General features: G+C 41.1%; 41 protein-coding genes and 5 pseudogenes (1 of these 46 cut by a window edge). 18 read left to right on the top strand and 28 right to left on the bottom strand.

What is annotated here, in order from left to right; translation table 11 throughout:
• From truB to BACFIN_RS0220205, 10 genes and pseudogenes are all read right to left on the bottom strand, one after another.
• Positions 1 to 589, bottom strand: the 5' portion of a protein-coding gene (gene truB, locus BACFIN_RS02980) for a tRNA pseudouridine(55) synthase TruB (protein WP_007757196.1). 134 nt of this gene lie to the left of the window's left edge; only the first 589 of its 723 coding nucleotides appear in the window; the start codon lies at positions 587 to 589; the stop codon falls past the left edge of the window.
• A gap of 51 nt (positions 590 to 640) precedes the next feature.
• Positions 641 to 1,495: an undecaprenyl-diphosphate phosphatase gene (locus BACFIN_RS02985; protein ID WP_007757195.1), complete on the bottom strand. Its 855-nt coding sequence runs from the start codon at positions 1,493 to 1,495 to the stop codon at positions 641 to 643.
• Positions 1,496 to 1,497: 2 nt separating this feature from the next.
• The gene (locus BACFIN_RS02990; RefSeq protein WP_007757194.1) at positions 1,498 to 1,740 is read right to left on the bottom strand and encodes a DUF3098 domain-containing protein; all 243 of its coding nucleotides are present in this window, start codon (positions 1,738 to 1,740) and stop codon (positions 1,498 to 1,500) included.
• 95 nt (positions 1,741 to 1,835) lie between these two features.
• Positions 1,836 to 2,717 carry a cell division protein FtsX gene (locus tag BACFIN_RS02995; protein ID WP_007757193.1) on the bottom strand — a complete coding sequence of 294 codons (882 nt, stop codon included), beginning with the start codon at positions 2,715 to 2,717 and terminating at the stop codon, positions 1,836 to 1,838.
• A gap of 3 nt (positions 2,718 to 2,720) precedes the next feature.
• Positions 2,721 to 3,620, bottom strand: coding sequence for a class I SAM-dependent methyltransferase (locus BACFIN_RS03000; protein WP_032839898.1), 900 nt, complete (start codon positions 3,618 to 3,620; stop codon positions 2,721 to 2,723).
• Between the two features lie 296 nt (positions 3,621 to 3,916).
• Positions 3,917 to 4,192 carry an Imm65 family immunity protein gene (locus tag BACFIN_RS23635; protein ID WP_149923801.1) on the bottom strand — a complete coding sequence of 92 codons (276 nt, stop codon included), beginning with the start codon at positions 4,190 to 4,192 and terminating at the stop codon, positions 3,917 to 3,919.
• A pseudogene (locus BACFIN_RS23495) lies at positions 4,176 to 4,913 on the bottom strand (Imm65 family immunity protein). The gene BACFIN_RS23635 and the pseudogene BACFIN_RS23495 overlap by 17 nt, the downstream one beginning before the upstream one ends.
• Positions 4,914 to 4,968: 55 nt before the next feature.
• Positions 4,969 to 5,574, bottom strand: coding sequence for a JAB-like toxin 1 domain-containing protein (locus BACFIN_RS24015; RefSeq protein WP_410638125.1), 606 nt, complete (start codon positions 5,572 to 5,574; stop codon positions 4,969 to 4,971).
• Positions 5,551 to 5,940, bottom strand: a pseudogene (locus BACFIN_RS24010) (RHS repeat-associated core domain-containing protein); the annotation flags it as partial. The gene BACFIN_RS24015 and the pseudogene BACFIN_RS24010, both read right to left, overlap by 24 nt.
• Positions 5,937 to 6,344 (bottom strand): hypothetical protein, encoded by a 408-nt coding sequence (locus BACFIN_RS0220205; RefSeq protein ID WP_032839897.1) that lies wholly within the window; start codon positions 6,342 to 6,344, stop codon positions 5,937 to 5,939. The pseudogene BACFIN_RS24010 and the gene BACFIN_RS0220205, both read right to left, overlap by 4 nt.
• Before the next feature lies 1 nt (position 6,345).
• Between BACFIN_RS0220205 and BACFIN_RS03010 the strand changes: the two are divergent.
• Positions 6,346 to 6,558: pseudogene (locus BACFIN_RS03010) on the top strand (S24 family peptidase); the annotation flags it as partial.
• A gap of 89 nt (positions 6,559 to 6,647) precedes the next feature.
• Here the strand turns inward: BACFIN_RS03010 and miaB are convergent.
• Positions 6,648 to 8,015 carry a tRNA (N6-isopentenyl adenosine(37)-C2)-methylthiotransferase MiaB gene (gene miaB / locus BACFIN_RS03015; RefSeq protein ID WP_007757186.1) on the bottom strand — a complete coding sequence of 456 codons (1,368 nt, stop codon included), beginning with the start codon at positions 8,013 to 8,015 and terminating at the stop codon, positions 6,648 to 6,650.
• Between the two features lie 335 nt (positions 8,016 to 8,350).
• On the opposite strand from miaB, the gene BACFIN_RS03020 reads away from it, so the two are divergent.
• The 4 genes from BACFIN_RS03020 (at position 8,351) to BACFIN_RS21005 (ending at position 11,539) form a co-directional block, all read left to right on the top strand.
• Positions 8,351 to 8,725 (top strand): hypothetical protein, encoded by a 375-nt coding sequence (locus BACFIN_RS03020; RefSeq protein ID WP_007757184.1) that lies wholly within the window; start codon positions 8,351 to 8,353, stop codon positions 8,723 to 8,725.
• Between the two features lie 54 nt (positions 8,726 to 8,779).
• Positions 8,780 to 10,279, top strand: a complete 1,500-nt coding sequence (locus tag BACFIN_RS03025) for an acetyl-CoA hydrolase/transferase family protein (RefSeq protein ID WP_007757183.1) — start codon at positions 8,780 to 8,782, stop codon at positions 10,277 to 10,279.
• 272 nt (positions 10,280 to 10,551) lie between these two features.
• Positions 10,552 to 10,737 carry a P-loop NTPase family protein gene (locus BACFIN_RS23480; protein ID WP_229091115.1) on the top strand — a complete coding sequence of 62 codons (186 nt, stop codon included), beginning with the start codon at positions 10,552 to 10,554 and terminating at the stop codon, positions 10,735 to 10,737.
• Positions 10,658 to 11,539, top strand: coding sequence for an ATP-binding protein (locus tag BACFIN_RS21005; protein WP_232281670.1), 882 nt, complete (start codon positions 10,658 to 10,660; stop codon positions 11,537 to 11,539). Before BACFIN_RS23480 ends, BACFIN_RS21005 begins: the two co-directional genes overlap by 80 nt.
• A 25-nt stretch (positions 11,540 to 11,564) precedes the next feature.
• On the opposite strand, the gene dacB is transcribed toward BACFIN_RS21005, so the two are convergent.
• From dacB to BACFIN_RS03045, 3 genes are all read right to left on the bottom strand, one after another.
• A complete protein-coding gene (gene dacB, locus BACFIN_RS03035; RefSeq protein WP_007757181.1) occupies positions 11,565 to 12,968 on the bottom strand; it encodes a D-alanyl-D-alanine carboxypeptidase/D-alanyl-D-alanine endopeptidase in 1,404 nt (467 codons plus the stop codon).
• An 80-nt stretch (positions 12,969 to 13,048) separates the two neighbouring features.
• Positions 13,049 to 14,392 carry a dihydrolipoyl dehydrogenase gene (lpdA, locus tag BACFIN_RS03040; RefSeq protein ID WP_007757180.1) on the bottom strand — a complete coding sequence of 448 codons (1,344 nt, stop codon included), beginning with the start codon at positions 14,390 to 14,392 and terminating at the stop codon, positions 13,049 to 13,051.
• Positions 14,389 to 14,793: a PH domain-containing protein gene (locus BACFIN_RS03045; RefSeq protein WP_007757179.1), complete on the bottom strand. Its 405-nt coding sequence runs from the start codon at positions 14,791 to 14,793 to the stop codon at positions 14,389 to 14,391. Before BACFIN_RS03045 ends, lpdA begins: the two co-directional genes overlap by 4 nt.
• Positions 14,794 to 14,899: 106 nt before the next feature.
• Between BACFIN_RS03045 and nadB the strand changes: the two genes are divergently transcribed.
• From nadB to BACFIN_RS03080, 7 genes are all read left to right on the top strand, one after another.
• On the top strand, positions 14,900 to 16,471 hold the full coding sequence (nadB, locus tag BACFIN_RS03050; RefSeq protein ID WP_007757178.1) for an L-aspartate oxidase: 1,572 nt from the start codon (positions 14,900 to 14,902) through the stop codon (positions 16,469 to 16,471).
• 281 nt (positions 16,472 to 16,752) lie between these two features.
• Positions 16,753 to 18,309 (top strand): S8 family serine peptidase, encoded by a 1,557-nt coding sequence (locus tag BACFIN_RS03055; protein WP_007757177.1) that lies wholly within the window; start codon positions 16,753 to 16,755, stop codon positions 18,307 to 18,309.
• On the top strand, positions 18,306 to 20,609 hold the full coding sequence (locus BACFIN_RS03060; protein WP_007757175.1) for a S9 family peptidase: 2,304 nt from the start codon (positions 18,306 to 18,308) through the stop codon (positions 20,607 to 20,609). The genes BACFIN_RS03055 and BACFIN_RS03060 overlap by 4 nt, the downstream gene beginning before the upstream one ends.
• Before the next feature lie 18 nt (positions 20,610 to 20,627).
• Positions 20,628 to 23,951 (top strand): SusC/RagA family TonB-linked outer membrane protein, encoded by a 3,324-nt coding sequence (locus tag BACFIN_RS03065; protein ID WP_007757173.1) that lies wholly within the window; start codon positions 20,628 to 20,630, stop codon positions 23,949 to 23,951.
• Between the two features lie 12 nt (positions 23,952 to 23,963).
• Positions 23,964 to 25,373 (top strand): RagB/SusD family nutrient uptake outer membrane protein, encoded by a 1,410-nt coding sequence (locus BACFIN_RS03070; protein WP_007757172.1) that lies wholly within the window; start codon positions 23,964 to 23,966, stop codon positions 25,371 to 25,373.
• Between the two features lie 16 nt (positions 25,374 to 25,389).
• Positions 25,390 to 25,614, top strand: coding sequence for a hypothetical protein (locus BACFIN_RS03075; protein ID WP_022275822.1), 225 nt, complete (start codon positions 25,390 to 25,392; stop codon positions 25,612 to 25,614).
• Between the two features lie 23 nt (positions 25,615 to 25,637).
• A complete protein-coding gene (locus BACFIN_RS03080; RefSeq protein ID WP_007757168.1) occupies positions 25,638 to 26,879 on the top strand; it encodes a Calx-beta domain-containing protein in 1,242 nt (413 codons plus the stop codon).
• Positions 26,880 to 26,972: 93 nt separating this feature from the next.
• Here BACFIN_RS03080 and rbr read toward each other — a convergent pair whose 3' ends face one another.
• Positions 26,973 to 27,551, bottom strand: coding sequence for a rubrerythrin (gene rbr, locus BACFIN_RS03085; protein WP_005676804.1), 579 nt, complete (start codon positions 27,549 to 27,551; stop codon positions 26,973 to 26,975).
• Positions 27,552 to 27,797: 246 nt separating this feature from the next.
• Between rbr and BACFIN_RS03090 the strand changes: the two genes are divergently transcribed.
• Together BACFIN_RS03090 and BACFIN_RS23765 are read left to right on the top strand one after the other, a co-directional pair.
• On the top strand, positions 27,798 to 29,477 hold the full coding sequence (locus tag BACFIN_RS03090) for a SulP family inorganic anion transporter (RefSeq protein ID WP_007757163.1): 1,680 nt from the start codon (positions 27,798 to 27,800) through the stop codon (positions 29,475 to 29,477).
• 137 nt (positions 29,478 to 29,614) lie between these two features.
• Positions 29,615 to 29,833: pseudogene (locus BACFIN_RS23765) on the top strand (sialate O-acetylesterase); the annotation flags it as partial.
• Between the two features lie 516 nt (positions 29,834 to 30,349).
• Here the strand turns inward: BACFIN_RS23765 and BACFIN_RS03095 are convergent.
• On the bottom strand, positions 30,350 to 32,935 hold the full coding sequence (locus BACFIN_RS03095; RefSeq protein WP_007757155.1) for a glycosyl hydrolase family 95 catalytic domain-containing protein: 2,586 nt from the start codon (positions 32,933 to 32,935) through the stop codon (positions 30,350 to 30,352).
• 267 nt (positions 32,936 to 33,202) lie between these two features.
• Here BACFIN_RS03095 and BACFIN_RS03100 point away from each other — a divergent pair, with 267 nt between their 5' ends.
• Positions 33,203 to 34,708, top strand: a complete 1,506-nt coding sequence (locus BACFIN_RS03100) for a hypothetical protein (RefSeq protein ID WP_007757153.1) — start codon at positions 33,203 to 33,205, stop codon at positions 34,706 to 34,708.
• 158 nt (positions 34,709 to 34,866) lie between these two features.
• On the opposite strand, the gene BACFIN_RS03105 is transcribed toward BACFIN_RS03100, so the two are convergent.
• From BACFIN_RS03105 to BACFIN_RS03145, 10 genes and pseudogenes are all read right to left on the bottom strand, one after another.
• On the bottom strand, positions 34,867 to 35,640 hold the full coding sequence (locus tag BACFIN_RS03105; RefSeq protein ID WP_007757150.1) for a radical SAM protein: 774 nt from the start codon (positions 35,638 to 35,640) through the stop codon (positions 34,867 to 34,869).
• A gap of 115 nt (positions 35,641 to 35,755) precedes the next feature.
• Positions 35,756 to 37,867, bottom strand: a complete 2,112-nt coding sequence (locus BACFIN_RS03110; protein ID WP_007757149.1) for a DUF5117 and DUF5118 domain-containing protein — start codon at positions 37,865 to 37,867, stop codon at positions 35,756 to 35,758.
• A gap of 25 nt (positions 37,868 to 37,892) precedes the next feature.
• Positions 37,893 to 40,241 carry a zinc-dependent metalloprotease gene (locus BACFIN_RS03115; protein WP_007757148.1) on the bottom strand — a complete coding sequence of 783 codons (2,349 nt, stop codon included), beginning with the start codon at positions 40,239 to 40,241 and terminating at the stop codon, positions 37,893 to 37,895.
• Between the two features lie 15 nt (positions 40,242 to 40,256).
• Positions 40,257 to 41,924: a PKD-like family lipoprotein gene (locus BACFIN_RS03120; RefSeq protein ID WP_007757147.1), complete on the bottom strand. Its 1,668-nt coding sequence runs from the start codon at positions 41,922 to 41,924 to the stop codon at positions 40,257 to 40,259.
• Between the two features lie 11 nt (positions 41,925 to 41,935).
• The gene (locus BACFIN_RS03125) at positions 41,936 to 42,625 is read right to left on the bottom strand and encodes a DUF4843 domain-containing protein (RefSeq protein ID WP_007757146.1); all 690 of its coding nucleotides are present in this window, start codon (positions 42,623 to 42,625) and stop codon (positions 41,936 to 41,938) included.
• Positions 42,626 to 42,634: 9 nt separating this feature from the next.
• Positions 42,635 to 44,158: a RagB/SusD family nutrient uptake outer membrane protein gene (locus BACFIN_RS03130; protein ID WP_007757144.1), complete on the bottom strand. Its 1,524-nt coding sequence runs from the start codon at positions 44,156 to 44,158 to the stop codon at positions 42,635 to 42,637.
• 16 nt (positions 44,159 to 44,174) lie between these two features.
• Complete coding sequence (locus BACFIN_RS03135; protein WP_007757143.1) at positions 44,175 to 47,528, bottom strand: SusC/RagA family TonB-linked outer membrane protein; 3,354 nt, start codon at positions 47,526 to 47,528, stop codon at positions 44,175 to 44,177.
• A gap of 132 nt (positions 47,529 to 47,660) precedes the next feature.
• Positions 47,661 to 48,836, bottom strand: a pseudogene (locus BACFIN_RS21000) (FecR family protein).
• Between the two features lie 39 nt (positions 48,837 to 48,875).
• Complete coding sequence (locus tag BACFIN_RS03140) at positions 48,876 to 49,379, bottom strand: sigma-70 family RNA polymerase sigma factor (protein WP_007757132.1); 504 nt, start codon at positions 49,377 to 49,379, stop codon at positions 48,876 to 48,878.
• Positions 49,380 to 49,422: 43 nt separating this feature from the next.
• On the bottom strand, positions 49,423 to 51,471 hold the full coding sequence (locus tag BACFIN_RS03145; RefSeq protein WP_007757131.1) for a helix-hairpin-helix domain-containing protein: 2,049 nt from the start codon (positions 51,469 to 51,471) through the stop codon (positions 49,423 to 49,425).
• Positions 51,472 to 51,615: 144 nt separating this feature from the next.
• On the opposite strand from BACFIN_RS03145, the gene BACFIN_RS03150 reads away from it, so the two are divergent.
• On the top strand, positions 51,616 to 52,194 hold the full coding sequence (locus BACFIN_RS03150; RefSeq protein ID WP_004302817.1) for a DUF4294 domain-containing protein: 579 nt from the start codon (positions 51,616 to 51,618) through the stop codon (positions 52,192 to 52,194).
• Positions 52,195 to 52,555: 361 nt separating this feature from the next.
• Here BACFIN_RS03150 and BACFIN_RS03155 read toward each other — a convergent pair whose 3' ends face one another.
• Positions 52,556 to 53,083 (bottom strand): RNA methyltransferase, encoded by a 528-nt coding sequence (locus BACFIN_RS03155; protein ID WP_004302816.1) that lies wholly within the window; start codon positions 53,081 to 53,083, stop codon positions 52,556 to 52,558.
• Between the two features lie 501 nt (positions 53,084 to 53,584).
• On the opposite strand from BACFIN_RS03155, the gene nadA reads away from it, so the two are divergent.
• The gene (nadA, locus tag BACFIN_RS03165; RefSeq protein WP_004316098.1) at positions 53,585 to 54,523 is read left to right on the top strand and encodes a quinolinate synthase NadA; all 939 of its coding nucleotides are present in this window, start codon (positions 53,585 to 53,587) and stop codon (positions 54,521 to 54,523) included.
• A 21-nt stretch (positions 54,524 to 54,544) separates the two neighbouring features.
• A complete protein-coding gene (locus BACFIN_RS03170) occupies positions 54,545 to 56,701 on the top strand; it encodes an alpha-galactosidase (RefSeq protein WP_007757128.1) in 2,157 nt (718 codons plus the stop codon).
• Between the two features lie 313 nt (positions 56,702 to 57,014).
• Here the strand turns inward: BACFIN_RS03170 and BACFIN_RS03175 are convergent.
• Positions 57,015 to 57,671 (bottom strand): transposase (locus BACFIN_RS03175; RefSeq protein ID WP_007757126.1); only part of this gene is annotated, 657 nt, incomplete at its 5' end.

Genomic DNA, 57,671 nt, shown 5'->3' with positions numbered 1-57,671 from the left:
GGAGTGCTTCGCCAATGTCGCGTGCCAACGCACGGATATACGTTCCCTTGCTGCATACCACACGAATCCGAATCATCGGTTCCGGTGTTTCCAGACAGCATTCCAGCAATTCAATCTCGTCGATAACAAGCTGCTTCGCCTTTAGTTCGACTTCCTCGCCTTTCCGTGCCAACTCATAAGCACGTTTTCCATCCACCATGCAGGCGGAGAAGGCAGGAGGAACCTGTTCTATCGTACCTATAAAATGTGTCAACACTTCTTCCACCATCTCCCGTGTGATATGTTCGGTAGAGTAGGTAGCATCTATCTCGTGTTCCAAATCGTACGACGGCGTAGTAGCCCCCAGTCGGAGCGTGGCGATATACTCCTTCGTATGATATTGAAACTCTTCTATCCGCTTCGTGGCCTTACCCGTACATACTATCATCACCCCCGTTGCAAGAGGATCCAGCGTACCAGCGTGTCCGACTTTCAGTTTTTTCACTCCTATCCGGCGACAGATATGATAGCGGGCATGTCCCACTACTTTAAATGAAGTCCACCCAAGAGGTTTATTAAAAAACAGTACTTCTCCTTTTTTAAAATTCATCAGCCTTTATTTATAACTCATTCGCTTCTGCGACAACTCATCCAAAGCCCGTCAGCCTATTTGCAGATTATATCCCATCAACAACATCACCAGAATAGCTCCACCCACGATAATCCGATACCAACCGAAGGCCTTAAAACCATATTTGGTCACGAAGCTTATAAAGAACTTTATAGCAAGCAAAGCGACGATAAAAGCCACTACATTACCAATGATAAGTGCCGGCATATTATTCATCAGTATTTCAGTCCCTCCATCCAGAAAGAGTTTCAGCACCTTATATCCGGTTGCCGCAAACATCGTCGGCACTGCCAGGAAAAACGAAAACTCGGCTGCTTCCTTACGTGTCAGTTTCTGCGCCATACCGCCCACAATAGTAGCCATCGAACGCGAAACGCCCGGTATCATGGCAATACACTGAAACAAGCCGATATTGAATGCTTTCTTTTCCGTCAGCACCGTATCTTCACTTCCTTTCGTGAATATTCTGTCGCAAAACAACATGAACACTCCGCCAATCACCAGCATAACGGCAACCACCGTCACACTCTCCAACAATTCATCTATCTTATCACTGAATAAGAAACCCAATATAGCCGCAGGGATAAAAGCAACCAACAGTTTCCAATAGAAATCGAACCGATGCAGCAAACGCTTCAGCCAGAAAGTACCGGCAGGCACCGGAGTGTTGTTCAACCGGAAGAACCGTTTCCAATAAAGGCAGACAACCGAAAGAATCGCGCCAAACTGGATAATAACTGTAAAAGCCTTCACAAATTCCGTACTCTCTACTCCCAGTATGTTTTGTGTTATAATCATGTGTCCCGTAGAGGAAACCGGAAGAAACTCCGTCAATCCCTCTACAATAGCGATGATAATTGTTTCAAATGTAGTCAGATCCCCCATCTTTATTTCTCTGTCTTTTGAGTTTTAGGTTTGCGCAACACAGCGTATATCATAGACAAGAAGCCAAACAGGCAAACAGCAGGCGCTATCTTTATTCTACGTACACTGAAAATATCCGGTTCAAAGGCTGTTTCGGACGACGAAGGTCCCGCCATCAGCAGGAACCCGATGATAACAATCGCCATTCCTATTGCTAGCAAGATAAAGTTCACTTTATCAAAGGCAAATTTCTGCTTGTCAGACATAGTTTCAATTAAAAATTATAAATTAAAAATTATAAATTAAAGTCGCAAACGACGTGTCTCACTACCTCAACTTATTACTTATCACTCATTATCCACTAAATATAGTATAGGCTGTTCGCCCTCATTCTCAGATATTTATTGATTGACACATAGGCGCAGAGCCATGTAATCACAATTCCAAACACCAATACGCTTGCACATACAATCAACATCACCTCGGGCGTGATAACCTGGAGCAGCTCCGGCTCGTATGTCACCGCCCAATAAGCAGTTCCCATCAACACCGTATCTGCCACAACCGCCGCCAACACTCCGCTCCACACATTCTTTCGGAGGAATGGGCCACGAATAAATCCCCAACTCGCACCTACTAGTTTCATGGTGTGAATGAGGAATCGCTTGGAGTAAATGGCCAGCCTTATCGTATTGTTTATCAATGCAAAAGAGATAAAGGTAAGCACTACTGCCAACGCAAGCAGCACCAGGCTGATATTCCGTATATTGTCATTCACCGCGTCAATCAGCTCCTTCCGATAGAGCACATCCTGTATGTTGGTATTCCTCTTGATCTTCTTCTCTATCTTCGCGATACTGTCGGAATTCGCATACTCGGAATGGAGCTTGATTTCGATAGAAGCGGTGAAAGGATTATAACCCAGAAACTCTTTGGGGTCAGTGCCCATCGCCTCCGTCTGCTCTTTCAAAGCCTGCTTCTTAGAGATATATTCGGACTCTTTCACGAAAGATTCACCGTTCAGTTTCTTCTGAAGTTTCAGTATGTCGGCTTCCTTCATATCGTCACTGATAAGAATAGAGAAACTGATATTCTCACGAACATAGACGGAAAGATTGTGTGCCGTCAACACGAAAAAGACGACCAGTCCCAGCAACAGCAACACCAGTGTCGTACTGATACTCGATGTAATGAACTGCATGTCGAAAATCGAACCTGACTTATACTTGTTTTTATTTCCCATGCGTTATCTCTTTTTTCGGAATACGTAAATCATAGAACTGCTCCGTTCCTTTCGTCCCAAAGCGTTGAACCAAGCCAGCGTGCCTGCATACATCCCTTTCAGGAAACTGCACGAACTGCCACAATGTTTCTCGCTCAGCATAGATACGTAAAACGCATCGAACGGCATCGGATGGCGTGCTGCCATAATAAAACCGTGACGGGAAGCCAACTGCTGTATAGTGCCTGGAGTAAAATGCCAAAGGTGGCGGGGAACGTCGTATGCCGCCCAATATTCGCCATAACGCTTGGCATCGTACGAAGAACAGTTGGGCACTGCCACAATCAATACTCCTTTTTCCGTCAGCAGCTCACGGAGTCGTCCCCACACCTCATTGAGGTGTTCCAGATGCTCCATCACGTGCCAAAGGGTAATGACATCAAAGCTATCGGGAGCAAACTCTTTCAGTGCCGACTCCGGCTTTACGTCCAGATTGAAATGCGCTTTTGCAAATTCACGTGCCTGCGGACTTTTCTCTATCGCCTCCACTTTCCAACCACGACGTACCATCGTATCGGAAAAGTAACCGGTTCCCGTACCTATATCGAGCAAACGTCCCGTCTTGCGATGCGCTTCTCTGGCTACCAGACGCGCTTTACTGCCCAGCATATAGGAACGTACGTAATGATAGATATTATTCATCGCGCCCTTGCGCGTATCAGTGTGGGAGATGTAATCGGGAGTCTCATAATACTTGCCTATCTCTGCTTCCACCGGAACTCCTTGCGTGAACGTAAAGCTGCAACCGTCACACGAATACAGCTCAAACTGTTCGCCCGAAGCATAAAAATCCGTACAAGTCATGACGCGTTTCAAGTGCGTACAACCACACACCGGACAAGCATTTATACTGAGTTTCTCCATTAATCCTAAAACAAAATTAAGTGCTGCCTCAATGCAAGAAGCAACACTATACCCTAATTTGGTGCAAAGAAACAAATAAAATGTGATGGATTGGGCTTTCGTTAAGGACTTTTAATAGAAATCAGAAATATAAACCCTGCATGATTTTACTAAATCTTGAGAGATAAAATGATAAAGCAGCCTGTTGGGAGAAAGAAGTATACCAGTGAGTATCTAATCATGCTAATAGAAAAAATTACCCTGATATGGATTAGACAAATTTAAGTCAACTATATCAAGGTAAGACACGTTATTAATTACTGATCCCATTTAAAGAATCTACGTATCCTATCTTCTTTATCATAAAAACTTTCGTTATTGATCGTTCTAGATAATGAATCTGACTTCAAAATAATACCTGAATATCTATCATCATGTTGTATTCTAAATCCTGTCAGTTTTCCATTTATATTCAAAAAACAAAAGGTTGAATCTGCAAATAGCTGATACATATTCATCCAAGCCTCTTTATCCGAGAATCTCCGAAGAAAATCATATGGAGATTCGCTATCATAATTATAAACATCGAAAATCGTGAGGACTAATTCTTACCGGCAGCGAATCTCTTAAAATGAGGATCAATGTATCAATTCCATTTACTACTGCATAAGACATGTTTCCCATCGTCGGACTTTCGGACAAGATCAAAGTGGAGTCCGTTAGATTCCTTATATTAATCTTTCCACTGAATCTTTCAATATCCTGCCTGCTCACTTTTAGCTCCCGTTCACGAAGCAAGAATGTTAATGAATCGGGAATAATAACATCATGCTGAAACAATGTCATCAATGCAAATTTTCCTTGCGGGGAATCACCCGAAAAATAGGGTCAAAGCTCCGGATATTCTGTAGGATAGTAATATTGCGGTTTCTGCTTTATTAAAGTTTGTACATTTTCATGTTGCCGAAGAGCAAGCATCCAATATATTGAGCTATCACCCAAATATTCATTTTCCTGAAAATTAGAATCAGAAACGATTCCCTTTTCAAACAATTCTGTTCGTGTCATTTCCGGTTCATCCAACTCAATAAAACAGAAATATCGACCTTTATACTCAAGAACTCTTGAAGGCAACTCCGCATTCTCTGAACCTGGGGAATCCGAATTGCTAATATAATAGAAAACATTAGAATCATTAGAGAATGATTCGTAAATCTCTATGTAAGGGGCAGACAAATGTCCCTTGTCTATCAAGATCTTTACTTGATCGGCAACACGTTGATGTATCTCAGGAAGAGTAGAAGAGGGGGACATACATCCCCAAAATATCACTACCATAATAATTCTGATAAGTTTTCTCATATGTTTACTATTTTCGTATATATTGTAATAGGTCTTCTTTTGAAAATATAGGTATAGATTTTATCTGCGACTTTTTGTTATTATACTCATATAGCATTCCCTCCTTTCCACTATCTCTAATGTAAACAGCATTTTTACGTTTAGGTTTGGCCAGATTAAAATCATTCCCGGCTCCTCCTTTGGTACCTCCCGATAAATGGGAATGAATATCTATTATTCTCTCACCTTCTATCTGAAGTTGCTTTTGAGCATAGGTCCCATTCACAGAATATTCACTCTTATCTGTTACTACTGCTGTTTTAATACTGTTATCATCATATACATCTAATTTCCACTCTACCGAGGTATTGTCAGCAGCAAATTTAAATACTGCAGCAGCTGTTTCCAAATCTTGTGTACTTCCATAAGCTTTTATGTACGCATTTCCTTTTTGTGAATTATACATATTCCCAAGAAGTCCCGCTTTTACTTTAATCGACTTCGAACGGTCGCCAAAGGAAGCAAGGTTATCCGTAGAACTTCTATTCCTCATATTCTTTGGGGTTTCATTGAATAATCTTCCTGATTTGGTCACTACATAATCATCCTTTCCATCCAAATCAATCCTCAACACAGGACTATTCTTGCAATATGTATACGGACTCCAGCCATAATACTTCTCACTTGACGGATCCACCGCATGCCATCTACCTACCGCCGCATCATAATGTCTCGCACCATAATCATACCAATCCAAACCACCTTTTCTATCAAGCTCCTTACCATTATACTTATAAGGTTGAACTGAATTCGAAGAAGAAGACATCAGGCCACCGAAAGGATAATAATCATTCACCTCTTCTACATTGCCGGTTTCATCAACAACTACACGATTATTGCCCTGATGATCTTTCAGATAGTAATGGTACTTATCATCAGCCAAAGTGATATAACCGGACTCGGTCAGCAACCATGCAGCGACACCGTTTTCATAGATCAATCCGCTAACAGTTCACCCGAAAGATTGCAAGAAAGATACGACATATCATAACCTCCCCGATGATTGAGCGATTTAGTCTGTACAATACGCTCCAAGGAATCATAATAGCTCACAGAACAATTAATAGACACAGCACTATCCCCATACAAACACATATACACCGCTCCTGTGGGCAAACCACGGGGAATACAGGAGGAAATAGGTGAAAACCCTGAAACACAAGAGTCGCCTAACAGGAAAACCTTGTGGGCAGAAAAGAGTGATGTATCAAGAAAGGAATAATCATCATAATAATTAATTGCCAACAATGTCGGAGACACCAAAGAGAGACCCGTCACACTATATCCCGAACCGCCAAGCCCCACGGTATCACACAATCCTGCTGCCACTTTCGCCACATCCACAACAGAAGTGATATACGGAGAGATGTATATCGTCTCTTTCGATTTGGATGGAGACCAATATCTGACCGTGAAGTACGTCAGCAAATCAGAGAAAGAGGGTTGTATCCGACTCGTCAGCTACAACCCGCATCACGACCCCATGGACCTGCCTCTGAAATGCATTCACACGATGGCTATCGTAAAATTCTCGATCAGGAAAAACATGATGATGTAAGTTTCACCACAGTTTTCACCACAGAGGGCACAGAGGTTTTTTCCTTTTTTTTAAACCTCCGTGTCCTCTGTGTCCTCTGTAGTGAAAAATCAGATTTCTTCGCCTTTCAGCGTAGCCGAACTAGCTTCCGTGATACGTACGTTCACGAAGTCGCCGACACGATGTGTGCCCCGATCGAACACTACGACACGGTTCTGTTCCGTACGGCCGAACAGCTGGTCACGCGAGCGCTTGGAGACTCCTTCCACGAGGACTTCGTACGTCTTTCCGATACAACGCTGGTTGGACTCGGCGGACAGACGGTTCTGCAAGGCGATAATCTCGTTGAGGCGACGCACTTTCACCTCTTCGGGCACATTGTCTTCAAGATGTTTCGAGGCATACGTTCCCGGACGTTCGGAATATTTGAACATGAAAGCCGCATCGTATCCGCACTCTTCCATCAAAGAGAGCGACATGGCGTGATCTTCCTCCGTCTCGGAATGAAAACCGGAGAAGATATCCGTTGTCAGTCCGCAGTCGGGGATGATACGTTTGATAGCCGCCACCCGGTCCAGATACCATTCGCGGGTATACTTGCGGTTCATCAGCTTCAGAATGCGGGAACTACCGCTCTGCACGGGCAAGTGGATATGCTTGCACACATTGGGAACCTGCGCGATCACTTCAAGCGTTTCATCGCTCATATCCTTCGGATGGGAGGTCGTGAAACGGATACGTACACCCGGAGCCGCCTCCGCCACAGTACGCAGCAACATCGGGAAAGTGACTGTCTCGCCCGTCGGTTTCTCAAAACGGTAGGAGTTGACGTTCTGTCCCAGCAATGTCACCTCCTTATAACCTTTCGCCACCAGGTCAGCCACTTCGTTCAGGATACTCTCTACATCACGGCTACGCTCGCGCCCGCGAGTATAGGGCACGATACAGTAGGTACAGAAGTTGTTGCAACCGCGCATGATGGACACGAATCCGGAAATATGGTTGCCGCAGATACGCGACGGAATCACATCCCGATAAGTTTCGGTAGTGGAAAGTTCCACATTGATCGCCTTCTCTCCGGCTTCTACAGCGGCAATCAGATCGGGCAATGTCAGGTATGCATCCGGCCCCACCACGAGGTCTACGTGATGATTCGTTATCAGATCGTCCTTCACCCGCTCGGCCATACATCCCAGTACGCCCACAATCAAGTGTTTTTTCTTTTTCTTCAACGAATGGAAGAACTCCAGACGGTTCAGGATTTTCTGCTCCGCATTGTCACGGATAGAACAAGTGTTCATAAACACGGCATCGGCCTCCTCAAGCGTTTCCGCCACAGAGTAACCCGCCATTTGCATCACTGAGGCAATCACCTCGCTGTCGGCCACATTCATCTGGCAGCCGTAAGTCTCGATAAACAGCTTTTTGCTGTCATCAGCAGTTGCGGATTTAAAGTCCGCTCCCGTTAATTCGTTCATACTCAAATCTAAATTAAAAATTCGGCTGCAAAGATACGGCTTCGCTTTTAATAAGATACAAATTAGCGCGAAAATAACACCAAAACTTGCGATTAAGTCACATAACCTGTAATTAATGTTAAGGGAATAAACATTTTCCGGCAGTATTCTTGGCAATTTTAATTTTATTTTTCACATTTGTGCAATGAAAGAAACATTAGATTTTTTCATAGTTAAGGTTTAGGTTAAAAAAATTAAGGGGAGCTGTGAAGCTGCCCTTTTTTCATACTGAAAAGTTATCCTGAATCAGATTTAATACGTAACTTTGGCAGATAACTAAATAGCAGTGAAGCACAATGGAAGATTTCTTAAAATTTCTCTTGATAGCAGGCGTCATTCTTGTGGGAATATTTAAAGAGGTGAATAAGAATAAAAAGCCCGGCAAACGCCCCGTTTCCCCTATGCCATCGTCCGACGAAATAAAACCGGACGCAGTTCCTATGCCCGAAGCGTGGAGTAACCCCAAACGGAAAAAGAAACGGGAAGAAGTATCCGTAGCCGCCTCCATAGCGAACAGCGCCGCACAGGACAAACGCAATATCCGGCAAAACTCCCAATACAACGCTCCCGACGAGTCGTCGCCCGGCAACGAACAGGATTTCACAATCCGCTCGGCGGAAGAAGCCCGACGCGCCATTATCTGGGGAGAGATTCTTCAACGAAAATATTAAGCGATAATTAACCCTAAAATATCAACTGTATTTTAACACGAAATTGTACTATTTATGCCACTAAATCGTATCTCGGCAGCGGAAGCTGCAAGCCTGATCAAACATGGCTACAACATCGGCCTTAGCGGATTTACTCCCGCCGGAACAGCCAAGGCTGTCACAGCCGAACTCGCAAAAATCGCTGAAGCGGAACACGCGAAAGGAAACCCGTTTCAAGTAGGAATTTTTACAGGTGCATCTACCGGAGAATCTTGTGACGGCATACTATCACGTGCCAAAGCCATCCGTTACCGCGCTCCTTACACTACCAACGCCGATTTCCGCAAAGCTGTGAACAACGGAGAAATTGCCTACAACGACATACATCTTTCACAGATGGCGCAGGAGGTGCGCTACGGATTCATGGGCAAAGTGAACGTTGCCATCATCGAAGCTTGCGAGGTGACTCCGGACGGAAAAATCTACCTGACTGCCGCCGGCGGTATCGCCCCAACCATCTGCCGCCTGGCAGACCAGATTATTATCGAGCTGAACAGTGCGCACAGTAAATCCGGCATGGGACTGCACGACGTATACGAACCTCTGGATCCTCCTTATCGTCGCGAGATTCCGATCTACAAGCCGAGTGACCGCATCGGACTGCCGTACGTGCAGGTAGATCCGAAAAAAATTGTCGGTGTGGTGGAAACCAATTGGCCGGACGAAGCCCGTTCTTTCGCCGCTGCCGATCCGCTGACCGACAAAATCGGGCAGAACGTGGCCGACTTCCTTGCCGCGGATATGAAACGCGGTATCATTCCGGCTACATTCCTTCCGTTGCAGTCGGGCGTGGGAAACATCGCTAACGCCGTACTCGGTGCATTGGGACGCGACAAAACAATTCCCCCTTTCGAAATGTACACTGAAGTGATTCAGAACTCCGTGATAGGTCTGATCCGCGAAGGACGTATCAAGTTCGGCAGTGCCTGCTCACTGACTGTCACCAACGACTGCCTTGAAGGTATTTACAACGATATGGATTTCTTCCGCGACAAGCTGGTGCTCCGTCCGTCGGAAATATCAAACAGCCCCGAAGTGGTTCGCCGTCTCGGTGTAATTTCCATCAATACGGCTATCGAGGCGGATATTTACGGTAACGTGAACTCTACCCACATCGGTGGCACGAAGATGATGAACGGTATCGGCGGCTCGGGCGACTTCACCCGCAACGCTTATATCTCTATCTTCACTTGTCCGTCTGTGGCTAAGGAAGGTAAGATCAGCGCTATCGTTCCGATGGTGTCTCACCTCGACCACAGCGAGCATTCTGTAAATATCATCATCACCGAACAGGGTGTTGCCGACCTTCGTGGCAAGAGTCCGAAAGAACGTGCGCAGGCTATCATCGAGAATTGTGCGCATCCCGACTACAAACAGTTGCTTTGGGATTATCTCAAACTGGCCGGCGGCAAAGCCCAGACTCCACACGCCATCCAAGCTGCACTCGGAATGCACGCGGAACTGGCTAAGAGCGGTGATATGAAGAATACGAACTGGGCTGAATACGCAAAATAAATAGAATATAGAATTTACAGTATTCCAGGTCAAATAGATACAATTGTATTCTCTGGTAAACAAAATCCGGTTATTTTTGTTTATTAGAGAATACAATTGTATTTTTATAGAGGAATTAATAAACCACTCTTATGAAACAACTATTTGCCACATTCTATCAACTAAGAGAACGGGTCTCCTTAGACTTCGTAAGATATCTGTATCATGAGATTCGTTGAAACAACCGGTTAATAGCCATAACAGGCGCTCGTGGAACGGGGAAGACAACCCTCATGCTTCAATATATAAAAGAGCATTACCCTGGTTATGACAATGATACACTTTATGTTTCATTGGACAATATTTGGTTTACTACCCACTCTCTATTTGAGTTGGCGGATGAGTTTCAGAAAATGGGAGGGAAAGCTTTGTTTTTGGACGAAGTGCATAACCGGCTCTTCTTTGCTCGAAATACATAAAGGTGAAGCCGATCTTTCAAGAAGAGCCGTTACCTATCATTTGCACGGACTTTCTTTCCGTGAGTTCCTGCAATTTGAATATGGATATAAAATGGAAGTGCTCCCGCTTTCCGATATATTGACCAAGCATATAGAACTGGCCATGAACGTAAGCAAACAGTTGAAACCGCTTGTAGCATTCAACGAATACTTAACTTACGGTTATTTCCCTTTTTATAAAGAAGATAAAATATTGTACCACGAGAGGTTATTAGCCATCTTGAATACAATTCTAGATGTAGACTTACCTTCTACTGAAAAAATAGATTATTATTCCATTGGTAAAATAAAAAAGCTATTTTCCATCCTCGCAGGACTTGTGCCATATATTCCCAATATATCAATGCTCAGCAAAGAAATAGAAGTCAGTCGCATCAGTCTGTTGAATTATCTATCCTATCTCCAAAAGGCCCAAGCCCTCTTGCTGCTCGACAAAGAAGCTTCCGGCATCAAACAACTGACAAAACCGGAAAAGATTTATTTAGGTAATACAAACTATGCATACGCACTGGGAGGAGAAAAAACAGACATAGGAAATGTCCGCGAAACATTCTTCTTCAATCAAACAGCCGTAAAACATAAAGTTACCTATTCCTCTCAAATAGATTTCACACTGAATGAGACATACAATTTCGAGATTGGCGGTAAAAACAAAATTCAAAAACAATTAGCAGGAGTGGAGAACGGATATCTGGCTCTTGACAACATAGAAATTGGATTCAATAACGAGATTCCATTTTGGTTGTTCGGATTAATGTATTAACGGAGGGATGACATCACCATAGACCTTATAAAGAGAGGAAAGCGCAGACTTTATCCTGAAAAGCTCTTGCCTTAGCAGCCGAAAGTACATTCTGGTTCATGATGGCGAATGCCACCTCGTGCCCGTTCTTCATACGCAGATAACCCGCAAGCGTATTTATCGCTGTAAACGATCCTGTCTTGGCATGAACGTTCCGAAATACAGGCGCACTCTTCATTCTGTTTTTTAACGTACCGTCTACCCCGCCAACGGGAAGAGCCTTGTATAACTTCTGAAAAATATCCGTCCGCGAATAGGCATATTTCAAGAAATCGACCAATAGGGCGGGAGAGAGGTAATTATAATTGGACAGTCCACAGCCATCCGCAATCTTATAGTCTTTCGGGTCGTGCCCCAGCCGACGGATGAGCTTCATAATCTCGACAATCCCATCTTCGGCCGCCACCTGTTTCTTTCCCGTAGCCTGCGCGCCCAGACGGCAAAGCAAGGCTTCCGCATTCAGGTTATCACTCTCTTTCATCAACTGGTTCAACACTTTCTGCACGGAAGTATTCCAGCACGCCATCTGCTCCACTTTCACACTGTCACGGGGCAACTCGGCGAAATCATACGACGGAGGAACGGCAATTCCTTCTCCCCGAAGACGTTCAAGAAAGGTGTGCATGAAGAAACGGGGAGTGTCATAAATATTGATATCATCTTTTCTGATCGAAGTGACATTGCCCGAAACAGTCAGATTATTCCCGTTCGTCAGCCAATCCCTAGTAAAAGAGAACTTTCCGGCGGAGGAAGCGCGTGTTCTCGTCCGGTTTGTCAAAGTATAATAAGAAGATACGGGCTGGCAGGAGACGCTTGCCGTATCCCCCTGCACGGTAGAGGGAACTACCGATATCCGCACCGTTCCCTTGCAGAACATCAACGGAGAGAGATAGGGCTGATAACCTGCCGGAGTATCATCCCATGCCCATCCATGCCCCCAGTAAAGGGAATCTTTCATCGAAATATCCCCATACACTTGCCCGTTAATCACAGAAAACGGGTAACTGATTATTTTCTTAACCAACGAATCCATTGCCTGGCTGTCAAACTCCGGATCGAATCCACCCACCACATACAGGTTTCCTTGCAATGTATCATGTTCTATCACTCCATCGTGCCACACTTCCGTACGGAAAGGCTCATCGGCTTCGGGACGGGAGAGGGCGGTAATGGCAGTCAGCAGTTTCATAGTAGAGGCGGGACGGGACAGCTTCTCCGCACGATAGTCATAAAGCGGTTTCTTAGCCGTCAAGTCGTAAACGGATATGCCGACTTCGGATGATTCAGGAAGCAGTTGCTTGATAAGCGAATCTATTTGGGAGAAGTCCTTTTGTCCCCATAGGGGAAGAAAACAGAAAGAAAAAAGAACTGATAAAATAATATTCTTCATACTACACTGTTTATACTATCTTACATTTACCACATATTCTTTACCTGTCCAGTCACGCACCCCAATCTTATTAATTCGTACTACAACGTTTCCCGGAAAATTTCTCCTACCGTGGGATGTGGGAAAACAATCTTTTTCCATTGCGCTGCCGTCAGTCCGAGTTCAATGGCAGTCCCCGCAAGAGTGATAATCTCCGAAGCGGGATTTCCCAATACGTGAGCGCCAATCACCCGCTGTTGTTCATCCAACAATACTTTGCAAACTCCGTTCACGCCTTCATTTTCTGCTACAAAACGACCGGAATAGGCCATAGGAAGTTTTACTACTTTATACTGAATGCCTTTTGCAGAAGCCGATTCTTCCGTTTCGCCCACTCCGGCAATCTCCGGATTGGTATAGACAACTCCCGGAACAGCGCGGTAGCTCATAGTATCCTCTTTTCCCAAAATAGAATGTACGGCAACTTCCGCTTCACGGACAGCCGTATGCGCCAGCAAAGAGAATCCGGTCAAATCACCGCAAACGTAGACATTAGAAAGGGATGTCTGCATTCTCTCATTTACTTTGACGGCACCACGCTCTGTCTTTTCCAGAGTCAGGTTTTCAAGTCCGAAACCTTTCGTCACAGGACGACGGCCGACGCTCATCAGTAATTTCTCCGCAACAACTGTTCCGCTCCCCTCCGCATTCTCGTATGAGACAACGACGCCTTCCTCTGTCTGTGACAAAGCAACGACCTTCGTACTAAGCAAAAATTTAATTCCCCGTTTCATATAGTCAGCACGCAACAAAGCGGAGAGTTCTTTATCCATACCGCCCAAAATCTCATCCATCATCTCTATAACCGTCACCTGTACTCCAAGACTGTTGAAGAACGAGGCAAATTCCATTCCGATCACTCCACCGCCAACGATGACAAGTGAAGCGGACAGCTCCTTATTGTCCAATGCTTCCCTATGCGTCCAATAATCTACGGAATCGACTCCCGGAATAGGAGGGATAAAGGTTTCAGATCCTGTACAAAGTATCAGATTATCCCCTTCATAGGTTTCTTCACCACAACGAACCGTATTTTTATCAATGATCTGTGCTTCTCCCGCCACTATCGTAACATTGTTGGAAGTCAGTTTGGATTTTACTCCCAATACCAGTTTACGCACTACTTTACTTTTACGGGCAATGATTTTTGCCAAGTCAAAAGATACTTCGGAGACATTCACCGCATACTTTGACGCATGGCGGGCACCATCATACGTCTTTGCCGAATACAATAATGTCTTGGTCGGAATACATCCTTCATTCAGACAAACACCACCCAGATTATTTTTCTCGATAAGCAATACGCTCAAACCGGCCTTACCGGCAGCTTCGGCAGCTGTATATCCGGCAGGACCGCCACCAATAATAATTAGTTGATACTTCATAGTATATAATCAGTTAATCTTTTTTCAAGCAATTCGACAAATTCCCGTTCCTTGACAGGCATCACAGAGACGAACTTACCCTTTCCACATTCTATCAACACATACTCCGTCACCGAAAAACGTCCGAACTTCATAGAGTGGCATTTCCTTATGGCAGTAATCTCAGAGATCGGAATTACTTTTTTACGGATAAAACGCCCGGTAGATATCTCCAGAATCCCGTCAGGAGTAACTGTATAAACAGTATGGATAATCTGCTCGATCACAACAATCAGCATAAGTATCAGCAACACTGCCGGCAAGATATACTTACACCACAATGCACCGACAACGTTCACAGTAAGTACTACCAATAAGAAATATTGGTACCAAGCAATACGTGCATGGAAAATTCGATTCATTTTGTCAGATTTTTGCCCGCAAGGTAGCAATTTTATGAATTAGTGACAACGAAAAGTACAACGAAGTAACTTATTTTGTAGCTTTGCGGTGAGAAATAACAAAACTATGGTAAGAAAATTCGATTTCCTCGTCATCGGCTCCGGAATTGCCGGTATGAGTTTTGCACTGAAAGTAGCGCACAAAGGTAAAGTTGCGCTTATCTGTAAAGCCGGATTGGAAGAGGCCAACACTTTTTTTGCACAAGGCGGTATAGCTTCCGTAACCAATCTTGCAGTAGATAATTTCGAGAAGCACATTGAAGACACAATGATTGCCGGAGATTGGATCAGCGACCGAAATGCTGTGGAGAAAGTAGTCCGCAATGCTCCCGAACAGATCAACGAACTTATTCATTGGGGAGTAAATTTCGATAAGAAAGAAGACGGAGAGTTTGATTTACATAAAGAAGGCGGACACTCGGAATTCCGTATCCTTCATCACAAAGATAATACAGGCGCCGAGATTCAGGAGAGTCTGATAGAAACAGTAAAAAAGCACCCTAATATCACAGTATTCGAGAACTTCTTTGCCGTAGAGATCATCACGCAACATCATTTGGGAATTATCGTCACCCGTTATACACCGGGTATCAAATGCTACGGCGCATACGTGCTGAATGAAGCAACAGGCGAAGTGGATACTTTCCTTTCCAAAGTAACCGTGATGGCAACAGGTGGTTGTGAAGCTGTTTACCGTAATACGACCAATCCTTTGGTAGCTACGGGAGACGGGATTGCTATGGTTTATCGTGCCAAAGGTGCAGTGAAAGACATGGAGTTTATCCAATTCCATCCTACAGCCCTCTTCAATCCGGGAGACCGCCCCGCTTTTCTTATCACGGAAGCGATGCGTGGATATGGTGCCGTACTGCGTACACAAGACGGCAAAGAGTTCATGCAAAAATATGACTCACGGCTTTCACTGGCTCCACGTGATATCGTGGCCCGCGCCATTGACAATGAAATGAAACAACGTGGGGAAGACCATGTATTCCTCGACGTGACACACAAAGACCCGGAAGAGACAAAAAAGCACTTCCCCAATATCTATAAGAAATGCCTCAGTCTCGGCATTGATATTACCAAAGATTACATCCCCGTGGCACCCGCAGCACACTATCTCTGTGGCGGTATCACGGTCGATCTGGACGGACAATCCAGTATCCGTCGCCTATATGCATTAGGAGAATGCTCCTGCACAGGTCTGCACGGAGGCAACCGTCTGGCTTCCAACTCGCTGATAGAAGCGATTGTCTATGCCGACGCTGCTGCCAAACATGCGCTCAGTGTATTGGAACGTTATGACTTTAACGAAGATATCCCCGAATGGAACGACGAAGGAACCATCTCCAATGAAGAACGTGTACTGATTACCCAAAGTATGAAGGAAGTCAACCAGATCATGGAAGCATACGTTGGCATTGTCCGCAGTAATACCCGGTTGATACGTGCATGGAACCGGCTGGACATCCTCTATGAAGAAGCCGAACGGTTGTTCAAGAGTAGCAAGGCTACCCGCGAGCTGTGCGAATTGCGCAACATGATCAATGTGGGTTATCTCATCACAAAACAGGCTATGGAACGTAAAGAGAGTCGAGGCTTGCATTACACGATTGATTATCCGCATAAGAAAGATTAACAGGAACATTCCACAACTTACAAAGTGTAAGTAGAATATTATAAAAACGCGTAAAAAGAACGATTACCTTGTTCTTTTTACGCGTTTTTAGTCTTCTATACCTATCTTATATCACATTCCTAATATACAAGTCTATAAATACAGGATTTCACAGCTATTTCCGAATATTTATTCTTTTTATTAAATTACAGACTGGATTTATTGTCTTTTAATTATTATATTGTATTTTTGTGCCATCATCCTATTTGCCACAGATATGGCAAATATAAAAACATGAAAGCATGGGAAAATTCAAACTACCAATCTTTTTGCTCATCCTTCTAGGGATATCCGTAAACAATCTCAAAGGACAAACAACAGCGTATTCAAACTGGTACAAAGTGTATAATGATACATTGCAGGGCATAAATATGGAAAAAGCCTTACACTTTCTACAAGAAAAAAAGCTAAAACCCCACCGGCAAATCATCGTGGGTATCATCGATTCGGGTATAGATACGACCTCTATCGATCTAGCACCCGCACTTTGGTGTAATCCAAAAGAAAAAATCGATGGAAAAGACAATGATAAAAACGGATACGCGGACGATTTGCACGGATGGAACTTTCTCGGAACTAAAGACGGGACATTCAACATGACCAGTGCCGGAACTGAAGAGTACCGCGAATTCAAACGGTTATATCCCAAATATAAAAATATCGATCCGGCAGATATACAAGATACTACTGAATATGCCTACTACGAAAAGATGAAAAAGAAGGCGGGTATCATGAGTTATATAAAATATGTGGGTTATACGGCCGCAAAAGACCAAGCATATCAGCTGATAGATTCTGTGCTGACTACTATTCCCGGAATAAATATAGACACACTTACAGTCAATGGATTAACTCATCTTCCTATTGAAGATCCGGCATGGGGCAACGCCTACCAAACACTTTTTGTCGATATGTTCAAGAGTGGAAAAAAATCATTATGGAAAAATGTTCATAAGCAACACCGCAACACATTTGCCTTGATGCAGAAAAGATTATATGGTATCGAGCATGATGCTGACAAAAGGTTATTAATGGGCGACGATTTAAAAAATCCTTCAGATCGTTTTTACGGAAATTCGTTATTACAAGCAAAAGGATGCGACCATGGTACTTTCGTTGCAGGAGTGATTGCCGGACAAGGAATCAATAATGCTGCCATCACCGGTGTCTGGCCTCAAGCGCGGTTGATGATCATACGTGCCGTTCCTGACGGTGACGAATACGACAAAGACATTTCAACCGCTATCCGTTATGCAGTGGATAATGGCGCTAAGGTTATAAACATGAGTTTAGGAAAATACACCTCACCCGATGCCGACATGGTAAATGAGGCTATTGAATATGCTCTCAAAAAAGACGTACTTATCATCCAAGCGGCAGGCAATGACAAACGGAATATCGATCTCATCACCTATTTTCCTTCAGCAAAGGATGCGCAAGGAAAAATATTCCCTAATTACTTGAGAGTCGGTTCTTCTGACAAAAAAGGGCAACTAAGTCAGTTTTCCAACTATGGAGCAAAAGAAGTAGATGTATTCGCCCCTGGAGAAGAAATTACCTCGGTAACGGTCGGCAACAAATACATGGTATCACAAGGAACCAGTATAGCCACCCCCATAGTAAGTGGTGTAGCAGCAATGTTACGTGCCCATTTCCCAAAGCTGACGGCCACACAAATCAAAGAGATATTAATAAAGAGCGTTCGTCCGGCTGACAATTTAAAAGATCGTTGTACAAGCGGAGGAATCATTGACGCACTACAAGCAGTCAAATTAGCAACCGAATATAAAAAGAGATGAGAAAAAATACTGTCATAAGTTTTATAGGCCTGCTGTTCTGCTTATGCATACAAGCACAAGGAACATCCACATCGGTAAACAGTACTGTAAACGATGTGGATTGGGCACGTGCTGAAAAATTTTCCTCTGATGCACTGGAGCAATATATAAAAGGCAAAAGACCTTATCCCAACTGGATTGAAGGTAGTTCTTATTTTTACTACAATGTAAAAGAAGATAATGGAGTTTCTTACTATCTGGTTAATGCCAAGAATGGTAAAAAACGCAATATGATAAAGGATAACCTGCAATTCGTGCAACAATATGCAAGAATCACGGGTGACACACTCGATGCAAGGAATATACAGCTTTACGGGTATCGATTTAAGAAGAATGACTTCAACCGCTTTTATCTTGATAAGAAAGGAAAGTCTATGGTGTATGATATGCGCACCGGAATACTGACACAGATAAAGGCAGAAAACAAAAAGAAGGAACGTCCTGTTCTCAAACCATCGTACCATAGCTCTGACTCACTCTTCACTATGTTGGGATGCGGATATGACCTCTATATACGTAACAACCGTACAGGAATCATACACCGTCTGACAAAAGACGGTAAAGAGGATGCGTCCTATACTTACCGTTGCTCTAAAGACACAATAGAGTCTAACACCAAAGGATTCTGGCTGGGACATCGTTATGTCTGCCTGATACAGGATATGAGTGAAGTAAAAGAAATCAGCCTTATCAACTCCCTTGCACGGCAACGTCCGACGACAAATACCTTCAAGATGCCTATGCCCGGTGATGCCGGAGTGCGTCAATACCGTATGTTTTGGTATGATGCCGACCATGAACAAGGAAAGATGTTACCGATTGGGAAATATCCTGACCAAGTAGTAACTTTAGACTATTTCCGTTCTCCCAAAGCTCTTTTTTTCACGCGCAGAAGCCGTAAGGGTGATAAAATAGACCTTTGCCGTATCAACGTGACAGATGGCACAGTCACTGAGCTTATCTCGGAAGAATGTGCTCCACACATCAACTTGACCCTATCGGGCTATCGCATTATAGAGAAAGGAAAATATTTCATTTGGTGGTCGGAACGCACAGGAAAAGGTAACTATTATCTGTACAATAATGACGGACGATTACTAAACCGCATCACACATGGTGATAACCTTGTAGCAGGCAGTATCGTACACATAGATACCTTACGAAGAAATATCATTTTTGCCGGATATGGTAACGAACCTGATACTAACCCTTATTATACCTTTTATTATAAGGCTGATTTTGATGGAAAAAAACAAACGCTGCTTACTCCGGGAAACGGTAACCACGAATTAACCCTGTCCGACGACCAACGATATGCCATCGATACATATTCACGTATGGACTTGGCGCCTGTAATGAATGTATTGTCTATCGACCGTCCCACACAATATTTTGAGGTAAATCGCATGGACGACAGCCTGTTGCGAAAAGCAGGATGGCAACCGCCTTTACTGTTAAAGTTGAAAGCGGCCGATGGGAAAACAGATCTTTACGGACTCATGTATCTACCGTCTCAACTGGATAAAAACAAAAAATATCCTATTATCAGCAATGTGTATCCCGGTCCCCAAGATGACCAGATTCCGCAATCATTCACACTTGACGATAATGGTAACCAATCGCTGGCTGAGCTTGGCTTTATAGTCATCAATGTGGCTCCACGTGGAAGTTCTCCTTTGCGCGGACACGATTTCTATAACTTCGGCTACGGTAATCTGCGTGATTATCCGTTGGCTGATGATAAAAGCGTAATTGAGCAGCTAGCAAAGAACTACCCGTTCATCGATCTTAACCGTGTGGGTATTTACGGACACTCCGGAGGAGCATTCCAGACAGTAGCCGCCATCCTCACTTATCCCGACTTTTATAAAGTAGCGGTAGCTGCTTCGGGCAACCATGACAACAATATCTATATCCAATGGTGGGGAGAAGCATTTCACGGACTGACCGAGAAGACTGATCCAAAGACTGGAAAAACGGTATTTTCCACCAAGATTCCGACCAATATGGAACTGGCAAAGAACTTAAAAGGCCATCTGATGCTTATCACCGGTGATGTAGATAAGAATGTCCCGCCTTCATCTACCTATCGTCTGGCAGACGCTCTGATAAAAGCCAACAAACGTTTCGATATGTTTATCCTGCCGGGAAAAGATCATGGAGTAATGTGTCCCTATTATCAGAATTTGATCCGCTACTATTTTGTGGAGAATCTCATTCAACCGGTAAAGCAACATATTGATATCATCAATCATAATTAACCCTAACTCAAAAAGCTTATGAAGTATCAGAAAACATTCAAAGCATTCGTGTTTGTCTGTCTCTGTTGCATGGCTACAATCCTGTTCGCTCAAAAGCCGCAAGGCGATGCGACCATTCTAGTGAAAGTAACCATTGTAGACGTAGACAAGAATCCCTTGCCCGGTGCAACAGTAAAAGTTACCGGTAAGGCACAGGGAGTAGTGGCTAACGACCAAGGAGAAGTTTCTCTGTGGGTAGATCGGAACACCCAGATTGAATTTAAGTACGTGGGTATGAAACCGCTATTCATGCGGGTAACCAAGCCACTGTCCGGCTATATCACATTAGAAGATGAAACCTCCGAACTGGATCAGGTAGTAGTCACCGGATACCAGCGTACGACCAAACGCCGTACTACCGGTTCATTGACAACACTGACAGCCAAAGACCTGAAAGGAGCCCCTACAGCCAATTTGGATATGTTGATGCAAGGAAAAGTTGCCGGAATGGACGTGAAAGCTGTTTCCGGTCGCCCGGGAGAATCGGCCAAAATACGTATTCGTGGTACAAACACAATTACAGGTAATGCAGAACCATTGTGGGTGGTAGACGGGGTACCTTTGCAGAAAGATATTCCAAGCATATCAAGCAGCCAAATCCGTGCAGGTGATTTCAATGAAATCTTTGCAAATGGTATCTCCGGAATTAACCCAAACGACATTGAATCTATCACAGTATTGAAGGATGCTTCAGCAACAGCCATTTATGGCTCTCGTGCAGCAGGAGGCGTTATCGTGGTAACAACCAAACGAGGAAAAGAAGGGAAAATGAGTATTAATTATTCAGCCAATGTTTCCATCGTCACAAGACCTCCGGGAAATGCTAATCTAATGAACTCCAGTGAGAAACTGGCCTGGGAGCAAGAGCTGTGGAATGAATTCTCTGCCAAAGGTTTTGCCGATGGTACTCACTATCCGGTTATTGGCGCGGTCGGCATGATTCGATCCGGATACGGGAAATACGCCAATATGACCTTAGAACAGCAAAATGCGGAAATAGCCCGTCTTGGCGAACAAACAACTGATTGGTTTGACGAATTATTTCAAAATTCAGTTTCAAACAGCCATTATCTTTCTCTCTCCGGAGGATCGGAAAAAAACTCTTATTACGTTTCTTTAGGATATGCGAAAAACAATGGACTGGTAAAAAAAACCGATTACGAACGCTACAATGTAAGTGCCAAACTTGATATGAAGCCCAACAAACGGGTGAAACTTGGCATCTCTGCTGATATGGCTATACAGGAATCCACTTCACCATCACTGAATGTTGACCCTTTCAAGTATGCCTATTTTGCCAATCCATACGAAAGAATATACAACGAAGACGGATCATATGCAGCAGACAATACATATTACAGTATAACTCATGCCAATGGTGCTTATGACAAATTATTACCGGATGGTGGATACAATATTTTCCGAGAAATCAATGAAACATCCAACGAAACCAAAAATATGTCCGCATCATTAATCGCTAATCTAAGCGTTAACATCTTAGACAATTTAAGTTTCGAAGGATTGGCTTCTTACGGATATGTGACAAATGCCTCCGATAATATCAATGGCAAAAACACATACGCCGCTTGGCAGGACCGCCCATTTGAAGGTAGTGCAAGTAGTATATCTAAACGTACATACGGTTCCATTACTCAGACCAATGCTTATAACACCAATTACAATTTACGCGGCCAGCTCCATTATTTCAACACCTTCGGTCGCGACCATTATATAAGCGCATTGTTAGGCTCGGAGATACGAGGACAATATTCCAAAAGCATCTACGAAAAACGATATGGATATGATCCCATATCCGGTAATTCTTCTATCCCCATATATCCGGAAAGTATGGATATAGGCTATAACAACCTGATTTCGTATGCAGCCATCGTCGATCAGCTATCCGGTCAAAGTATTGTAGAAGACGCCTTCGCTTCTTTTTACCTTTCATTAGACTATGTATTCAAGCAACGTTATATTCTCAGTTTGACAGGACGTACTGATGGCTCGAATAATTTCGGTAGCAATGAACAATTCAACCCTACCGGCTCTGTCGGTCTATCTTGGAATGTTGATCAGGAAGAGTTCATGAAACCTTTAAAACCTATTATCAGCACTTTATCTTTACGAGCTGCATTCGGATATACAGGAAACATTAATAAGTCTGTTTATCCACAATTGGTAATGGATTATGAAAACTCATTCCGCAAAGCCGACAATGATTATTACCGCATGGGAACATTACGGAATGCCCCGAACGCCAAATTACGCTGGGAAAAAACACGCGATATGAAAATCTCAATGGATATAGGTTTTCTGAATGACCGTCTACGCTTACAAGGTGAACTTTATGACAGACGCACACGAGATGCCGTAACCAGTGTTCCGGTTGTTTACACCACAGGATTCTCATATCAAAGTTATAATACCTCAGAATTACTGAATCAAGGAGCGGAAGTGACAATAAGTGCCAATGTATTGAAAACTAAAGACTGGAATCTTTCATTAACTGCCAATATTGCTTACAACCGTAATAAGTTGCTAAAATATTCCTCACCTAATGGAAGCATTTTCAATTCTAACTACGTAGGCTACCCATTAAGTTCTATTGTCAGTGGAAAAGTAATAGGCATTGATGAGAAATTAGGAATTTATGCTTATGCTACCCGTCCGGACGTTACAATGTCTACGGAAGCAGATCGTGGTGAAGCTAAAAACTATGCTTTCTATTTGGGAACTAGTAACGCACCTACCAACGGAGGATATTCCATCTCTTTATCATACAAGAAAATAAACCTGAGTTTAGGAGGTTCTTATTCTTTAGGAGGAAAAATACTGAACAATATCACTTGTCCGGTATCTTACACCATGCTAAATGAATCATCTGCAGCAGTCGAAAGCATTCCTACGCAAGAAAATGACCTGTATACCAACTTCCTGAACGTAACAAAAGACCGTGTGAATCGTTGGACAAAAGATAACCCGATAACCAATGGATACCCACGTATCATTGATGCGTATGGAGAATATTTGGGATTGGATAATTATATGATAACCAGCAGCCAGATCACTCGTGCCTCTATGTTGGAAAAAGTATCTTACTTCAAACTCGGATCATTACTATTGGGTTATAACTTTGAAAATGAATGGCTCAAAAGGGCACATATCAGTTCATTGGCACTATCATTCAGTGTCAGCAATTTATTCATAATAACCAATTATTCCGGTATTGACCCCGAAACCCCAGGAGCAGTTTATCCTACTCCACGTACTTTTTCTATGGGAGTTTCTATCGGATTTTAAAAACAAAACATTATGAAAAAAAAGAATATAATAAGTATCGGACTAATTGCATTATTATGCATATCGTGTAACAATTATTTAGATATAAAGCCTTATGGACGTACTATTCCTAAAACAGCAGAAGAATTTTCTGCACTTATTCATACACGACTTAACAGTATTGATGCCGGGTCAGACAGTTATTTAGTTGGAAACGCCAACCAATGGATGACGTGGGATGCAGTATGTGGTGACGATTTTGAAACCTGTCTGACAAGCTCAGGCGCACGTTCTTTGGCAACATACGTAGGCGATATTATTCGTCAAAATCAATATCCCAATTACTACCAATCTCTTTATGAATTTATCCGTGACTGTAATATTGTATTGAACGAAATGGAAGAAAGCGATACGGAAGAAGCTAATAATATTCGAGGTACAGCATATGCTATACGAGGTGTGGCATATTATCAATTATTACGAATATTCTGCGAAGTACCCCGCACTGGAGAATTCGACACTCAGCTTGGCCTACCGCTTGTAACAACATTTGACATGGAAGAAAAGCCACTCCGCAGTACCATGCAGGCCACTATCAATCAGATAGAGTCTGATTTGCAAAAGGCTGCCAGCTATCATATCAATGATAATATCTACCGTTTCACGGAAGATGTCATAAAAGGATATCAGGCTCGTATGTATTTCTGGACACGGCAATGGAGCAAAGCACTTCCGATAGCCCAAGACTTATTGAACAAATATCCCTTATTGGAAGGTGAGGCATACAAAGCTATGATGACTAATGCATACGAATTGACGGGCAACCAGCTTTTAAAATCATATCTTGCTGTCACAGCCACCGGTAGTGACGATCTATCCGGAGTAAATACCACCCTTCAATACCGTCCCGTTAGTCTGCGTTTTTTAAGTACTTTCTCTGAAGAAGAAAAAACAAGCGATATCCGCTATGCACTTTGGGTAAACACCCAACGGCAAGCAAAAAAGATTTTCTTTTGTGGTATGAGAGCAGCCGAATTCAAACTGATAGAAGCGGAATGTTATTATCACATGAAGCAAGAAGACAAAGCCTTGAAATCTATTAACGAATTACGAGCACATCGTATCAGTAATTATACCGACCTGACAGTTGACAAACTACCAACTCTTTCAGATAAAGAAGTCATAAAAACGGATGTAGAGGGTAATGCTCTAACCCCACTAATGGGATTCATTCTGCAAGAACGCAGAAAAGAGTTATTTCTGGAAGGAGACCGTTTCTTTGAACAAAAACGGAATGGCTCACCGGAATATTGGACAGCACTCAATGGCCTGAAGTATGTGACAGAGAAATATATGTATACCTTTCCAATTCCTTTGCACGATTTGGATTTAGAGAACGGATTGATACAAAATCCTGGATATAAAGAGATACAAAATAAATAAAATGGAGGATTTAAATATGAAAAAGAAAATATATAGCGGGATATTTATGATCTCCCTCGCATTATCCGGAGCAATTTACGCAGCTTGCGAAGATATAGATGAATTGCCACCGCAATCAGATACTAATTTCATAAATAAAACTTATAAATTACCCAATCCTACTGTGTTGACTACTGAAGAAGTAGCGGAATATAATGCGATAAAAGCAGAATATGAAAGCAGTATAAATCAACAGCAATAACCACATAAAATCCAAGAAATGTTATGAAGAAATTAGGGCATTATCTATGTATATTGATGAGCATGACATTTATTCTTGCTTCCTGTTCATCTGATGATAACCAGCGCCTGCCTCAAATCTATATCGACCAGCCATTCTATACATTGGCAAAAGGAAGTATAGAATTGAAAATAAAAGCTGACCAAGCTCCTCTAACGGATGTCTTTATTCCCGTTCTATTTGGTGGAACAGCTGTGGAAGGCGTAGATTTCACCGTATCAGAACCATCCATCTTATTAAAAGCAGGTGAGACAGAAGCTACTTTTACATTAACCCGTATTGAAGAAAATATCGGTGATGAAAATAAAGAATTATATGTTAATCTACAAAAAGCTCCGGAAGGTTTCTCGTTGGGATTGATGAATTATGCTTCTGTAAACTTATTAAATAATAATGGAATCATAATGTCCTTTGAGAACAGTACAGGAAAAGTTGGATTCAGCGCTGACTTCTCTATCAAACTGACTAATATGAAAGGAGGAGTATATAAGGTAAAAGTAGCGACAACCTTCGATATTGAAGTAGATGAAAGTTCTACCGCAATAGAAGGGGTACATTATGAATTCGTAAATGGAGCCCAAGTTGTTGTTCCTATCAACAAAAATAAAGGGAGTTTCTCTATCAAGTACCTGAAGAAAGAAGAAGGAAAAGATAAACTTATCCTCCGTCTGGCCAATAAAGACGGATATGCCATAGGCAGCAACGGCACACTTACTGTCACTATAAGCGGACCGGATATATTTACCGGAACTTGGGCATTTGATAAAATAACAAATCTTGATTTGTTCGAGATGTATGGAGAAGATATCAGCAAAGCACCCAAAGGGACACCTTCAGACCGAATAACATTTGAAGGTGACTCTTACTTAGAATATACATTCACTCCCGATCTATCCGGAGACCTGAAGAATTATTTCGGGACATCTCCCCGTAAAATCACTTTTAAAGAAGAAGGAGATAAATCGTTCCAAGAGAATAGTGGCGCAAACGTAAAAGTATCCATACTGGAAATACCTGATGTAAACGTCAAATTCTCTACTACCCACAAAGACATTCGCCCGGCTCTTGTCGGTTTCCGACTAATCACAGTGGATAGCAAAGAGGTATTGGAATGCACATTGGATGATTATGAACCGCAAGGAGAAGATTTTGGAGCCATGATTTATGAATTTATGAGCTCTATGGAAGATGCTCCTCTTCGTATTCACTTTAGCAAAGTAGAATAAAGTACTAGAGCCACACAATAAAAAAAGTTCCACGTCCGGAAACGAAAAGCCTCCCGACGTGGAACCAACTATCTTCTAATCAGAAATCCTCTTTTAATAGTTTTCCTTCTTTACTTCGAAGTAAGCCTGCGGGTGCAAACAAGCCGGACAAACTTCCGGAGCTTCCTTACCTACAGTGATATAACCGCAGTTACGGCATTGCCATACTACTTCACCTTCTTTAGCGAATACAGTCATATTCTCGATATTGTTCACGAAAGCAAGATATCTTTCTTCGTGACCTTTCTCAGCAATAGAAATATTACGATACATAGCGGCAATCATCGGGAAACCCTCCTGTTCTGCCACATCTGCGAAATGAGGATAATCTAGCGACCATTCTTCGTGTTCACCGGCAGCGGCAGCGCGAAGATTTTCGAGTGTAGTACCGATTACACCTGCCGGATAGCTGGCAGTGATTTCTACCATACCACCTTCCAAGAACTTAAACATACGTTTCGCATGTTCCTTTTCCTGATCGGCCGTTTCAGTAAAAATAGCCGAAATTTGTTCGTAACCTTCTTTTTTAGCCACACTTGCAAAATAGGTGTAACGCATTCTTGCCTGTGATTCTCCAGCGAATGAAGTCAGCAGATTCTTCTCTGTCTGAGTTCCTTTAATACTCTTAGCCATAATTCTTATTATATTTTAAATTGGTTGATTACCACACGTAACTTGTCGTATTATTCATAACGCAAATATAAGCTATTTGTTCATAAAACGCCCTACTTTTCTCATTAATAAAATCTATGCCCTCATTGATAAAACCTATCAAAAATCAAATAGTATGTCGAGAAACATACTTCTTTCGATTATTTTATATAATTTTGCAACCTCTACTTTACAAAAGACAAACGATCACGTAACAACTCATAGAAAATGAAACTATTTGAATTCAAACCTAAATTGGTTTCTTGCCTAAAAAATTATTCAAAAGAAACATTCATGGCAGACTTGATGGCAGGTATCATCGTTGGTATCGTTGCGTTGCCGTTAGCCATTGCCTTTGGTATTGCTTCGGGCGTATCACCCGAAAAGGGTATCATTACTGCTATTATTGCCGGATTTATCGTCTCATTGCTGGGCGGAAGCAAAGTTCAGATCGGCGGACCGACAGGCGCTTTTATCGTCATCATCTACGGAATTATCCAACAATATGGAGAGGCCGGGCTGATTGTAGCAACGCTCATGGCAGGCGTTCTCCTTATATTATTAGGAGTGTTCAAACTGGGAGCCGTCATAAAGTTCATTCCTTATCCGATTATCGTAGGTTTCACCAGCGGTATCGCTGTAACCATCTTCACCACACAGATAGCCGATATCTTCGGCCTGTCGTTTGGAGACGAGAAAGTTCCGGGTGACTTTATTGGAAAATGGTTGATTTATTTCCGCCATTTCGACACGGTGAACTGGTGGAATACCATCGTAAGTATTATCAGTATCATTATCATCGCCATCTCACCCAAATTTTCCAAGAAAATTCCCGGCTCACTGATTGCTATTGTCGTGGTGACAGTTGCCGTTTACCTGACGAAGATGTACGGCGGAATTGACTGCATCCCAACCATTGGCGACCGCTTTACAATCAATTCCGAGCTACCCGATGCCGTTGTACCCACATTGAACTGGGAAGCCATTAAAAACTTATTCCCGGTTGCCGTCACAATTGCCGTGTTGGGAGCTATCGAATCACTGTTGTCCGCCACCGTTGCCGATGGTGTGATAGGCGACCGCCACGATTCCAACACAGAACTGATTGCACAAGGTGCAGCAAATATCGTAGCTCCTTTGTTTGGCGGTATCCCCGCTACCGGAGCCATTGCCCGTACTATGACAAATATCAACAACGGGGGTAAGACACCGATAGCCGGAATCATCCATGCAGTCGTCCTGTTGCTGATTCTTCTCTTCCTAATGCCGTTTGCTCAATATATCCCGATGGCATGCCTTGCCGGAGTATTGGTCATCGTTTCTTATAATATGAGCGGATGGCGCGTATTCAAGGCTTTACTGAGAAATCCAAAATCGGATGTAACGGTACTTCTGATCACATTCTTCCTCACTGTTATCTTCGACTTGACAGTTGCCATCGAAATCGGACTTATCATCGCTTGTGTACTCTTTATGAAACGTGTTATGGAGACTACCGAAATTTCTGTTATCACGGACGAGATTGATCCGAACTCGGAACTCGATATCGCCGTACACGAAGAGAATCTGATAATCCCCAAAGGAGTGGAAGTATATGAAATCAACGGTCCTTACTTCTTTGGCATCGCCACAAAGTTCGAAGAGACAATGGCGCAATTGGGTGACCGTCCGAAAGTACGTATCATCCGTATGCGTAAAGTTCCGTTTATCGACTCTACGGGTATCCATAACCTGACCACTCTTTGTGAAATGTCGCAGAAGGAGAAGATTACCGTTATCCTTTCCGGAGTCAACGAGAAAGTTCATAAAGTATTGGAGAAATCCGGATTCTATGAACTATTGGGAGAGGAAAATATCTGTCCGAATATCAATGTAGCATTGGACAGAGCGAAAGAAATTGTAGAGTAATAATCTTATCTAATAAATAATAACATGGTAACTATCGTGATCGTATCCGCTTTATCACCGTACCAAGAATTAAAGACATTCAAAAGCGGACAGAGTTCGAAGGAAAAAATGGGAAGTATCTTCACTGGAAACAACATATCGGCAATGAGTTCTGTATCCATCCTTCCCCTAAAGAACCGGTAGGTCTCCGCCTTGCTACTCTTGCATTAACTCAAACTTACGGAGTACGCAAACTGCCATCCACCGGACCTATGATGACTAATGTGGAATATACTGACGGCAAAGCAATAGTAGCATTCGACAATGCTCGTGCCGGACTATTCCCCACGTTCGAACAACTGGAAGGATTCGACATTCAGAACAGATACATGGGATGATGTGAAATAAAGAACAGAAAAGTTATGTGAAACAAGGAGGATAAACCATCCGCCACATTTTTGTTCTTATTTTAAGTATTATAGGGGGAAAACAAAAATGTCACAGAGTTAATAATCAATTACTTAACCTTAAAAAGGCCCTTATTTTAAGAAAAGTTTACAGAAAACAATAGGTTGTTTTTGCTTTTTTCCATGAGAAAACTGCATTTTTTGCAATATGTTATTTACTGGCATATTGCTCCCTATATTTATATCTTTGTTTGCACTTGTGCATTCTCCCGAACAGACTTGAGCAGCCGCCTTGTTGCACTTATGTAACAAGACTGCTGCTCAAGTGCATTCAACAAATACATATAGAAGAATTGATTAACTGATGGGGAGAAGTTATTAATCTATGCAGAAGAAATTATGAATGCTACCATATGAATAAGCAAGAATAAGCTATAAACAACATAAGTTAATATAAGAGACCAAACAACCAAAGAGGTTTCATTTCTATTCTATTATCCTATATGCCTTTCCTGAGGAAGTAGGGAATGAGATCATATCATCTGCTATGACCTTCGCAGAAGTACCGGAAACTTTTAAATTCTTTGCATCCGGGCACTTGACAATACATTCCTTACCCGAATAAGAGGTAATAATAACAGACGTTATTTTTCCATTGCTCCATTCAGCATCCACTTCAAAATTACCTCTGGCTTTCATACCTTTGAAAGAACCTTCTTTCCATACGTCAGGCAATGACGGGAGCAGTTCTATGTAACCTCCGTGACTCTGCATCAGCATTTCCGCCACACCTGCCGTCACCCCGAAGTTACCGTCAATCTGGAAAGGCGGATGTGCATCGAACAAGTTAGTATATACTCCCCCAAAATTAGCACCGGGTTTTGTTAGTTTCAAGGCGCTTTCCAATAGCTTATGCGAACGGTTACCGTCATGTAAACGTGCCCAGAAGTTCAGTTTCCATGCCTTGCTCCATCCGGTACCCGCATCTCCACGCGTATTCAATGTCACTTTCATGGCTTCCGCATATTTATTATCCCATTCACTTCTGCCCGCAACGATGGCAGATCCCGGATGCAGCCAGAATAAATGATTGGTATGCCGATGTCCACCGTCTCCATTGATATCTTTCGTCACTTCATCTTTCCACTCCATGAACTGCCCGCCCAATCCAATTTTCGGACCGGAAAGCTTGGCTAGTGATGCGCTGATTTCCTTAATCTCCGGATCATTTTCCCTGCCCAATTCCTTGCTCGCTTTAATCATGATATTGAATATCTCCCAAATCATCGCCTGCGAGGTAGAACATCCCAACGAATATTCACCGTGTTCGGGAGAGTGAGAAGGGTTAGCAACCAACATTCCGTCACGTTTGTCTGTCCATAAGTTATCTACCCAAAAGAGAGCAGCCTGCAACATAGTGTCATAGTATTCTTCCAGGAATTTCCTGTCTTGATTGAACTGATAATATTCCCAAATATCCTGACACATCCAAATAGCACCTGCCGGAAAATGATGAGGTGTATCCTTTTTGGCGGGAGCAGTATTGCCCCAGATATTATTCTCGTGATGCGTCACCCAACCCCGTACAGGTTTTCCATCCGGACGGCAATAATAATGCTGAGCAGTATATCTGCCACGAGGAACAAGACTTTTCACATATTCCACCATCGGCAAATGACACGGACTCAAGTTGGTCGGCTGTGCCGGCCAATAGTTCATCTGTACATTGATGTTAGTATGATAATCTGAATTCCATGCATTTTGGAGTCTGTCAGCCCAAACCCCTTGCAGGTTGGCAGGCAATGAACCTTCACGCGAACTGGAGATGAGCAGGTAACGCCCGAACTGATAGTACAACATTTCCAGATAAAGGTTATCGGCTTGCAAATTAGTACGTTCGTCCATCCCTTTCAGTAACTTATCGGTAGTCATGACAGGCGCTTCCTTCACATTACCCAGATTAATTTTCATACGGTCGTACAAACTGCGATAGTCTTTTTGATGGGCAATCAACAGTTTCTTATAGCTTTTTGCAGACGCCTTCTTCAGAATAGCTTTCACCTTATCCAAAGGATCTTCCTTAGAAAAGAAGTTGTAACTATCATCCATACATTGAACATAGTTAGTGGCTGCCGACATAAGGATAACGATTTCTTTCGCTCCCGCTACTTTAATCATACCGTCTACTGCTGAAATCTTACCTCCATCATTTCTGACCATTACTTGCTGTGCATATCTCAATCCATTTTTCCAATGATCGCCCACACGCTTATCTCCACCCACCGGAGTCGGATAGCCTGTCATTGTAATGGTGTTTCCTTCTGATATGATGTTTTTAGTCTTGTGCAGTGATTCAAGTGCAATAGTACGTGAAATACCGTCTTTACTATCTGATGTCAACCGGATTACCATTACGTTGTCCGGATAACTCATGAAATATTCACGCTTATAAGTTATGCCACTCTCCTTATAACTGACTGTATGGATAGAATTATCTATATCGAGTGTACGATTATAATCAGAGTAAGCACAATCCGGACACTTGGTATTGTTCGAAGTAATGACAATATTACTCAAGGTCTGATATGAACCGAAATGTTCTTTCGTACCGGCAATATTATCTATATATCTGCGTAAATCCGTTTCTTCGCCGTCACCTTCATAATCATACGTAATGAGTTTACCGTTGGCATCAAAATGTGCGGCTTTGTCGGCCATAAAGTCTATCATCTTCTGTTGCAACAAGTTTCTTGCTTTCTGAAGATTATCCTTGTTTATTTCAGGAGTCCTCAAGTGCCCTCCGTTATAACCAGGATTTTCACTCGGACCTCCTGACCACAATGTATGCTCATTCGTTTGAATAACATCAACATAAACACCACCGAAAATCATGGCACCCATGTATCCATTGCCAATGGGAAGCGCCTCACTTTCCCATATTTTAGCAGGAGTATCATAAGTAGCTCTCAAAGGGGGTGGAAAATTACGGTCTGTTGTTTTGGCATTTACCACGGACAAAAAATTAAGAATCACACAAATCGCAATTATTAAAATATAGTTCACTTTTCTCATGATATTAGTTTTATATTATACAATTATATTTGCTTTCCGATATATTGATTGCTCAAAAATAAGATTCCCGACTTAATTTTTATCGAAATAGGACATTAATAAACAATTAATAAATTGCATTTCCGGATATTTTCGGTTCAGAATGTCGAGATAAAACTTATTAACCGTATTTTAATTACTTATTAATAGCAGGAAGATTACTTTTTTAAGTATCCACTTCTATTTTCGCATTAAACAATTTATCAACTTCTAACAAAAAAAGAAACAATGAAAAAATTTAAACTGTTCTCCGGAATTTGCCTCGTTCTGCTCGGCTTCTGCACAAGCGAAACCATGGCAGACAATCACTCTTTAGAAAAAGATGGAAACAAGAAGAAACCGGAGATGTATATGCACTTCATCATGGATGGGCAGAGTCTCTCCACAGGCCATCAGTCTTATCCGACACTATCTACCGAAAATGTACCTGGAAACTATATGATCAGCAACCAAGTGTGGATTAACTACGGAAATTTGCACCGTAAGCAACTTAATCCATTAGTGGGCAATATTGCAATCCCTTTCCGCCAAGGTAAGGATGTGATGAGCAGATCAGCGGGAACATTTGCAGAATCACCGCTTGTAGGAGCAGTGAATTATGTTCGGCTCAAAAAACCGAAAATGGATAAAATCATCGCTACTTCAGTAGGATTCAGTGGCGCCAGCGTGGAAGAACTGTCAAAGGAATCGGAAACACGTACACATTACAAGGATTTTGAGACAGCCGTCTCTTTAGCCTCTCAGATTACCGAAATACAGGGAGACTTCGTACAGTGTCCGGTCATTTTCTGGATGCAGGGAGAGTTCAACTACGGCACTGCCAATCCGGAGAAAGGACTAAAAAAGAATGAACCCAACACACTTGACAGACAGGAGTATAAGAAGCTGATAATCAATCTGAAAAACAATATGCAGAACGAAGTCGTAGAGAAATATGACCAAAAGCAAAAACCGGTATGGATCACTTACCAGACAGGAGCACAATATATGCGCGATACACTTGCCATTTCGATGGCCCAACTCGAAGCTTCTAACGAATATAAGGATATCATCTGCGCAGGCCCTATCTATCCGATGACAGACAGAGGAGGACATCTTGATGCCAATGGCTACCGTTGGTTCGGCGAAATGCTAGGAAAAGTTTACTATCAAACACAAATAAAAGGAAAGAACTTCAAACCCTTACAACCTAAAGAAATTCTGCTAGACCGTGCAACGGGAAAGATTCAGATCCGATTTCATGTACCTGTACCGCCATTGGCTCTTGATGTGAATACCCTGCCCAAAATCCGCGATTACGGTTTTGAAGTATACCAGGACAAAGCACGCTCCGGCAATCGGATAAACATTACAAAAGTAGAATTGAATGGAAAAGATAAAGTGGTATTAACCTGTGATAAACCGCTGGAAGGTGATGTACTCATCATGTACGCCGGTTCCGGTTCATGCATCGAGAACCAACCTCAGGGACTAAACCATTTGCAAGGACACGGTAATCTACGTGACAGTGATTCTTCTAAAGGATTCTACAAATATATCGACCTGGATGGTAAAAATGCCGATGGCGCTTACATCTATCCGCGTGAAAAATTTGAATCCCGTCTACGGCCAGATTATGAACCGAAAGATGATTCTGGTAATATAATTTATAACCAAAATTACCCTTTATATAATTTCTGCATCGGTTTCTATTATAAACTGACAAGCGGGAAGAATAAATTGCGTATTTTATAAAGTCGATATTGGTGCCAAATATCCTTTTTTGCTTCAATTAACATCATTAATAATTGCACGGCCTATATTAGAGAATACTCATTTATACTAAAATATATTGTACGACATCCGAGGGTCAATATACCAACATCCAGATGTCGTACAATATAATTATTTTCTTAATAAGAAGCTGTTGCCGGAATACCCTCTTTTTCCAGTAAAGCCACAATACGGTCTAACTCTTCATGCGTAGCCTTTTGCAAATCGTGGTCGGGAGTCTCCCGGTCAATCGTATAAATCATCACTTGACGGGGAGCGATTTCTTTCACTGCTTCTATCCAGGGGAGCACATACTTGTCGGATGTATTATCCATGTCTTTTCCCTGATAACCTCCTTTCAGGAACATCGTCTGTACGATGCAGTTTCCTTTGAACTCTTTCATTCTTTCGATGATCTTCTTAACAGAATATTTTCCGTTAGGGCGGTCCAACAGATGAATATATTCTTCATCCACCGTATCCAGTTTCAGGATATTATTATCTATCTTGTTCAGTGCTTCGAATACGGCAGGGCGATCAATAAATGTAGAGTTACTCAATACGCTTACTTTCGCTTTTGGGAAATACCTGTCGCGAAGCGCAAGAGTATCTTTTATGATTTCCGGGAAATGGGGATGCGCAGTCGGTTCACCGTTTCCGGCAAATGTCAGTACATCGGGAGCAGTGCCGTTTGCCTGCATGTCTTTTAGTTTCTCTTCGAGAGCCGTGCGGACTTCTTCACGGGTAGGAAGAAGTTTCTTCGTACGATGTTCGGCATTGAAACCACACTCACAATAAATGCAGTCGAATGAACAAACCTTACCGTCGTCCGGCAATAAATTGATTCCCAAAGAAACGCCCAAACGGCGGGAATGAATAGGGCCGAAGATGGGTGAAGGAAAAATAATAGTCATCTTATTCTAATTATTTATTCATAAATCATAGCAAAGATAGCCCAAAACTTATAGGTTATTCTATCTGTACGACCATTTTTTCATCATCCCAAACAAATAATTACTCTAACGCCACTCAAGAAACCGCACGGAAATATTGATCCATTCTTCTCAAAAGCAGAATATACATATCACGTACTTCCTTTTGGGAATGTATCGTGCTAAGCTCCTCCAGTCTATCGTGCAGACTATGCAATTCGTTCGTTAAACGTTTCTTTATACTATTATGTTCAGTAGCTTCCTGCATAATATCCAGCCATGCTTCCAAACATATCAGCTGAATATCCATCTGTTCATAACTAACGGCAGACTGCGGATCAAAACCATTAAACAATCCTTTATAAAGATCCCGGAAAAAATCAATATCGTCATACCCCTTCCGGTCACTCTGCAACGCCTGCAATCGAAGAGCTGAAATTGTCTTTACACTCAACAATTGTTTGAACAACTTCGCCAATTCCGGATACAGAAGATTGTTTCTTGTTTCCAACAAATTCTCTTTTACATAGGTACATTCCATCTTTTTAACAGAATGAAATAAATAGTTGTCCAAATCAAGCATTGCCTGACGCTGCGCATCTGCCGGTTGAGAACTACCCACCACCTTTGCCATTTCCATCAGATAACTCCCATACAGACGAATAGCCTTTCTGTATATATCAGTGAGCGAACTCCCTTTATCGTATTTCTTCCCCTTATACACAATCTTATCCAACCGACTCACTACAGTCTGTAAATCCAATATTTTGACCGTATAATCTTCTGGAAATGAAGAATTAGAATTCTCCTCCCCTGATGGTTGGAATAAACGAATGTGATCTGGTAAATTATGCTCTATCCATTGGCGGAGCTTCTCCCGTTCATCATAACAATTTTGGTCTCCTTTGAAAGGATGATAGCCAAAATAAATAGTCCGGCAATCATCATCTCCAACTTTTAAAGTCTTTCCACACGAGCTTTTCGATAAACTTCTGCGCAAACCTAAAAGATATCCAATTTCCTCCGTTATTTCATTTTGCAACAATTCTTTTTCCACTTCTTTAGAATAACGGTCAGCCAGAATACGCGAATCCGAGGCACCGCAACTTAACAGATAGTCGTCTAATTTTCCTTTTAGGAATCCATGTCCGATATTCAGACGACATGAAAGTATTTCTCCGGTACGAGGATGACAGATAAAGTCACTTTTGATCCCCGGTATTCTCAAATCATAAGATATAAAAGCACGTTGTTCCGCCGGAATTATCTTTCGGTCTGCATACCTTACTTGTAAAGCATCATGAATACCTGCTTTATGGAAGGCGGTATTCCATGCTTCCACTCCTTCCTTTACTGCCTGAAAGTATTCCTTCGGAAAAAGGGTATCTACATAAAAAGCAAGCGGTTGTGACATATCCCAACGAAGAATCAATGAATCTTCTACCATACAATAAGGATTTTGCGAGTAATCTTTGAAACTCAATGTCCGGTAAGGTATTCTGTAATCTGCCAGGCGGATCTGATCTCTTTTCAGAGGTAGCAAGCGTACTACACAAGTAACTTCCAAAGGCATACTACCTTCAGGCAATAGAACGGCAGAACTGGACAGCATATATCTTTCCGCTTCAACTCCATGATAGCGCCTGACCGTAAACGACACACCTTCCTTAAAAGGATGTATTTTCATTATTTCCGACAGTTCCGGAACCAAGGAACGAATAAAACTATCATTATAGCTGAACCAGTCATCGCCAGTCATCAGATACTCTGTTATCCGAATAATAGCTCCCTGCTCTTTTGAATAGGCCACCACTGGATAACTTTTACCGGCAGGTTGCATATTTGACAACGAGAAAGATTGCTGATATGTGCTTTTTTCATCTAAAATACGCTCTGTATAAAACGGTTTTTGAAAGCAAATTGTAGCTTTATCCGGAGATATAATACGCACTACTCCCAGTCCGTCAACCGGACGATTCAACAAATCAAACCCTCGATCTATCTGTCCACTGACTTCAATTTCCCGCCCGATATATTTTTCGGGTATTTCCAAATAGATTTCTTTTTCCGCTACATACACAGGAAACACACCGTCGATCTTATCCATCCCGGCAACAAAAAACTCGTCAAATGACTTGACGGAATCCTGTGCCTGAAGCAAAGCTGTGACACACAACAATACACCAATCACATATCTTCTTCTCTTCATGAATTTCTTTATTTACTTTTCATCATTAAAACAAAATACTATCTACAAGAAACATTGCCCGTTTTTTGGCAACCGGATCCGTAATCTTATGGCTATAATCAAGACTTTCCTCCTTTATTCTATTCAAAGCCTGCATGATGGAAACCAATAATCTCGACGAAGTTATCTTTTCTGATCTATCCAACAATTTAACAAGTTTACTCACATAAAGCAACTGCACTTTATACTTGGCGTCACTTACAGGAATATTGTCAGCCCATTCGGTAAATAATTCTTTATGTATGCTTTCCAAAAACTCATCTACAGACAACATATCCTCACAAACATTCTCCGTTCTTTCCACTTCCCGGAGGGAACGAATCATTTCCGACATCAGCTCTTCATAAAAGCGATCGAACTCCCGACTACCGTCTATTTCTAATTTAGCGGTAAGTTTTTCATCAAACATCCACACAGGCGGTTGTAATATATAAGCCTGTATAAAGCTCATAACCTTCTTATTGTAATCGGCTTTTTCGGGTATGTAAATATTCTCATCATCCGGCTCAGCAAGACGCTTTCCACCTAAATGTGACAGAACATGCTGTACCCACTGTTTATAATGCTCCAATACCGCTTCATAACGCCCCTGTAATACACGCAAAGACGTTTTATCCGTCACATTCCAGACATCCGGATGTTCACACAAATATTTCAGGTTCTCTATTCCTTGTGTATTAACCATAACATGGTCATTACCCAAATCTTCTGCCTGGGCTCTTACATCCATTCTGCCCGAAAAATGTAATGAGAGATCTTTCTGTTTTTCCTGATTCCAAAGGGTCCTGTTCTTTTCTCTTTCAGAAGCATCTTTACCCGGAAATATACGGTAGCCCCATTCAATAGCCCACTTATCATATTCACCGACACGTATCCTCCTGTTTCTCAAATCAACTTTATCTTGAGGACGTAAAGCATAATTACACCGCACATAGTCCATAATGGAACTACCAATACTATATTGACTTAAAAAGTCATTATCACGTAATTGATCGATGGAGTAATGAGAACTACCCAGAAAGTTATGTTCCAATCCTAATGTATGACCTACTTCATGTGTCAGCACTTGTTTTATCTGTTCGTATTGCAAAGAGTCCGGCAGCTCTATATTCCATGCCTGCGGATCATTCGCTCCACATTGAGCAAAATACCATTTCTGTTCCAAATTCAAGACACTGCAAAAAATACCGATGTGGCAAGCTATAATCTCACTGGACCGGGGTTCGCATGGAGTCGGTCCATAAGCGTTATTTTGTCCTGATATCTTCCATGAGATGAACGGATAAGTACTGTCATAAATACTAAAATCAGGATCTTCCTCAACGGTAGGAGCCAGTCGCGCATCAATGGCGTTCTTAAATCCAGCTTTCTCGAAAGCCGGACGCCAGTCACGCACCGCTTCAATGATACAGTCGATGTACTTTTCCGGTGTATTACGATCTATATAAAAAATAATAGGTTGTATGGGTTCTACCAATTCCCCCCTCATGTATCTTTCTTCATCTTCCGCCCTTATTTCCAGCCGCCATCGTTTGACAACAGATTTCCGAATAGCAGGCTGATTCCCTTGAAAATACTCCTTGCTGATAGAAAAATAAGCTCCGGTATTTGCAGCAACTGCCTCCAACGGTCTTTTTGACAGTAATTTTATGCAGATACCTGTATCCCAGTCTCCAATATAAGGAGATGCAACAGGCTTACCTGGTATTTTCATTGACGAACTTCGATAAGCTCGTGATGCGTGTATCAACAAGCGGTTGTCATATCCTTTAATTTCCTTAATATAATCTTTCTCTCTTGAACGCGTACCTATCAATAAATCAAAAGATACAATATCAAGAGTAAACAAAGGAAAATCTTTTAATACTTCACCAATCTCTATCAGGCTGCTTCCCTGATTCCTAGCTTTAATCGGTAATATTTTATAAAGCCTTTCATTCCCACGTTGGGCGGCGATTTTTGCATACGTTCCTTCAGGATTTTCTATCACCCTTTCATATTGTGGATCCATCATCCACAACTCGTCACCCTGTTTACGGAAACTGAAAAATACCGGACCTATCATGTCACCCGCATATCCGAATTTCTTTTCCATATCCCGGTCCGGACGGGCAGGAGCTGTCAGGATAGTTGTCGTTACGGCAAACTCACGTCCAATCAATGAATCCGGGATTTCCCAATAGATATGTTTATCACTTCGGTAGGTAGTAAACATACCGGGAATAACTTCCACTGGTGCTTCTTCTTTAATAAAAGTTGTAATACTTTGCTGTTGCCCGTACAGACAAGTACAGACAACAGCAAGAAATACTGCACCGATAATTCCTTTTAGCATAAAGACCGGTTTATACTATTCATAATTATAGCTAATATCAACAATCTTCCCAATAGGCTGATCGGGATCTTCGTAAACACAAATGCTGTTTTCTTCACGAGCTACATCACCCGCCACTGTCAATTGCAATTCTACAACTACACCTTTATCAGCAGTATTGATACCCAACCCGAGAGACATGCCTAATTTCTCCTTATATTCGCCCGTTTCCTCATCGTCACCTTCCTCTCTCACACTTTCAGGGTCCTTAAATTTTAGACTAGCTATCTGTGCTGACGGATCAATTTCATAAGTATAAAGTTCAATTGCTCTTCCGCGGTCAAGATCAATGCGATATAATTTATTACCCGATGTCATAAATATAAGGTTTGCCGTATACGCGTAAGAAGCTGCAAATTTTGCTGTTTCTACATTTACTTCGGACGGTAAAGCAATTGTATACCGGGCAGCACAAATCGGATCTTCATCTTGCGCACTGAATTTAAACACAGTCAGCTCTTTTCCGTTCCGGGGAGAAGCAATCGCATAAGCAAAATTTCCCCAATTTCCACCCGTAACAATATCATGTACTTCTAAAGATGGATCAATTACATCCGGATCAAACAAATTAGATTCGTCTGACATTGAATACGTGGATACAGGCTTCTGGTCACTCCATTTAGTACCATAGTTACGTATTTCTTGAGTAGCCCGATTCATCATATAATCATAATAACCCGGAATAGATGCACTAAGAAAACGATGATTTTCAGAATCAAAAAACAAAAAGCCTCCTCCATACGAACCATAAGCGGAAATAGCAGGAAACTCACTTTCTTTTTTTACCGAAAATGGTACACAAAATCCATCCATAGGAGCACAATATGCTTTTCCACTATTTACAAACAATTCACCATGAGCACTCATCTTATAAAACTCAATATTCAACGGTTCCCCTTTTCCCGCCGGTTCAAAAAGTATTTTATTTGACGGATATCTCGTTATTAAAGTACTTGGAGTCAATAAGGCCAAGTCCTGATCGGTTACCACCATTAACGCCGGACTTACTTTAAAACCAAAAAAACCCAGCATACTACTCAAATACGAATCCCCATAGTTTTTTCTTGCACTTACCGCCAAAGGTTTTCCTTCTAACGGAAATGACTGATTCAGTTCTGATTTAAAGACATCCGGATAAACATAATATCCTTCCGGAGTACCCTCTATCGCTCCTAATACTCCCTTTCCTTCTTTTTCCTGCAATACAAACCAGCAAGGATTTAAAGGACGAATAATTGCAACTTCACCTATCTGATACCAAGTTGTTCCACTCTTTTTATCCGTAATGACCAACATTAAACCTATATTTTCCGATTCATAAGGCTCGACTGTTACTTTACATTCTTTGCCTACGGAATAATCTTTATAATCACTAAGTCTGTCCGACCCCGCTTTCTTTCCTTCGATTGTTTTCTTCCATTGAAACACAAGGTTTTCCTCATTTTGCTCCAAAGTCTGAGAAATCTCGGGTATAATTGAAACTTCCACTGCTTCCTCTTTAGGCATACGTACCTTCGTTTCAGGTATTACGATATCCATCGTATTTACATCATGATAATCGTAATCTCCCTTGTCATCGTAACAGCCTGCTTGCAATAAAGCCGTTCCGATAAAACTTACTATACAGATGATATATTTCCTCATAACGTTTCTTTTTAATCTTGTTCATATTCTATTTCATCACCTTCTTCACCTAAAATCGGTGGATTCCCCGCCTCCTTATATTCTCTATAAGCTTGCTTGATTACATCAATATCTTCATCTTCCAAATCATCCCATACACGTTGGCATACATCCATAATAAACATATATTTAGCATCGCTATAGCTACCAAATCCCACATAATCACTCCATTCAGTCGGTTTCAACTCCCATCTGACATTTAAAACGATTTGATTCTTTTCTACCAGACCTTTATCAAACTGATGAAGAGGGTTATTCAAATCAAACTCCAGATAACAACCATAAACATTTCTACCTGCCTCTACTTTCGGACGATTTATTTTATAATAGAATATCTGGCAAACTGTATCAAGGTCAGTATATGTATACTTGCTTTCCAATAATACATCCACTGAATTCTGATAATCATTATTCGGAGTTACTTTCACACAGAAATCACGATTCTCTTTCAAAAAATCTCCTTGTATTCTTACCTCGAAACTGTCTACAGCATAAGGTTCTTTCTTCACATAATCCGTATCAACCAAAGTACGGACATGCGTAGTGCTACCATAGAAATTGATACGAGGTGTCTGGTCATATAAGTCTATCTCGTTTTCACTGCATCCTACATAAATGCCGCAAACAAGAATAGCTAAAACAAAATATATAATACGTTTCATAATGCTTCATCATTTAGAGTTGTTTCCAAAAATATACTCGTCATCCGGCAACGTCATCTGATAATGGGCTTCAGTCATCGTTTCAATCCCACAACCATAATAAGTGCTATAATTATGCGCTTTCAAGAAATAGAAAAGTTGACCTTCCGCGAAATATTCTTTTCTATATTCTTTCATTATCTCATTAATACGTTTAGTCTGATTTTTGTCTTCTTCCGAAGTATTATCAAGGTCATCATATCCGGTAGTCGGTATTTCATCACTATAAGAGATACCACGTGCAAAACGTACGGTATTTAACGCGTCAGCACTTTCCGATGCAGAAGGAACACATTCTGCTACAATATAATACATTTCGGGTAAGCGTATCAAAGGGATAGCGTCAGCACCGGAATAAGCATATCCGCCATTCAAAGGTTTCTGATTATATTTTCTACAAAAAACATCTGTCCGACTTGCCCCATTAATAACCTCAAACATTTCCGTATTTTTTCTCCAGTCAGTATTCCCTGCATCGGCAGTTTCATAGAAGAATTTAAATTTATCTCCATCCAGGTAGAAATGTTGCTGAGTATTGGTATTCTCCATATCCATATAATTTCCAATAAGCAAATTGGAGAATTCATTGACTGTTATTCCAAAGATTTGCTCTGCGTAGCGTATGGAATTGTAATTGGAAGCAGTCTGCGATTTATACAATGTAAAATACTTAGAGGCGGCAATTACTTGTTTAGCATACTCCGTGGCCAATCCTTTGCTTTCCGCATCACCTTTGTAACAATATACACGGGCCAGCATAGCTTTAACCGCATATAGATTCATACGAAATTCACGATTGACAAGAAAATGATCTTTCTCTGTAAAATCTTCATCCGTCCGGTCGGTAAAAAAATCAAGAGGATCGTTCTCTTTCAGTAATTTTTCTGCGTCATTCAAATCTTTGAGAATAGCGTCTACCACTTCGCTGGCTGGTAAAACAGGAGTAGCATCTTTATCAAAAGTAGTACGGTAGGGTATAGCTTTGGATGCAGGATGTTCTTTATAAACAGGACCGAACATACGCAACAAATCAAAATGAAGAAAAGCACGAAGCCCGAGTGCTTCTCCCTTCATAGTTTCATAATAGCGTTCGGTAACTAAAACATCTTTATTTTTGTCTACATACTCCAAGAAGTTATTAATATTGGCAATGATGTTATACATCGTTGAGTAAATCCCATTCTTCTTACTCAAAAACATGTTCTCATAATCGAACACGATACTTTGGTCGAAAACAGCATTTGTATTATACCCCGGATAATCGGAATATAATCCTGCCAACTCATCCAAATAAGCATAAGTCAAGTCTCCGGCATACAATGTCGTGGTTCCCAACTTCAAATAAATACCTGTAAGCGCATCCTTAAATCCTGATTCCGACTCAAATTGCTTGTCGGTAGGAATAGAAGTCTTCGGAGATACATCCAACCAGTCGCTGCAAGACATAAGTCCCAGCATTGTTGTTGTTAATAGTATATATATTATCTGTTTCATACAAATAGGTTTTTAATTAAAAAGCAACATTCAGAGCAAATGTAAACTGACGGGAATACGGATAGTACAAACCTCTTTCGCGTTTCACTGTAGACCAATAGAAAAAGTCTTCCATATTAAACGTCACTTTAGCGGAACTCAATCCCCAATGACTAATAAATTTTGTATTAGTACGATCCATACGATAGTAAACAGACAACGAACTTCCCTGGAATATATTTTCATCCATTATAAACCGGGAAGTGGCTTTCGTTTCCAAACCGTTAGGATTAAGAGCACGGAACTGTGCCTTATCACCCGGTTTCGCCCAACGTAGCTGAGTTACCCGTCGATCTACATTATATTTCAAATTAGCATTTTCCACCTTGTCAAGCAAAGTCTGATTATATACCTGACCGCCAAACTGATACCTGAAACTGACGTCTGCTCCCCAACCTCTGTATGTAAAGGAAGAATTAATATATCCTTGCCATTTAGGTTCTGTATTACCAATAGGTACTACATCATTCGCACTCCAGTTAACGGCACTCGTCATCTCTCCGTTACGTTTCAATAATATTTCATCTCCGGAAGCCGGATCAATACCTAATGAACGTACTACCCAAATACGAGAAAGAGATTCACCTTCTTCATAACGTGGCAACGGCGTATCTTTTAAATCTGATGCACTTTTATCATTTCTGTATTTCATCGCTTCCAATATTTTCAATAGTTTGTCAGTATTATGAGAACCGTTTACTGTAATTGTCCAATAAGCTTGTTTAGCAGTGTTTTTATAAGGAATAGCCGAGAGAGAAATTTCCCAACCCTTATTCTCTATCTTTCCTAGATTTTCCGGATAACTGCTGAAACCAAGAGAAGGAGCAAGACTTATATTGGCAACCATATTATCTGTTATTTTCCGATAATATTCCACACGTGCAGTAAAACGCTGATCGAAAAAACCGAGTTCCAAGGCAAGATTAGTACTTTTTGTAGTCTGCCATTTTAAACTTTCATTATGCATAGCCAAGATTTCCGAACCTGTTGCATCCGACGAGTAATAAGGAAGCAGTAAATTGGAATATGTATAATAACCATGTGCCTGATAAGGATCAAAACCTTGGGAACCGGTCGTACCGTATGTACCCCTCAATATAAAATCGGAAATAAAAGATACATCTTTCAAAAAGTTCTCTTTTTTCAAATCCCAACGTAATCCGGTTGACCAGAAAGGAGCCCAACGGTTATTTTTTCCAAACTGTGATGAACCGTCCAAGCGTATATTAAAGTCGAACGAATACTTATATTTATAAGAATAGCCTCCAGCAGCTACCCAACCAATGGAGCGCGTTGTCCTCTCATCTCCTGTCACCTTCTCATTATATTTCTTACCAAACAACAAGTTATCCATATTATCATTCGGGAAACCAGTCACATAGTTTCCATAAGTCTCCGAATTATTCTCCAATACACTCATACGTGCATTAGCAGTCAGGTAGTGATCCTCCAGTTGCTTATTCCAGCTTCCTGTTAAATCTATGCCCCAATTGACAGCTTCACTCTGACTTCTGCGGTAATCACCTCTTAAGGTAGGATCAGTCACATTATCAAAAAGCGTATGTTGTGCAGGACGAAAAATATCACGATGTCCTACGCTTTTGGACAAATTAAAAGCTCCTTCAAACCGTAATTCATTAGTAGGATTATATTCCACCTTGAAAAGTTCACGTACCGTAAAGTTTTTACTTTGGTCTTTACTGTTGAATGTCGTATTATACATCGGATTCAGGTAGCTCGACTCACCACCCACTCCTTCGAAATTATCAAGCCGTTTTTGTATTTCTCCGTTCTCTCCATACGGACGCAGATAAGGATTCAAGCGGGTATATTCACTAAAACTTCCCCATGGAGACTCATTAGCCACCGAATTATCCAACGTAATACTATTCTTTAACAACACTTTTTTCAGGCGATACTGAAAATCAAGTGAACCGGTCAATACATCACGCTTACTGTCTTTCATCACACCCGGAGAACTATTATATCCGACATACATCCGATAACGCAAGGCTTCGTCACCACCTTCCAACGTAACCGTATGTCGTTGTTGGAAAGCTGTTTGCAAAGGCTTGTCCAGCCAATAAGTATTTACTCCTGCCAGCACTTCACGCAATTTTGATTGATAGAGCTGCCATTTTTCAACTGTCTCGCCACCGTATGTATAAAGCCCGCTTTGCAACTCTGCGTCTATCTTCTCTCTTGCATTCATTAAATTATATCCGGTCATATCCGGAGCTTCAATACGAAGTTCCCCACCATAAGTCACCCAAATCCGTCCCGGTTTAGGAGTCTTGCTTTCGATAACAATTACTCCATTTGCCGCACGCGAGCCGTAAATAGCTGTAGCTGCCGCATCTTTCAACACAACGATAGAAGCAACACGGTCGGGATCCATATCGGCAAGTGTCTGTATGGTGATTTCAAATCCGTCCATGATAAGCAACGGTTGATTGGCATAGGTCTCATATTCGCCCTGAACTGCTAATACGTCATTACTGGTAGAATTAAAATCTACCGCAGACTGTGTAGTCATATCCATATTTGCACCGCCACGCATACGCATATCAGGCAGATTATTCGGATTAGACCCCATATTGATATTATCCATGATGCGAAGCCCGGGAGCGACAGCAGCTATCGCTTTAGCCACATTATTCGTACTATATTTTTTCAGGTCTTCACCCTTGATAGTAACAGCAGAACCGGTGAATCCCTCTTTCTTCCTATTGAACATACCTGTCACCACTACTTCATCCAGCGCCCTTGTATCAGATTTCATCACTACCGACATATAAGATGAAGGATGCAAAAACTGGGTTTCCAAACCTACATACGATATTCTGACACGGCTATCTTTCGGAACATCAGAAAGCTGAAAATTACCATTATTGTCTGTGATAGTACGGTTATTACTAGGATCTTCCACTATAATAGTGGCGCCAATAACCGGAAGCCCGTCTTCTTCGGAAAGAACTTTTCCTTTTACTTGTGAAAAAAACTTTTTAGAATCCTTTTGTGTGATATTGATGAATTGTCCGTCAATGTGATATTTCAACGGATTTTTTCCAATAATCACCTTCAACGCTTCATCAACTGTAGCTTTTTCTACTTTTCCGGTAGAAGTATAAGAGCTAATTTCATCATAGATAAAAAGAACTTTATACCCCGATACTTTTTCAAAACGTTTAAAAATAGAGGGTAACCCTTCATTTTTAAACTCCATTGTTATTTGCTTTTCTTTACCTGTCTGTGCTTCTACACGCCATGAATAGGCAAAAAGGAAAAGCAAGAATAAAACAATGAACTTCTGTGCCTGATTTCTTTTCATAAGCCTGAATAGTTAAATAATATTTCATTCTTTTAATTGTATACGAAGTTTAAAAAAGAATGGTTACCCTTAAAATAGTTTTTTTTCAGAAATATATTTTTCTATTCAGATTTATATCTTTTTGCTTGCTTTTTATTCGATAATTAGTTTTCCTGCTTCAAAATAAGCATGTATTCTCTCCATTCGATTCAATAATTCAATCAAGTGAAAGATGTCCTGATGACGATTTGCAAAGAAATGCATACGAAGATCCATGATTTTGCTATTGCGGAACTCAATATCTATATTATACCAACGTCCTATTTCTTTCATCATGTCAACCAGAGCAACATTGTCAAAATAGAAAAATCCTTCCTTCCAATACAAAAATGATTCAATATCCACCTCATTCACGGCAAATGTTCCGTCAGAAGAAAGTTGTACGCTTTGTCCTGGCACCATTTCAACACTATGGACTCCACAAGTATCGCTCACAGCCACTTTTCCTGTAATGAGCGTAACACGGACATCAGTAGGAGAGTAGCTACGTACATTAAATTCCGTTCCCAATACACGAATCTGCAGATTTCCACTTTTCACGATAAAAGGATGTGCTGCATCTTTAGCAACTTTAAAATAGGCTTCACCTTCCAAAGAGACGACTCGTTCTTTTCCTTTGAAAACAGTAGGATAAGCCAAACGACTGTCTGAATTCAAGAATACTTCAGTCCCCTCGGATAAAACAACTTTAAATGTCTCTCCTCTAGGAATACTTAATCTATGTATCTGTACTTTCTGTTTTCCTACTTCCTTGGTTTCTGTCTGAAGGAGAACACGACTATAATCTATTTCCTTAGAAGACAACTACGCAGTAGAGTAAGACGAAAGAGATTCTACCACTTCTTTCAATGGCTTTATTTCTTTCTCATCATTCACTTGTAAAGTGACTTCCCGGGCAATATGATTGGCTTGAAACACTTTAATGATTTCCGGTTGTGAGGAAATCATCATTGCACGCAAAACTAAAATGATAGCAACAGCCGCCGCTACACCTGTGACACTAGCCCACAGTATGCGTGTATTTTTTCTTCGATCATTCTTAGAATGTTTATTACGAAAATCTGCCAGTTCTTTCCGGACATCAATTGCCAGTAAATTTTGCTCTTTCTGCATCTCTATCACAACCTCCGTCAAATCAGAACATGCTTGCAAACATTCCTCATCTTCTTCCAAATTATGCAATTGACCAGCAGTTATACGCGAACGATTCTCCATAATTTCCAGGAGTTCTTCTTCCGACTTGCTTATATTTATATTCTTTTCATCCATAAATAATGTATTCAATCTATATATATTTACGTTTTAAAGTCAATTCCGGTTACCCTTTTGGCCTAATTCTTCGCGAAGAATACGTAAAGCCTTTACTATATTCTTATGAATAGCCGCAACACTTACATTTAATTCTTCGGCCACTTCTTTATATTTCTTATTATGAATATAGCATGCTTCCAAAATATGATAATTATAAGGAGTCAACTTCTTCATAGCTTCACGAATACGCAAAACACGAGAATCAGAATTTTGCGAATCGCCTTCTATCATTTTATCAGTCAATTGCGTAGTAAACTCTACATATTCTTCATGAATATTTTGCTTGCGAAGGTAATCTATGCAACGTGTACGGATGATTGTATAAAGATAAGTTTTCGCCGTTGCTTCTTCTATCTTTTCATAATTACGCCACAAATACTCAAAAGCATCACTTACGATATCCCTGCATACTTCAGCATCATTTATGAAATAGTATGCAAAATATACAAACTGTGCATACCATTCATTAAACATTTTGTCAAAAGTAGCCCTGTCATCCATTTAATATCGTATTCTTCTGTTATTTCTGGCAGACAAATATACATTAAAACTTAATACGTAGTTGCATTTGTACATCTGCTTTTTTATTTCCATAGATTAAATCATTGCCGGAACCAATCTCATTCCGGTCTAAATAAATGGTTTCTCCAAACTTGGTTATCAATAGAAAGTGTCTGTTCAGTTCATATCTCAAACGGATACTACACCGGAATCCACGACCTTGAAAAGACGGAGTATAAAACGTATAAAGCAATCCGCTTTCCGAAGCATATACACGCGAGTCATAATCGTCTGTAAAAAAGTAACTGCCCTGAACGTCAGCAAACAGCCTGGCCCAAGGCAGTTGGGAGGATATCATTTGTGTAACCTGATATCCTTTATTAGCAGCTCTGTCCTGAGAATGAAAATGATTATAATCTAAAGTTGTACGACTGCTTAACACATCTCCCAAAGAATAGTTCAAACGATAGCGAAGTTGATGGTGAAAAATAGGAAGTGTTAGTGTTCCTTTACTACCTGTCCAGTCACGCTCTTTTTGTTTATAACGATACCTTAGATACATGGATAAATTGCTGTATGGAGTAAAAGTGGTTTGGAACAGAGCATCTGTTCCGCGGGAGGGTTTATTCACTCTGTATTTTTTCCACGGAAAGGAAAATAAATCGAATGAGGCGAAAAACTTCCAATAAGCAAAAGGAGAAGTTTCCAAGCCGATATAATATCCCTGTTCATTTTGTGTCGTACTTCCTTCACCGAATGAATGGGCAAACATAGTCCAATAGTCATAAGAATAAAACCGATGTATCAACATGATTTGAGTGTTTTGAACCGGTGAATATTGCAAACGGTTCAAAGAAGCCCAACCTTGTTTTCCGATGGCTGTTTCTCCTTGAAAAGAAAAACGATGCCAGCGGTAAGCATAATCTATTCCCAGATTATAGAAGTTATTTCCATGAAGATTGTATTTGGAATAACCTGTTAATTCCGGTTCGTATAGTCGGTTGAAAAGGTAGTAAATACCGGTGATACCCAATCGGATACGGTTGTGTTGATAACTCACGTGTCCACCTGTTAATTGCATGGTGAACAGGTTCTTTTTATCCGCTTCCTTTTGACTTCGATGCAGCCCGGTTTTGTAGATAGAAGTGATTGTTCCATCAGTGATTACTCCATCCAGAGAACGGTGTGAATAGAAACCAGAAATATCCCAATCTTTTGTCAAAGAAACAGTGGCAGCTACTCCTCGAAAATAGTTGTATTCGTCACTGGAAGAGTGTTTCTTTATCCCACAATTACGATTGTTGAAAGAAGAGGCATAGATTGTTTTTCCCATCAAATAATCAGTGCTAATCACTAATCCTTGTCCGAAACTAAGCCGATAGTTACCAACAGCTAATGCTTTTAACCGTCCACAATCTTTTAATAACAGATAAAAGGAGTAATAATCATAGCCGTAGCGATTGTGTAAAGCTCCAAAAGGTTCTCCGGCATCTTTTTCAGCAACGACTCCTGCATAGAGCCGGTCACTATACCGGAAACTGTATTTCACAGAGTTATAAACAGAAGGTCCTAAATAGGTATGTTCATAACCTTTTCGCTTATAAAATGGTATATCAAAGCGGGTTAAGAGTTCATTCTTTCCATACTTCGCTGCGTTTTTCAACAGGCTTTTCCACCGGAAAGCAGATTCATTGTTAATAGCTTTTATACAGACGAAAGGCAGTAAATACTGGATTGTTTGCTTATCCATCTCTTCTACCAGTTGAAGTTCATAGATGGTTTTCATCTGTCCATGTATATAGATGTAGGCCAACAGATGTTCAATCTGAATATCACTAAGGAAAGGAAACTGTTCGAGTTGTTCACGGGTAGCAACATTCAAATTAACTGGTTCTTGCATACGATTGGAAAGTTCTTCCAATTCATTTTCCCAATTAAGAGTATTAACAGAGTTATTAATATCGTTATTAACAGATAAATCTTCAAGAACATCTTCTAAAAGACTTTCAGAAGGGTTTTGAGCACTACAAGCAGGAATTATTAACAGGCTGTTTATAATACTTATCAACCGTAAAAGTTGAATAGTTTTCATCAATAAAATGGTTTATTCTTCCTGCTTTTTAACAGATAAGGCCGCAAAGATACTTTAAATAGGTTAACATCGAAGAGAAATGTCTGAATAATAAAATTTTAATTCTATTTTTGTATCGTGAAAAGGAGGCTTAACATAGTAGTAATGACGCTGTTTGCTATTGTTTGTTGTTCGTTGCGCCTGCAAGCTCAAGAAAAACAAAGCATCAATGGATATTTGGTTCCGATGTGTATCTACAATGGAGATACCATTCCATGTGTCCAGTTAAGAACTGTGTATATTTTCCGTCCGTTGAAATTCAAGAATGAAAAAGAACGCCAGGAATATTATCGCCTGATCCGCAATGTGAAAAAGGTATATCCTATCTCCAGAGAAATTAACCAAGCCATCATCGAAACTTACGAATATCTTCAGACATTACCCAATGAGAAAGCCCGTCAAAAACATATCAAACGGGTTGAAAAAGGATTGAAAGAGCAATATACTCCCCGAATGAAGAAACTTTCTTTTGCACAGGGAAAACTGTTGATTAAATTAATAGACCGCCAAAGCAATTCTACCAGCTATGAACTGGTGAAAGCATTTATGGGACCTTTCAAAGCGGGATTCTATCAGACTTTTGCTGCATTATTCGGAGCCAGTTTAAAAAAAGAATATGATCCGCAAGGTGAGGATAAACTAACAGAACGTGTGGTGTTGATGGTAGAGAACGGACAGATCTAAAATCAATCGGCTTATAAGTTTATCAACCTTATAAGCCAATTTATCAACTACTCAACCCTACTAGTTATCATTTCAAGAATTAACAAGCTTCCTGCAAGGTATTAATTTCTGTTTTCTCAGAAGTTAATACTTGAGTTCCCAGCTATTAATACTTATCATATAGGCTGTTAATACCTGACAACTCAAGTATTAACAGCCTGAAAACGCACTATCAACAACTATAATAATAACTACCCAATACCCATAGAATCAACATGGCTCCATATAGTTATAAACAATACATAGTTATTGATTATAAATGAATTAACTAAGCTATTAACTCGTTATAAACAACTTATTAACCAATCCTATATTATGGCTATTAACGTAACTTTTTGAACAAATCCCAAATCACAATACCGGTTGTTACGGAAACATTCAAAGAGTGTTTCGTTCCGTATTGAGGAATCTCTATACAACCATCCGAATGGTCAATAACCTCTTGTTGTACCCCTTTCACCTCGTTTCCCATTACGATAGCATATTTTCTAGTCTTATCCAGTTCCAGTTCGTCCAACATAATGCTTCCTTCCGCCTGTTCTACAGAATAAACGATATACCCTTCGTTTTTGAGGTTATCAACAGCATCAACAGCGTTATTAACATACTTCCAGTCGACAGTGAATTCTGCACCCAGTGCAGTCTTATGCATTTCAGGGTGTGGAGGAGTGGCCGTTATACCACACAGATAGATACATTCAATACGGAAAGCATCCGAAGTGCGGAACACAGAACCTATATTGTGCAAACTACGAATATCGTCCAGCACTACCACCAGGGGCAGTTTTTCAACCTGTTTAAACTCTTCGGCACTGATACGGTTCAGTTCTGTTATTTTCAGTTTACGCATACGTCTTTTCTTTTACTATGTTCTTGTCCACAAAGGTAATTCTTTTCAGTTAACAAGGTGTTGATAACGGTTTAAAACCTGTCAAAACTATCGGCAAAGATTTTGAAAAATAATTCTTGCATTATTCAAAAGAAGGTATAAGAGGCCTTCGTTATGAACATTCCAAAAAACTAACCCAAAACTTTCTACACAGACATAAACATATTTTTCAGCACTTATCTGCCTGTTTATATCCATAAAGTTTTTAACTTTGCACTTTATCAACAGGGAGTTAATAGCAAACTTCCATTTGATGGTATTTAACGATGCTTTCATTGATAATGAAGTAAGTAGGATAGAATATCTTGTCCTTTACATCAGTTCATAACCAACTCATAAAACAGAAATATGGACTAATAACTTATCCGGCAAGAAAAATCATATTTATTTGCTAACATTATTAACAGGCTATCATCACTAACAAAGGATTTTTTTTAAAAGGAAAGAAATAAGAATATTATTATGAATGAACTCATAAAGGCTATTAACGAGCTAAAGAAAGAAAAGAATGCAATCATTCTGGGACACTACTACCAGAAGGGGGAAATACAAGACATCGCTGATTATGTTGGCGACAGTTTGGCATTGGCTCAATGGGCAGCCAAAACGGAAGCGGACATTATTGTGATGTGTGGCGTCCACTTTATGGGGGAAACGGCAAAAGTGCTTTGTCCGGACAAGAAAGTGCTGGTGCCCGACATGGCGGCAGGTTGTTCGTTGGCGGACAGTTGTCCGGCGGATCAGTTTGCGCAGTTTGTCAAAGAGCATCCGGGATACACCGTTATTTCTTATGTCAATACAACAGCTGCGGTGAAAGCGGTGACTGATGTGGTGGTGACTTCCACCAATGCGAAGCAGATCGTGGAAAGTTTCCCAAAAGATGAGAAAATAATCTTTGGCCCAGATAGGAATCTGGGGAATTATATCAACTCAGTTACGAACCGGAATATGTTGCTTTGGGACGGTGCCTGTCATGTGCATGAACAGTTCTCTGTTGAAAAGATTGTGGAATTGAAGACGCAGCATCCCGAAGCATTAGTGCTGGCACATCCCGAATGTAAGAGCACAGTTTTGAAACTGGCTGATGTGGTAGGATCTACAGCTGCTTTGTTGAAGTATGCCGTGAACCACCCGGAAAACACGTATATTGTGGCTACCGAATCGGGTATCTTGCATGAGATGCAAAAGAAGTGTCCGCAGACAACGTTTATTCCTGCTCCTCCGAACGATAGTACGTGCGGATGTAACGAGTGTAGCTTCATGCGGTTGAATACGTTAGAGAAGCTCTATGAGTGTTTGAAGAATGAAGCACCGGAAATAACGGTAGATCCGGAAGTAGCGAAGAAAGCAGTGAAGCCGATTCAGCGGATGTTGGAGATTTCGGCTAAGTTGGGATTATAAAATTATAGAATCTAATATACTATGAAACTAAAATCATTCTTATTTTTTTTGTTATTGGGTTCTATTTCTATTTTACAGGCTTCCGATAGGCCTCTAATTAAGATAGAAACAGAACGGACCAGCCTGATTTATCAGGTGGGGGATAACGGGCGTTTGTATCAGAAGTATCTTGGTAAAAGACTGAACCATGACTCTGATATACAATTTCTTCCGCAGGGAACCGAAGCTTATCTGACTCATGGTATGGAAGATTACTTTGAACCGGCTATCCACATGCGGCATAATGATAACAACTCTTCATTGCTGCTTAAGTATGTGGAGCATTCGAACGAACCGAAAGGTGACGGAGTCAACGAGACGGTGATTACACTCAAAGATGATAAATACCCCGTTACAGTGAAGCTTCATTATATAGCTTACGGCAAAGAGAATATCATCCGTACTTTCAGTGAAATCAGCCATCAGGAGAAGAAACCTGTTACCCTTAGTAAATACGCTTCTTCCATGCTGCACCTGAATAGTAGCAGATATTTTCTGACTGAATTTTCCGGCGACTGGGCACATGAAGCCAATATAACCGAAAGGGAACTGGATTTTGGTAAGAAAGTGGTGGATACAAAATTGGGTACACGTGCCAATTTGTTTGTTTCTCCTTTTTTCCAACTGTCTTTAGGTAATCCTTCACAGGAGAATGCAGGTGAAGTGCTTGTAGGTACTTTGGGATGGACAGGCAATTTCCGTTTTATTTTCGAGGTGGACAATAAGAATGAGTTGCGCATCATCAGTGGTATTAACCCGTATGCTTCTGAATATAAACTTCCCGCCAACGAAGTTTTCCGTACTCCGGATTTCTATTTCACTTATAGTTGTCAGGGTAAGGGTGAGGCTAGCCGTAGTTTTCATGATTGGGCACGCAATCATCAGGTAAAGAAGGGTGGTGAAACACGCATGACTTTATTAAATAATTGGGAAGCAACTTATTTTACTTTCGATGAAAATAAACTGATCGGTCTGATAGATGAGGCTACCAAATTGGGAGTGGATATGTTTCTGTTGGATGACGGCTGGTTTGCTAATAAGTATCCTCGTAGCAGTGACCGTCAGGGATTGGGTGACTGGGAAGAAACGGCAGACAAACTTCCGAACGGAATCGGACGTCTTGTCGAAGAATCACAAAAGAAAGGCATTAAATTCGGTTTGTGGATAGAGCCGGAGATGGTGAATCCCAAGAGCGAGCTTTATGAAAACCATAAAGATTGGGTGATTCATCTGCCTAACCGCGATGAATATTATTTCCGCAACCAAATGGTGCTTGATCTTAGTAATCCGAAAGTGCAGGATCATGTATTCGGCGTGGTAGATAAGTTGATGACCAAGTATCCGGGTATTGCTTTCTTCAAATGGGACTGCAATAGCCCTATTACAAACATTTATTCAATGTATCTGAAAGAAAACCAGTCTCATTTGTATATTGATTATGTGCGTGGACTCTATAAAGTGTTGGACAGAATCAAGGCGAAGTACCCTGATCTTCCTATGATGTTGTGTTCCGGTGGTGGCGGACGTTCTGATTATGAAGCCTTGAAATATTTTACAGAATTTTGGCCAAGCGACAATACTGATCCTATCGAACGTCTTTTTATCCAATGGGGATTTTCGCAGGTATTTCCCAGTAAAACACTGTGTGCTCATGTTACCACTTGGAATCGTGGAACCAGCATTAAGTTCCGTACGGATGTTGCTATGATGTGTAAATTGGGATTTGATATTAAGTTGGATGATATGAGTCAGAGCGATCACTTGTATTGTGTTCAGGCAGTCAAGAACTATAATCGCTTGAAGCCTGTTATTCTTGATGGTGATTTGTATCGTCTTGTTTCTCCTTATGGCAGCAACCATACTTCTTCCATGTATGTGGGGAAAGATAGGAAAACAGCCGTGGTTTTTGCTTTTGATATTCATCCTCGTTATGGAGAAAAAACATTACCTGTCCGTTTACAAGGATTGAATTCAGATCAGATGTATCGTGTGAAGGAAATTAACATGATGTCCGGTAGTAGTTCTTCTTTGAAAGATAATGGTCAGCTTTTCTCCGGTGAATATCTGATGAATGTCGGTTTGAACGTTTTCACTACACGACAGTTGAATAGCCGTGTTATTGAAATTAAAGCAGAATAAAATATAGGAGAATATTTAAAGTAAAGATAAAATAGTCTTTGCAGGTTATTTTATCTTTACTGGCTGTACTACCAATTCTGCATTTATAAAGGGATATTCAGTAAATGTTCCTCTTTCTAAAAAATCAAGAGAAAAGCTCACGTAAAGCAAAGCTCTTCTCTTGATTTTTTCGTTCAACTCTCCTAGTCTTCTATCTTTTTTGTAGAATATTGTTTACATATTCTTGTTTTTTCCTTCCCACCCATGCATTATGTACATGTCTTTTTTAGGGGAAGTTAAAACCTCTCCTGTTTTTCCTGTTATTTTAGTCAGATTATGCTGCCTTTCTTTTTTTCTTTTCGACCTTTTCTATCATACATACCGCATTGGCTGTATGTATCCCAAAGAAAATCCAAAGTACTTCCGTTTTCCTGTTTCTAGCTTTTATCCTGGCCAGTGAGTAATGTTGTTTCTGCGTTCCAAAACTTCCTTCCAGGCGGGTAGCTCTTTCACGGCTGAGTTCCGACCGTAAGATTCTCCGAAGCGGCTCATCTTTGGCAGCTCTGCCCTTACGCTTAAAGGAAGTACTTATATGATATTTAGTACAAAATTTCCGGTTGGCATTATTGGCATAGATTGAATCCGCCGCAAGCGCCTTAACCCTAACCCCGGTCAGTTGTTGTTGCAGATGAATACAGTCTTTCAAACGTACTCCTTCGTTAAAAGCCTTAAAGGAGATATGTTCTATTAAGGAGATTCCGTCTATCTGTATATTGTTGACTTTGGCTCCGAATTCAACGGATTTGGTTTCCTTGCCTCTGATAATGGGGCGAAGGTAATGCCGGTCGATACTCACGATACGGTTGGACACTTTTTTGCCTGCAAATAAATTCTTCCCTTGCTCAAGGACTGTCTGTATGACCGAGAAACGTCTTTGGTAATCAGAGGATAGTGCAAGCCTGTTCCTGTAGGATGAATGAAGTTGCTTCGG

Source organism: Bacteroides finegoldii DSM 17565 (genome assembly GCF_000156195.1).
GTDB classification, from domain to species: domain Bacteria; phylum Bacteroidota; class Bacteroidia; order Bacteroidales; family Bacteroidaceae; genus Bacteroides; species Bacteroides finegoldii.
The sequence above is the reverse complement of the archived record's forward strand: the minus strand, read 5'-3'. Positions and strand labels throughout refer to the sequence as shown.

Excerpts from the sequence above, each read along its gene's own strand:
- BACFIN_RS02985 (WP_007757195.1), bottom strand. The coding sequence starts at position 1,495 with ATGGGGGATCTGACTACATTTGAAACAATTATCATCGCTATTGTAGAG.
- BACFIN_RS02990 (WP_007757194.1), bottom strand. The coding sequence starts at position 1,740 with ATGTCTGACAAGCAGAAATTTGCCTTTGATAAAGTGAACTTTATCTTG.
- BACFIN_RS02995 (WP_007757193.1), bottom strand. The coding sequence starts at position 2,717 with ATGGGAAATAAAAACAAGTATAAGTCAGGTTCGATTTTCGACATGCAG.
- BACFIN_RS03000 (WP_032839898.1), bottom strand. The coding sequence starts at position 3,620 with ATGGAGAAACTCAGTATAAATGCTTGTCCGGTGTGTGGTTGTACGCAC.
- miaB (WP_007757186.1), bottom strand. The coding sequence starts at position 8,015 with ATGAACGAATTAACGGGAGCGGACTTTAAATCCGCAACTGCTGATGAC.
- BACFIN_RS03020 (WP_007757184.1), top strand. The coding sequence starts at position 8,351 with ATGGAAGATTTCTTAAAATTTCTCTTGATAGCAGGCGTCATTCTTGTG.
- BACFIN_RS03025 (WP_007757183.1), top strand. The coding sequence starts at position 8,780 with ATGCCACTAAATCGTATCTCGGCAGCGGAAGCTGCAAGCCTGATCAAA.
- BACFIN_RS23480 (WP_229091115.1), top strand. The coding sequence starts at position 10,552 with ATGCTTCAATATATAAAAGAGCATTACCCTGGTTATGACAATGATACA.
- BACFIN_RS21005 (WP_232281670.1), top strand. The coding sequence starts at position 10,658 with ATGAGTTTCAGAAAATGGGAGGGAAAGCTTTGTTTTTGGACGAAGTGC.
- dacB (WP_007757181.1), bottom strand. The coding sequence starts at position 12,968 with ATGAAGAATATTATTTTATCAGTTCTTTTTTCTTTCTGTTTTCTTCCC.
- lpdA (WP_007757180.1), bottom strand. The coding sequence starts at position 14,392 with ATGAAGTATCAACTAATTATTATTGGTGGCGGTCCTGCCGGATATACA.
- BACFIN_RS03045 (WP_007757179.1), bottom strand. The coding sequence starts at position 14,793 with ATGAATCGAATTTTCCATGCACGTATTGCTTGGTACCAATATTTCTTA.
- nadB (WP_007757178.1), top strand. The coding sequence starts at position 14,900 with ATGGTAAGAAAATTCGATTTCCTCGTCATCGGCTCCGGAATTGCCGGT.
- BACFIN_RS03055 (WP_007757177.1), top strand. The coding sequence starts at position 16,753 with ATGGGAAAATTCAAACTACCAATCTTTTTGCTCATCCTTCTAGGGATA.
- BACFIN_RS03060 (WP_007757175.1), top strand. The coding sequence starts at position 18,306 with ATGAGAAAAAATACTGTCATAAGTTTTATAGGCCTGCTGTTCTGCTTA.
- BACFIN_RS03065 (WP_007757173.1), top strand. The coding sequence starts at position 20,628 with ATGAAGTATCAGAAAACATTCAAAGCATTCGTGTTTGTCTGTCTCTGT.
- BACFIN_RS03070 (WP_007757172.1), top strand. The coding sequence starts at position 23,964 with ATGAAAAAAAAGAATATAATAAGTATCGGACTAATTGCATTATTATGC.
- BACFIN_RS03075 (WP_022275822.1), top strand. The coding sequence starts at position 25,390 with ATGAAAAAGAAAATATATAGCGGGATATTTATGATCTCCCTCGCATTA.
- BACFIN_RS03080 (WP_007757168.1), top strand. The coding sequence starts at position 25,638 with ATGAAGAAATTAGGGCATTATCTATGTATATTGATGAGCATGACATTT.
- rbr (WP_005676804.1), bottom strand. The coding sequence starts at position 27,551 with ATGGCTAAGAGTATTAAAGGAACTCAGACAGAGAAGAATCTGCTGACT.
- BACFIN_RS03090 (WP_007757163.1), top strand. The coding sequence starts at position 27,798 with ATGAAACTATTTGAATTCAAACCTAAATTGGTTTCTTGCCTAAAAAAT.
- BACFIN_RS03095 (WP_007757155.1), bottom strand. The coding sequence starts at position 32,935 with ATGAGAAAAGTGAACTATATTTTAATAATTGCGATTTGTGTGATTCTT.
- BACFIN_RS03100 (WP_007757153.1), top strand. The coding sequence starts at position 33,203 with ATGAAAAAATTTAAACTGTTCTCCGGAATTTGCCTCGTTCTGCTCGGC.
- BACFIN_RS03105 (WP_007757150.1), bottom strand. The coding sequence starts at position 35,640 with ATGACTATTATTTTTCCTTCACCCATCTTCGGCCCTATTCATTCCCGC.
- BACFIN_RS03110 (WP_007757149.1), bottom strand. The coding sequence starts at position 37,867 with ATGAAGAGAAGAAGATATGTGATTGGTGTATTGTTGTGTGTCACAGCT.
- BACFIN_RS03115 (WP_007757148.1), bottom strand. The coding sequence starts at position 40,241 with ATGCTAAAAGGAATTATCGGTGCAGTATTTCTTGCTGTTGTCTGTACT.
- BACFIN_RS03120 (WP_007757147.1), bottom strand. The coding sequence starts at position 41,924 with ATGAGGAAATATATCATCTGTATAGTAAGTTTTATCGGAACGGCTTTA.
- BACFIN_RS03125 (WP_007757146.1), bottom strand. The coding sequence starts at position 42,625 with ATGAAACGTATTATATATTTTGTTTTAGCTATTCTTGTTTGCGGCATT.
- BACFIN_RS03130 (WP_007757144.1), bottom strand. The coding sequence starts at position 44,158 with ATGAAACAGATAATATATATACTATTAACAACAACAATGCTGGGACTT.
- BACFIN_RS03135 (WP_007757143.1), bottom strand. The coding sequence starts at position 47,528 with ATGAAAAGAAATCAGGCACAGAAGTTCATTGTTTTATTCTTGCTTTTC.
- BACFIN_RS03140 (WP_007757132.1), bottom strand. The coding sequence starts at position 49,379 with ATGGATGACAGGGCTACTTTTGACAAAATGTTTAATGAATGGTATGCA.
- BACFIN_RS03145 (WP_007757131.1), bottom strand. The coding sequence starts at position 51,471 with ATGAAAACTATTCAACTTTTACGGTTGATAAGTATTATAAACAGCCTG.
- BACFIN_RS03150 (WP_004302817.1), top strand. The coding sequence starts at position 51,616 with ATGACGCTGTTTGCTATTGTTTGTTGTTCGTTGCGCCTGCAAGCTCAA.
- BACFIN_RS03155 (WP_004302816.1), bottom strand. The coding sequence starts at position 53,083 with ATGCGTAAACTGAAAATAACAGAACTGAACCGTATCAGTGCCGAAGAG.
- nadA (WP_004316098.1), top strand. The coding sequence starts at position 53,585 with ATGAATGAACTCATAAAGGCTATTAACGAGCTAAAGAAAGAAAAGAAT.
- BACFIN_RS03170 (WP_007757128.1), top strand. The coding sequence starts at position 54,545 with ATGAAACTAAAATCATTCTTATTTTTTTTGTTATTGGGTTCTATTTCT.